Source organism: uncultured Tateyamaria sp., assembly GCF_947503385.1.
Classification (GTDB): Bacteria; Pseudomonadota; Alphaproteobacteria; order Rhodobacterales; family Rhodobacteraceae; genus Tateyamaria.
The window spans coordinates 56,880-111,702 of record NZ_CANNDO010000005.1 but is presented as its reverse complement, the minus strand read 5'-3'; the positions used below and the strand labels follow the sequence as shown (position 1 = coordinate 111,702).

The 54,823-nt window shown below is 62.6% G+C and carries 61 protein-coding genes and 1 riboswitch (2 of these 62 only partly in view); of the genes, 26 read left to right on the top strand and 35 right to left on the bottom strand.

The window, feature by feature from the left end; translation table 11 throughout:
• The 3 genes in view from Q1A85_RS16380 to Q1A85_RS16370 are tightly spaced (at most 7 nt apart) and all read right to left on the bottom strand, a layout consistent with a single transcriptional unit that may run on beyond the window.
• On the bottom strand, positions 1-345 hold the 5' portion of the coding sequence (locus Q1A85_RS16380; protein WP_299691792.1) for an AAA family ATPase. 198 nt of this gene lie to the left of the window's left edge; the window shows 345 of its 543 coding nt (coding positions 1-345); its start codon is at positions 343-345; its stop codon lies beyond the left edge, outside the window.
• A gap of 7 nt (positions 346-352) precedes the next feature.
• Entirely contained in the window at positions 353-802 is a 450-nt protein-coding gene (locus tag Q1A85_RS16375; RefSeq protein ID WP_299691790.1) for a MarR family transcriptional regulator, read from the bottom strand.
• Entirely contained in the window at positions 795-1,937 is a 1,143-nt protein-coding gene (locus Q1A85_RS16370; protein ID WP_299691787.1) for a twin-arginine translocation pathway signal protein, read from the bottom strand. Before Q1A85_RS16370 ends, Q1A85_RS16375 begins: the two co-directional genes overlap by 8 nt.
• A gap of 160 nt (positions 1,938-2,097) precedes the next feature.
• Between Q1A85_RS16370 and Q1A85_RS16365 the strand changes: the two genes are divergently transcribed.
• Positions 2,098-3,264, top strand: a complete 1,167-nt coding sequence (locus Q1A85_RS16365; RefSeq protein WP_299691784.1) for an alpha-hydroxy acid oxidase — start codon at positions 2,098-2,100, stop codon at positions 3,262-3,264.
• 69 nt (positions 3,265-3,333) lie between these two features.
• Here the strand turns inward: Q1A85_RS16365 and Q1A85_RS16360 are convergent, their stop codons facing one another.
• Positions 3,334-4,512 carry an MFS transporter gene (locus tag Q1A85_RS16360; RefSeq protein WP_299691781.1) on the bottom strand — a complete coding sequence of 393 codons (1,179 nt, stop codon included), beginning with the start codon at positions 4,510-4,512 and terminating at the stop codon, positions 3,334-3,336.
• 147 nt (positions 4,513-4,659) lie between these two features.
• Between Q1A85_RS16360 and Q1A85_RS16355 the strand changes: the two genes are divergently transcribed.
• Positions 4,660-5,301 (top strand): 50S ribosomal protein L25/general stress protein Ctc, encoded by a 642-nt coding sequence (locus tag Q1A85_RS16355; protein ID WP_299691778.1) that lies wholly within the window; start codon positions 4,660-4,662, stop codon positions 5,299-5,301.
• 356 nt (positions 5,302-5,657) lie between these two features.
• Entirely contained in the window at positions 5,658-6,521 is an 864-nt protein-coding gene (locus tag Q1A85_RS16350) for an EamA family transporter (protein ID WP_299691775.1), read from the top strand.
• A 33-nt stretch (positions 6,522-6,554) separates the two neighbouring features.
• On the opposite strand, the gene Q1A85_RS16345 is transcribed toward Q1A85_RS16350, so the two are convergent.
• Entirely contained in the window at positions 6,555-7,571 is a 1,017-nt protein-coding gene (locus tag Q1A85_RS16345) for a helix-turn-helix domain-containing protein (protein WP_299691773.1), read from the bottom strand.
• 61 nt (positions 7,572-7,632) lie between these two features.
• Here Q1A85_RS16345 and Q1A85_RS16340 point away from each other — a divergent pair, with 61 nt between their 5' ends.
• The 5 genes from Q1A85_RS16340 to Q1A85_RS16320 all read left to right on the top strand — a co-directional run bounded on the left by Q1A85_RS16340 (position 7,633) and on the right by Q1A85_RS16320 (position 11,480).
• On the top strand, positions 7,633-8,034 hold the full coding sequence (locus tag Q1A85_RS16340; RefSeq protein WP_299691771.1) for a RidA family protein: 402 nt from the start codon (positions 7,633-7,635) through the stop codon (positions 8,032-8,034).
• 91 nt (positions 8,035-8,125) lie between these two features.
• Positions 8,126-8,851 carry an aminoacyl-tRNA hydrolase gene (pth, locus tag Q1A85_RS16335; protein ID WP_299691769.1) on the top strand — a complete coding sequence of 242 codons (726 nt, stop codon included), beginning with the start codon at positions 8,126-8,128 and terminating at the stop codon, positions 8,849-8,851.
• Entirely contained in the window at positions 8,848-9,882 is a 1,035-nt protein-coding gene (locus Q1A85_RS16330) for a DUF2332 family protein (RefSeq protein ID WP_299691767.1), read from the top strand. The genes pth and Q1A85_RS16330 overlap by 4 nt, the downstream gene beginning before the upstream one ends.
• Positions 9,883-9,939: 57 nt before the next feature.
• Positions 9,940-11,112, top strand: coding sequence for a serine hydrolase (locus tag Q1A85_RS16325; RefSeq protein WP_299691765.1), 1,173 nt, complete (start codon positions 9,940-9,942; stop codon positions 11,110-11,112).
• Positions 11,112-11,480 (top strand): DUF2237 domain-containing protein, encoded by a 369-nt coding sequence (locus Q1A85_RS16320; RefSeq protein ID WP_299691764.1) that lies wholly within the window; start codon positions 11,112-11,114, stop codon positions 11,478-11,480. Before Q1A85_RS16325 ends, Q1A85_RS16320 begins: the two co-directional genes overlap by 1 nt.
• A 2-nt stretch (positions 11,481-11,482) precedes the next feature.
• Here Q1A85_RS16320 and Q1A85_RS16315 read toward each other — a convergent pair whose 3' ends face one another.
• The gene (locus Q1A85_RS16315) at positions 11,483-12,205 is read right to left on the bottom strand and encodes a hypothetical protein (RefSeq protein ID WP_299691763.1); all 723 of its coding nucleotides are present in this window, start codon (positions 12,203-12,205) and stop codon (positions 11,483-11,485) included.
• Positions 12,206-12,558: 353 nt separating this feature from the next.
• Here Q1A85_RS16315 and Q1A85_RS16310 point away from each other — a divergent pair, with 353 nt between their 5' ends.
• The gene (locus Q1A85_RS16310) at positions 12,559-12,714 is read left to right on the top strand and encodes a hypothetical protein (RefSeq protein ID WP_299691762.1); all 156 of its coding nucleotides are present in this window, start codon (positions 12,559-12,561) and stop codon (positions 12,712-12,714) included.
• An 80-nt stretch (positions 12,715-12,794) separates the two neighbouring features.
• On the opposite strand, the gene trpB is transcribed toward Q1A85_RS16310, so the two are convergent.
• Entirely contained in the window at positions 12,795-14,042 is a 1,248-nt protein-coding gene (gene trpB, locus Q1A85_RS16305) for a tryptophan synthase subunit beta (RefSeq protein ID WP_299691760.1), read from the bottom strand.
• A 226-nt stretch (positions 14,043-14,268) separates the two neighbouring features.
• On the opposite strand from trpB, the gene Q1A85_RS16300 reads away from it, so the two are divergent.
• A complete protein-coding gene (locus tag Q1A85_RS16300; protein ID WP_299691758.1) occupies positions 14,269-15,102 on the top strand; it encodes a hypothetical protein in 834 nt (277 codons plus the stop codon).
• A 19-nt stretch (positions 15,103-15,121) separates the two neighbouring features.
• On the opposite strand, the gene Q1A85_RS16295 is transcribed toward Q1A85_RS16300, so the two are convergent.
• The 4 genes from Q1A85_RS16295 to rpsA form a co-directional block, all read right to left on the bottom strand.
• Entirely contained in the window at positions 15,122-15,766 is a 645-nt protein-coding gene (locus Q1A85_RS16295) for a phosphoribosylanthranilate isomerase (RefSeq protein WP_299691756.1), read from the bottom strand.
• Between the two features lie 10 nt (positions 15,767-15,776).
• Entirely contained in the window at positions 15,777-16,127 is a 351-nt protein-coding gene (locus tag Q1A85_RS16290) for a LapA family protein (protein ID WP_299691754.1), read from the bottom strand.
• Positions 16,127-16,438, bottom strand: coding sequence for an integration host factor subunit beta (gene ihfB, locus Q1A85_RS16285; RefSeq protein ID WP_299691751.1), 312 nt, complete (start codon positions 16,436-16,438; stop codon positions 16,127-16,129). The genes Q1A85_RS16290 and ihfB overlap by 1 nt, the downstream gene beginning before the upstream one ends.
• A 257-nt stretch (positions 16,439-16,695) precedes the next feature.
• Positions 16,696-18,393 (bottom strand): 30S ribosomal protein S1, encoded by a 1,698-nt coding sequence (gene rpsA / locus Q1A85_RS16280; protein WP_299691749.1) that lies wholly within the window; start codon positions 18,391-18,393, stop codon positions 16,696-16,698.
• Between the two features lie 345 nt (positions 18,394-18,738).
• On the opposite strand from rpsA, the gene rpiB reads away from it, so the two are divergent.
• Positions 18,739-19,176: a ribose 5-phosphate isomerase B gene (rpiB, locus tag Q1A85_RS16275; protein WP_299691747.1), complete on the top strand. Its 438-nt coding sequence runs from the start codon at positions 18,739-18,741 to the stop codon at positions 19,174-19,176.
• Here rpiB and Q1A85_RS16270 read toward each other — a convergent pair.
• The 9 genes from Q1A85_RS16270 to miaB all read right to left on the bottom strand — a co-directional run bounded on the left by Q1A85_RS16270 (position 19,173) and on the right by miaB (position 27,638).
• A complete protein-coding gene (locus Q1A85_RS16270) occupies positions 19,173-19,715 on the bottom strand; it encodes a hypothetical protein (protein WP_299691745.1) in 543 nt (180 codons plus the stop codon). The two genes, rpiB and Q1A85_RS16270, sit on opposite strands and share 4 nt — an antisense overlap.
• Before the next feature lie 78 nt (positions 19,716-19,793).
• Positions 19,794-20,975: a methionine adenosyltransferase gene (gene metK, locus Q1A85_RS16265; protein WP_299691743.1), complete on the bottom strand. Its 1,182-nt coding sequence runs from the start codon at positions 20,973-20,975 to the stop codon at positions 19,794-19,796.
• A gap of 3 nt (positions 20,976-20,978) precedes the next feature.
• Positions 20,979-21,028: riboswitch (SAM-SAH riboswitch) on the bottom strand.
• 9 nt (positions 21,029-21,037) lie between these two features.
• Positions 21,038-22,555 (bottom strand): apolipoprotein N-acyltransferase, encoded by a 1,518-nt coding sequence (gene lnt, locus Q1A85_RS16260; protein ID WP_299691741.1) that lies wholly within the window; start codon positions 22,553-22,555, stop codon positions 21,038-21,040.
• The gene (locus Q1A85_RS16255; protein ID WP_299691739.1) at positions 22,552-23,442 is read right to left on the bottom strand and encodes a hemolysin family protein; all 891 of its coding nucleotides are present in this window, start codon (positions 23,440-23,442) and stop codon (positions 22,552-22,554) included. The genes lnt and Q1A85_RS16255 overlap by 4 nt, the downstream gene beginning before the upstream one ends.
• 55 nt (positions 23,443-23,497) lie before the next feature.
• Positions 23,498-23,929, bottom strand: a complete 432-nt coding sequence (ybeY, locus tag Q1A85_RS16250; protein ID WP_299691737.1) for an rRNA maturation RNase YbeY — start codon at positions 23,927-23,929, stop codon at positions 23,498-23,500.
• A gap of 121 nt (positions 23,930-24,050) precedes the next feature.
• Positions 24,051-25,043, bottom strand: coding sequence for a PhoH family protein (locus Q1A85_RS16245; RefSeq protein WP_299691735.1), 993 nt, complete (start codon positions 25,041-25,043; stop codon positions 24,051-24,053).
• Between the two features lie 148 nt (positions 25,044-25,191).
• Complete coding sequence (locus tag Q1A85_RS16240; protein WP_299692283.1) at positions 25,192-25,494, bottom strand: hypothetical protein; 303 nt, start codon at positions 25,492-25,494, stop codon at positions 25,192-25,194.
• 30 nt (positions 25,495-25,524) lie between these two features.
• Positions 25,525-26,055, bottom strand: coding sequence for an OmpA family protein (locus Q1A85_RS16235; RefSeq protein WP_299692280.1), 531 nt, complete (start codon positions 26,053-26,055; stop codon positions 25,525-25,527).
• Between the two features lie 260 nt (positions 26,056-26,315).
• The gene (miaB, locus tag Q1A85_RS16230; protein ID WP_299691732.1) at positions 26,316-27,638 is read right to left on the bottom strand and encodes a tRNA (N6-isopentenyl adenosine(37)-C2)-methylthiotransferase MiaB; all 1,323 of its coding nucleotides are present in this window, start codon (positions 27,636-27,638) and stop codon (positions 26,316-26,318) included.
• A 118-nt stretch (positions 27,639-27,756) separates the two neighbouring features.
• Between miaB and Q1A85_RS16225 the strand changes: the two genes are divergently transcribed.
• Together Q1A85_RS16225 and Q1A85_RS16220 are read left to right on the top strand one after the other, a co-directional pair.
• Positions 27,757-28,626, top strand: a complete 870-nt coding sequence (locus tag Q1A85_RS16225; protein ID WP_299691728.1) for a glycosyltransferase family 2 protein — start codon at positions 27,757-27,759, stop codon at positions 28,624-28,626.
• A gap of 97 nt (positions 28,627-28,723) precedes the next feature.
• Positions 28,724-29,860 (top strand): insecticidal delta-endotoxin Cry8Ea1 family protein, encoded by a 1,137-nt coding sequence (locus Q1A85_RS16220; RefSeq protein WP_299691723.1) that lies wholly within the window; start codon positions 28,724-28,726, stop codon positions 29,858-29,860.
• A 38-nt stretch (positions 29,861-29,898) separates the two neighbouring features.
• On the opposite strand, the gene irrA is transcribed toward Q1A85_RS16220, so the two are convergent.
• Positions 29,899-30,333 carry an iron response transcriptional regulator IrrA gene (irrA, locus tag Q1A85_RS16215; protein WP_299691720.1) on the bottom strand — a complete coding sequence of 145 codons (435 nt, stop codon included), beginning with the start codon at positions 30,331-30,333 and terminating at the stop codon, positions 29,899-29,901.
• 57 nt (positions 30,334-30,390) lie between these two features.
• Positions 30,391-31,173, bottom strand: coding sequence for a 2OG-Fe(II) oxygenase (locus Q1A85_RS16210; protein ID WP_299691717.1), 783 nt, complete (start codon positions 31,171-31,173; stop codon positions 30,391-30,393).
• 110 nt (positions 31,174-31,283) lie between these two features.
• On the opposite strand from Q1A85_RS16210, the gene fabA reads away from it, so the two are divergent.
• Entirely contained in the window at positions 31,284-31,793 is a 510-nt protein-coding gene (fabA, locus tag Q1A85_RS16205; RefSeq protein WP_299691714.1) for a bifunctional 3-hydroxydecanoyl-ACP dehydratase/trans-2-decenoyl-ACP isomerase, read from the top strand.
• 4 nt (positions 31,794-31,797) lie between these two features.
• Here fabA and Q1A85_RS16200 read toward each other — a convergent pair whose 3' ends face one another.
• Positions 31,798-32,103, bottom strand: a complete 306-nt coding sequence (locus Q1A85_RS16200; protein WP_299691711.1) for a YciI family protein — start codon at positions 32,101-32,103, stop codon at positions 31,798-31,800.
• Positions 32,104-32,190: 87 nt separating this feature from the next.
• On the opposite strand from Q1A85_RS16200, the gene Q1A85_RS16195 reads away from it, so the two are divergent.
• The 12 genes from Q1A85_RS16195 to Q1A85_RS16140 all read left to right on the top strand — a co-directional run bounded on the left by Q1A85_RS16195 (position 32,191) and on the right by Q1A85_RS16140 (position 45,073).
• On the top strand, positions 32,191-33,090 hold the full coding sequence (locus Q1A85_RS16195; protein WP_299691708.1) for a LysR family transcriptional regulator: 900 nt from the start codon (positions 32,191-32,193) through the stop codon (positions 33,088-33,090).
• Positions 33,091-33,275: 185 nt separating this feature from the next.
• Positions 33,276-34,505, top strand: coding sequence for a beta-ketoacyl-ACP synthase I (gene fabB / locus Q1A85_RS16190; protein WP_299691706.1), 1,230 nt, complete (start codon positions 33,276-33,278; stop codon positions 34,503-34,505).
• An 11-nt stretch (positions 34,506-34,516) separates the two neighbouring features.
• The gene (locus Q1A85_RS16185; RefSeq protein ID WP_299691704.1) at positions 34,517-35,308 is read left to right on the top strand and encodes an enoyl-ACP reductase; all 792 of its coding nucleotides are present in this window, start codon (positions 34,517-34,519) and stop codon (positions 35,306-35,308) included.
• Positions 35,309-35,441: 133 nt separating this feature from the next.
• A complete protein-coding gene (locus Q1A85_RS16180) occupies positions 35,442-36,128 on the top strand; it encodes a haloacid dehalogenase type II (RefSeq protein WP_299691701.1) in 687 nt (228 codons plus the stop codon).
• The gene (locus Q1A85_RS16175) at positions 36,128-36,946 is read left to right on the top strand and encodes an alpha/beta hydrolase (RefSeq protein WP_299691698.1); all 819 of its coding nucleotides are present in this window, start codon (positions 36,128-36,130) and stop codon (positions 36,944-36,946) included. The genes Q1A85_RS16180 and Q1A85_RS16175 overlap by 1 nt, the downstream gene beginning before the upstream one ends.
• Entirely contained in the window at positions 36,943-37,914 is a 972-nt protein-coding gene (locus Q1A85_RS16170; RefSeq protein ID WP_299691693.1) for a threonine/serine dehydratase, read from the top strand. Before Q1A85_RS16175 ends, Q1A85_RS16170 begins: the two co-directional genes overlap by 4 nt.
• Complete coding sequence (locus Q1A85_RS16165) at positions 37,911-39,104, top strand: endonuclease/exonuclease/phosphatase family protein (protein ID WP_299691690.1); 1,194 nt, start codon at positions 37,911-37,913, stop codon at positions 39,102-39,104. The genes Q1A85_RS16170 and Q1A85_RS16165 overlap by 4 nt, the downstream gene beginning before the upstream one ends.
• 158 nt (positions 39,105-39,262) lie before the next feature.
• On the top strand, positions 39,263-40,051 hold the full coding sequence (pcaD, locus tag Q1A85_RS16160) for a 3-oxoadipate enol-lactonase (RefSeq protein WP_299691687.1): 789 nt from the start codon (positions 39,263-39,265) through the stop codon (positions 40,049-40,051).
• 3 nt (positions 40,052-40,054) lie between these two features.
• Positions 40,055-41,377, top strand: coding sequence for a lyase family protein (locus Q1A85_RS16155; protein ID WP_299691684.1), 1,323 nt, complete (start codon positions 40,055-40,057; stop codon positions 41,375-41,377).
• A complete protein-coding gene (locus tag Q1A85_RS16150; RefSeq protein ID WP_299691681.1) occupies positions 41,374-42,579 on the top strand; it encodes a TCR/Tet family MFS transporter in 1,206 nt (401 codons plus the stop codon). Before Q1A85_RS16155 ends, Q1A85_RS16150 begins: the two co-directional genes overlap by 4 nt.
• 100 nt (positions 42,580-42,679) lie before the next feature.
• On the top strand, positions 42,680-43,771 hold the full coding sequence (locus Q1A85_RS16145; RefSeq protein ID WP_299691678.1) for an alcohol dehydrogenase catalytic domain-containing protein: 1,092 nt from the start codon (positions 42,680-42,682) through the stop codon (positions 43,769-43,771).
• A 69-nt stretch (positions 43,772-43,840) separates the two neighbouring features.
• Positions 43,841-45,073, top strand: coding sequence for a mandelate racemase/muconate lactonizing enzyme family protein (locus Q1A85_RS16140; protein ID WP_299691675.1), 1,233 nt, complete (start codon positions 43,841-43,843; stop codon positions 45,071-45,073).
• On the opposite strand, the gene Q1A85_RS16135 is transcribed toward Q1A85_RS16140, so the two are convergent.
• From Q1A85_RS16135 to Q1A85_RS16080, 12 genes are all read right to left on the bottom strand, one after another.
• Complete coding sequence (locus tag Q1A85_RS16135) at positions 45,070-45,966, bottom strand: adenylate/guanylate cyclase domain-containing protein (RefSeq protein ID WP_299691672.1); 897 nt, start codon at positions 45,964-45,966, stop codon at positions 45,070-45,072. The genes Q1A85_RS16140 and Q1A85_RS16135 overlap by 4 nt on opposite strands.
• Before the next feature lie 216 nt (positions 45,967-46,182).
• The gene (locus Q1A85_RS16130; RefSeq protein ID WP_299691670.1) at positions 46,183-47,298 is read right to left on the bottom strand and encodes a cobalamin-independent methionine synthase II family protein; all 1,116 of its coding nucleotides are present in this window, start codon (positions 47,296-47,298) and stop codon (positions 46,183-46,185) included.
• Positions 47,299-47,328: 30 nt separating this feature from the next.
• Positions 47,329-48,264, bottom strand: a complete 936-nt coding sequence (locus Q1A85_RS16125; protein ID WP_299691667.1) for a hypothetical protein — start codon at positions 48,262-48,264, stop codon at positions 47,329-47,331.
• Positions 48,252-49,217, bottom strand: coding sequence for a cupin domain-containing protein (locus Q1A85_RS16120; protein WP_299691662.1), 966 nt, complete (start codon positions 49,215-49,217; stop codon positions 48,252-48,254). The genes Q1A85_RS16125 and Q1A85_RS16120 overlap by 13 nt, the downstream gene beginning before the upstream one ends.
• Complete coding sequence (locus tag Q1A85_RS16115; protein WP_299691659.1) at positions 49,214-49,750, bottom strand: DUF6653 family protein; 537 nt, start codon at positions 49,748-49,750, stop codon at positions 49,214-49,216. Before Q1A85_RS16115 ends, Q1A85_RS16120 begins: the two co-directional genes overlap by 4 nt.
• A complete protein-coding gene (locus Q1A85_RS16110) occupies positions 49,747-50,361 on the bottom strand; it encodes a pyridoxamine 5'-phosphate oxidase family protein (protein ID WP_299691657.1) in 615 nt (204 codons plus the stop codon). The genes Q1A85_RS16115 and Q1A85_RS16110 overlap by 4 nt, the downstream gene beginning before the upstream one ends.
• 81 nt (positions 50,362-50,442) lie before the next feature.
• Positions 50,443-51,426 (bottom strand): ester cyclase, encoded by a 984-nt coding sequence (locus Q1A85_RS16105; protein ID WP_299691654.1) that lies wholly within the window; start codon positions 51,424-51,426, stop codon positions 50,443-50,445.
• The gene (locus tag Q1A85_RS16100; protein WP_299691651.1) at positions 51,423-52,442 is read right to left on the bottom strand and encodes a LacI family DNA-binding transcriptional regulator; all 1,020 of its coding nucleotides are present in this window, start codon (positions 52,440-52,442) and stop codon (positions 51,423-51,425) included. Before Q1A85_RS16100 ends, Q1A85_RS16105 begins: the two co-directional genes overlap by 4 nt.
• Positions 52,442-52,717, bottom strand: coding sequence for a hypothetical protein (locus Q1A85_RS16095; RefSeq protein ID WP_299691648.1), 276 nt, complete (start codon positions 52,715-52,717; stop codon positions 52,442-52,444). The genes Q1A85_RS16100 and Q1A85_RS16095 overlap by 1 nt, the downstream gene beginning before the upstream one ends.
• On the bottom strand, positions 52,717-53,478 hold the full coding sequence (locus Q1A85_RS16090; protein WP_299691645.1) for an SDR family oxidoreductase: 762 nt from the start codon (positions 53,476-53,478) through the stop codon (positions 52,717-52,719). The genes Q1A85_RS16095 and Q1A85_RS16090 overlap by 1 nt, the downstream gene beginning before the upstream one ends.
• Positions 53,475-54,524, bottom strand: a complete 1,050-nt coding sequence (locus tag Q1A85_RS16085) for an ester cyclase (protein ID WP_299691643.1) — start codon at positions 54,522-54,524, stop codon at positions 53,475-53,477. Before Q1A85_RS16085 ends, Q1A85_RS16090 begins: the two co-directional genes overlap by 4 nt.
• Positions 54,521-54,823, bottom strand: the 3' portion of a protein-coding gene (locus tag Q1A85_RS16080; RefSeq protein WP_299691640.1) for an ester cyclase. It continues 705 nt past the right edge of the window; only the last 303 of its 1,008 coding nucleotides appear in the window; its start codon lies beyond the right edge, outside the window — the gene reads right to left on this strand; the stop codon is at positions 54,521-54,523. The genes Q1A85_RS16085 and Q1A85_RS16080 overlap by 4 nt, the downstream gene beginning before the upstream one ends.

Sequence of the window (54,823 nt, the reverse complement as noted above, 5' to 3'; positions counted from 1 at the left end):
CGCCACGAACACCGTGCGGGCATAAGCGGGCTCGGGCCTCAAGGTCTGGTGCAACGGCGCGGCGTGCAGGCGGTCCAGAGCCACGGCAGCATCCACAACGCCGCGATCAAAGAACACACATCCCCGCAGATGCCGGGCCTTGCCCAGATCGGCCGTTGCCATGGCCAGTGCGTGCCGGGCAAAGGCCTTCGGATCCTCCCACGGGAAAACCGCCTGCCCGCGCCGCGCCCGTGCCACGATCCGCCGTCCCGGCTCCGGCATGGTGGCGTAACCGCGTGCGGCAAGGGCCGCGAGCAGTGTTGACTTGCCACCGCCCGAACACCCCGTGATGAGAACGAAGCGCATTGCGGGCCTACCCGTCGCGGGCCTGATCCAGATAGATGCGCAGTTCGGTCAGCACCGGCTTGATTGCGATCAGCTTGTCCATGTCGAACTCCTTCGCCATGTGCGCCAGATCAGGACCGAGGCTGGCGATGACATCCGCCCGCAGCGCGCGCCCGGCCTCCGTCAGCCACACCCGCTTGGAACGCCCGTCTTCCGGATTGGCGCGGGTTTCGATCAGCCCGTGTGCCTCCAGCCCCTTGATCGTATGGGTCATCGACGTCTTGGGCAGCTGAAACGCGCGGGCCATTTCCATCGGGGTGCGCCCATCCTGCACACGTGTCAGGTGATTGAGCACCGTAAAATGTGGAGCGATCAACCCATGCGGCAAACGGGCCTCCAGCAAGGCCCGGCTAAGCTGTTCGATAATCCCGATCTCGTTGAACACTTCGAAGAATAGGGCGGGGCTGTGGTCAGGCATTCACAATCTTTGCGTCCAGTGGCCAGCGCGGGCTTTGACCCATTTCCGGGCCGTATCCGATCCGGGCAAACATTTGCACAGTTCCCCCGTCCGGCGCCAGTGCGGCGTGAATGTCTGCATAGAGCGTCGCCATCTCCGGATACTCCTGAAGTGCCTGACTGAGCGGTTGCAGGCCCAGCCCGGCCCCCGTCGCCGCAAGGTTGAGGCGCAGCCAGTCCCGTCCGGCGGCGATCTGGTCAGCGCGGCTGTTGCCTGCGGTCACCTGCCACAGATGACCCATCGCCGTGTCTGTGTTCGCAAAGACCGCATCAAGCCCGCCTTGAAAGGCCAGCGACGATTGATCAAGCGCCGCCTCGCGGGAGAACATGCCCGTGAGCGCCATCGCCTCGAACATGGGACCACTAAAGTCGATGCCGTCCGGGTTGGCGTTCACCTCCCGGTGGCCAATGCGAAACAGGTCGACGCTTTCTTTGTAGGTGTGCGGTGTTTCAATCTCGATCCGCAGCGCCCCATGAGACAGGGCGCGGAAGCGGGCGATGTCATCCTCCGCGACGGAGCCACCCACGGTGGTGCCGTGCGCCGCATCCAGCACAGTCGCAAGCGTGGCCGGCGTCACGGTACGCGTGGTGTCAAAAGGTTCCTTGAGCGACCGGCGCGCCATAACGTGTTCAAAGAGCGGATCGGGGGAACCTGCCCCGGCAGCAAAGCGCGCCACGGCGACCCGCCGCTGATCCAGGCCGTCAGGGTCTGCACCGTCGGGAAACAGGTCGAGTGTGACGCCATAGCCATCCTGACCGGCGGCCATCACCATCAGTTCGAGAAAGCAGCCCAGACCGATGACGATCTGCCGGTTGAACGGGTCAGTGTGCGGCAACAGGCGGTTGGTATCCACCCGCAGCGTCACCTCACCATCCCGGCGCAAGTCCACCAGCCACGGCTGGCGGTTGTGCGGGTTGGGGGCAAGGATCGCATAGCTGAGCGCACGCATCCGCGGGTCGGCATACTGGCCTGCCTGCGTCCAGGGACGCAGCGCGGCTTCCGGCGTGCGGGTCACCGCAAACCCGGCGGCACCGGTCGCGGCAAGGATTGTGCCGCCCCCAATCAGGGCAAGCGTTTTGCGTCGGGATAGGGTCATTGATAGCTCCATTAAGTGCAACTTCGTACTTTATTTGGGCATATAGTACGACTTCGTACTTAACAAGTGCAATATCGAACTTTATGGCTGCGTCGAAAAGGTTGATTGCCGTGAAACGTGGATATTGGTAACTAAACCTTACCAATATGAGAGATTTGCCATGCCCGTCATCACCAACATCGAAGACCTCAAACGCATCTACGAGCGACGCGTACCGCGTATGTTCTACGATTATTGCGAATCCGGCAGCTGGACCGAGCAGACATTCCGCGACAACTCGTCAGACTTTGATGATATCCGCCTGCGCCAGCGCGTGGCGGTGGACATGTCGGGCCGGTCGACCGCCAGCCAGATGATCGGACAGGATGTGGCGATGCCGGTGGCTCTGGCCCCTGTGGGGCTGACCGGGATGCAGCACGCGGATGGTGAGATGAAGGCTGCGCGGGCGGCGGAACTGTTTGGCGTGCCATTCACGCTGTCGACCATGTCGATCAATTCGATTGAGGACGTGGCCGGGCATACCTCTGCGCCGTTCTGGTTCCAGCTATATACGATGAAGGATTTGGACTATACCCGCCGCCTGATCGAACGGGCCAAGGCGGCGGGCTGTTCGGCGCTGGTGATCACGCTTGATCTGCAGATCCTTGGGCAGCGGCACAAGGATCTGAAGAACGGCCTCTCGGCCCCGCCCAAGCTGACGCCCAAGACCATCGCGAATTTGATGACGAAATGGTCTTGGGGCATCGAGATGCTGAGCGCCAAGCGGCGCGAGTTCGGCAATATCGTGGGCCATGTGGACGGGATCAGCGACGCCTCTTCCCTTGGCGCGTGGACGGCCGAGCAATTCGACCCATCGCTGGACTGGAAGAAGATCGAGAAGCTGATGGACCAATGGGGCGGCAAGGTGATCCTGAAGGGGATTCTGGATGCCGAGGATGCGCGGATGGCCGCCAAGCTGGGCGCGGACGCGATTGTGGTGTCCAACCATGGCGGGCGGCAACTGGACGGTGCGCTCAGTTCGATCCGGATGCTGCCCGAGATCATGGATGCCGTGGGCGATCAGGTCGAAGTGCATCTCGACAGTGGTATCCGGTCGGGTCAGGACGTGCTGAAGGCGTTGGCGCTGGGGGCCAAGGGCACCTATATCGGGCGCGCCTTTGTCTATGGGCTGGGCGCTATGGGTCAGAAAGGCGTCACCGCAGCGCTTGAGGTCATCCACAAGGAGCTGGACACGACTATGGCGCTCTGCGGCGAGACTAAGGTTGCCGATCTGGGGCGGCACAACGTGTTGGTGCCCGAAGGTTTCGGCGGGCGTTGGCAGAACTGAGCAGGGATTTCGCCGCACTTGCGCGCGTCGACAGGCTGGGGGCGCTGCCCCCAGACCCCCGTGGTATTTCTAGTCAGAAGAAGCAGGTGTGGCGGGAACACGGGACGACAGCATTCGCGCCCAAAGCGGGACCAGCAGGGCCGCGACCACCAGCATGACCGCTCCGATCACATAGAATGACACGCGCAGGCCGTACCATTCGGCGACAAAGCCCATGATGACGGGACCGAGGAAAAACGCGGCATAGCCCAAGGCCGCAGCCTGGCTGATGGCCGCGAGGCGAAAGCGTTGCGGCACCGCTTGCCCGACGAGCCCCAGCGCGATGGGTCCCACCACGGACGACCCCAGACCGCCCAGCAGAAAGCCGACATAGGCCACCGGGATCGACGGGGCGAAGCCTGCAAGGGTCAGGCCGAAACCGGCCAGTACGGAGGAGATGATCATCACCCGCACCGGCGGCCAACCTGCGCCAAAGACATGCGCACCGAGCCGCCCGATGGCCATGCCCGTGGCCAGCAAGGCGGGCCCGTTTGCCCCCTGCCCCGGACTGCCGCCCAGCGTGCGTTCCACATGCAGGGCAGACCAGCCTTCGGAGGCGGCCTCGCTCAGGAATGCGGCGAGCACGACCAGACCACCGACCCAGACAAGCGCATAGGGCATACCCGAGACGTCCGTGGCCCCCTCTTCTTCGAGGACGGTGCGGTCGGGCAGGCGCATCCAGAACATCAGCACTGCAATGGCCACGGCCATGCCGCCAAAGATCGCAACCGGGCCAAAGCCCGCCTCGCGCGCCCAACCCACCACAAAGGCCGCGGACGCATAGGCCACCGAAAACATGCCGTGGTTGAGGTTCATCAGGCTGCGCCCGGTTTCGGCCTCGGCCTCGCTCACCTCGGCATTGGCCAGCACATCGGCCACGCCGGACCCGCCTGCGGCCAGAAACAAGGCCATGCCGACCATAAGTTGGCTCTGCGACGCGCCGGTCAGCAGGAACCCTGCGATCATGATGATCACGCCGGCCAGCAGCGCCCAGACGCCCAGAAGCCGGTAGACCAGCGGCGCCAGCCACATCGCCATGACAGCCCCAATCGAGCCCACCAGCACCAGCGTGCCCCAGCGGCCGTCGCCGACGCCCACCTGTGCCTTGATCACCGGCATCTGGGCGGAAAAACATGCCCAGCCAAAGCCAATGACAATAAAGCCCGCAAGGGCCCGCCGGGAGGCGCGTAGATCGTCCAGAAGTCTCATGCCACAGCGGTGCCACGGGCGCGGCGTACGGTCCAGTCCCCAAAACCCGAAAGGGTCTTTTCAATTGTGTACATCCGGTCTATGTGAGCGCCTTCACGCGGGGTGACAGCCTTGGAGGCACCCTGCCCTTACATTTGGAGAAATATCATGGCTGGTGAGATTCCTGATCTCGAAGCCCTGGAACGGACGGGGACAGGCAAGGGCGCCGCTCGTCAGGCCCGTCGCGACGGGATGGTTCCGGGGATTGTTTTTGGTGGCGACACGGATCCGCTTCCGATCAACATTCCATTCAACAAGCTGTTCAAGATGCTGAAAGCCGGGCGGTTCAAGTCCACGCTGTTCAACATGAAAGTGGACGGCCACGACGACGTGCGCGTGATCTGCCGCGATGTGCAGCGCGACGTGGTCAAGGACCTGCCCACGCATGTGGATTTCATGCGTCTGCGCCGCACCACCAAAATCAACCTGTTCATCGGTGTTGAAGTGGTGGGGGAAGACGTGTCTCCCGGCCTGAAAAAGGGCGGCGTGCTGAGCTTGGTGCGTCCCGAGGTGGAACTGGTTGTGACCGCCGGTGACATCCCCGAGAGCATCACCATCGACGTGTCCGAAGCGGCCGTGGGCGACAGCATCACCATCTCGTCGGTGTCGCTGCCGGAGGGGGCCAAGCCGACCATCGACCGTGACTTTGTCATCGCGACCATCACCGCGCCTTCGGGCCTGCGTTCTTCCGAGAATGAAGAGGGTGAGGAAACCGAAGAGACGGCCGTCGAAGAGACCACAGAAGAATAAGCATCTGCGGGTCCCTGCCGAGACCTGAGACATGCGATCTGAATGAGGCCGCCCCTGATCCGGGGGCGGCCTTTTTCGTGCTGTCCCAGCATGGGACAGCATTCCGCCCTAACAATCTCAAGGGCTTACAGCGGCGATTTAACCCTTTGGTAAGGAATGCCGCGCGGAGAACAGGGCACGCTCAGCCGATTTCAGACAGATGGCGCGCCAAAAAACGCGCCCGACGGACCGGCTTGACTGTGGGCGCGGGCCGTGTCGCTTTGACACCCTAAGACGCCACGACCCGCCAACAACCAAACGGCCCGATGCGCCACATGCCGGACCGGTGGCGCCGCGGGACCAGAGGAACGACGCAGATGACACAAGGGCACTCCAACGCGCGCGGCATCATCCTGATGTCTGCCGCGATGCTGGGCATTCCGATGGTCGATGGCATCGCCAAATACCTGAGCACGGACCATTCCCCCCTGTTCGTCGGCTGGGCGCGCTATGCGGTGGCCAGCCTGATCGTGCTGCCACTGGCCTACCGGTATCACGGGCGGCGATTGTTCCCGGACGAACAGCGATTTGCCCATCTGGTGCGCACCGCCTTTCTGGTGACGGCCATGACGCTCTATTTTCTGGCCATTGCCCGCATCCCGATCTCGCTCGCCGTCAGCGCCTATTTCGTGGGGCCTGTTGTGGCCGTTGCCCTGTCTGTGCTGTTCCTCAAGGAGCGGTTCACGCGCATCAAACTGCTGAGCCTCGTGCTGGGATTTGTCGGGTCCATCGTCGTTTTGCAGCCGTCCGGCGATATCGACATTGGCCTGATCATGGCGTTCGGGGCCGGGCTGTTCTTTGCGCTGTACCTGATCGCCACGCGCCAAGCCTCGCAGACCAGCGACCCGATCAAGACGCTGGCGTTTCAATGCGTGATTGGCACGGTGTTGCTGAGCCCGCAGGCTGCCTTTACCGTGTCGGTGCCGCATTGGGACGTGCTGTGGCTGTTTGCCGGGTTGGGCGTGATTTCGGCCATTGGCCACCTGTTGACGATCCTTGCCTTTCGCCTTGCCGACGCATCCACCCTGTCGCCGCTTGTGTATCTGGAGTTGGTGGGCAGCGCGATCATCGGCTACCTGATCTTTTCCGAAATCCCCACGGGAACAACGGTGTTTGGTGCCATGCTGATCATCGTGTCGGGGCTGGTTCTGCTGAAACAAACGGCGCAACCGGGGCAGTGATCCGACATCCCGTGTCGCATATCCGCGCGCGGTTCAGCCCGTTTCGCCGGCTGGCTCACGCTTTGCCTCCACTTCGCCAAACCGGGCGCGGTATTCTGACGGCAACACGCCGAGCCGCTTGGCAAAGCTGCGCCGCATCTTCTGTTCGGAGCCAAAGCCGGACAGCGCGGCAATCTGTTTGAAGGATTTGCGGCTGCGTTCCAGATAAAGGCGCGCCATCGACAGGCGGCGGTCTTCGACAAAGCGTGACGGGCTGACCCCGACGTCGCGCAGGAAGTCGCGGTGCAGGGTGCGTTCGGTCGTACCTGCGGCGTGGGCCATTTCGGTCACGGTCCATGTGTCGGCGGGGCGCGACTCGATCCGGGTGTAGAGCGTCGCGAGCCGCGCGTGGGATGTGGATTGCGCCTGTAATGGGCTGGAATATTGCGACTGGCCCCCGTGCCGGTGCATGAACACGACCATTTCGCGCGCCACCGCCAATGCGGTGTCACGCCCGTGGTCCGTTTCGAGCAGGGTCAGCGCCAGATCAATGCCCGCCGTCACCCCTGCGGAGCAGTGGAATTTACCGTCCGCGGTAAAGATGTGGTCCAGTTGCCAATCGACGTGCGCAAATCGCTGGCGCACAAGGTCCGCACGGTCCCAATGCGTGGTGGCCCTGCGCCCATCAAGCAGGCCGGTTGCAGCCACCAGAAGGCTGCCGGAACACACCGAAATGACCCGCTGCGCGCGCGCCGCCAATGGGGCGAGATACCCCGCCAGCGACGCATCATCCAGCAGAAGGTCCACGCCTGGCCCGCCCGGCACAATCAGATCGTCCATGGGCCTGTCCGGTTGAAACGCACCGTCCGCGCGCAGGGTGAGCCCCGTGTCGGTGAGGACGTCGCGCCCGTCCTGTGTGCAGATGTCGATGCGATACGCGTCATAACCCAAGAGCGTGTTGGCCGACCCAAACACCTGCGCAGGCCCCGCCACGTCCATCAGCAGCACAGCGGGAAATCCTAGAATGGCGACGTTACGGTGTTTTGTCTGATTTTGAAGGTTGGTTGTCATATCCGACACTCACCACGTCGCGTAGCCTTGGGTCAATACCCCCCTGAGATACGAGGTTCTGATGCCCAAAACATACATCACTGACGTAGAAGGGGTGCCCCCGTCCCCCTCGCCGATTTCGAACGCGGTTGTCGTGGACAACACCTGTCATATCTCGGGCCAGTTGGCCGTTTACGAGGACGGATACAGGGCGGGCACCGCAGAGGCGGAGGCGCACCGGGCCTTTGACCTTGTCTGCGCCGTCGCGCAGGCGGCGGGGTTTGCGCCGGACGATATTGTCTATGTCGATATTGCGTTTATCGACATAGACCGTGATCTGGCGGCGGTGAACGCGGTGTGCCGCGCGCGGTTTGCGCAGTTTCCGGCCCGCACGGTCTATCAGGCGGCCAAGCTGCCGTTTGGGGCCAAGGTCAAGATACAGGCCATTGCGATGCGCGCGGCCCCTGTCGGGTCGGATCGGTGAGCTTGCGCCGCTGAGCCTTGGCACGTCCGGCTCTGGACCGGCCCGCGCGGGACGCTTATGCTGCACCGCAACACTGGCCGGAGGCGTCCTGATGAAACTGATCGTTGGCTTGGGCAATCCGGGGGGCAAATATGCCCGCAACCGGCACAATATCGGGTTCATGGTGCTGGATGAGATCGCCGGTGCCCATGGGTTTCCCGGTTGGAAGTCCAAGCATCAGGGCGTGGTGTCGGAGGGGCGGTTTGGCAGCGCGCGTGCGGTGCTGCTCAAGCCTGAGACCTATATGAACAAATCCGGTGACAGCGTGGGGGCCGCGATGCGGTTTTACAAGCTGTCGCCAGAGGATGTTATTGTTTTCCATGACGAAATCGACTTGGCCCCCGGCAAGGTACGGTGCAAGACCGGGGGGGGTCATGCCGGTCACAATGGGCTGCGGTCGATCCATGCGCATATCGGGCCGGATTATGTGCGGGTCCGGCTGGGGGTCGGGCATCCCGGCCACAAAGACGCGGTGCCGGGCTATGTGCTGCGCGATTTTCCGAAGGCGGATCAGGGGTGGCTTGACGATGTGCTGCGCGGCTGTGCGGACGGAGCGCCGCATCTGGCGGCGGGTGACAGTGCCAGGTTCATGAATGCGGTGGCTTTGCGGGTGAACCCGCCCCGTTCGGGCACGGGCGACAAGGCGCAAAAGCCTGCGGCGCCCCCCGCCTCTGCGTCGCCCCCCGCCTCTGTGTCGCCCCCCGCCTCTGTGCCGCCCCCCGCCCCCGAAGAGGACAAACGCAGCGCGCTGCAAAAACTGATGGACCGGTTCTCATGACATTGACACAAGCGTTTCGCGATCAGGCGGAGACCTGCGCCCGCATGGGCTCGCCCTTGATGGGGCGGGTGTTGGGGATATTGGCCGATGACTGGGACCCGGACACGGATGTGGGCCGCGCCATGGCCACCTATGCGGGCGATATCGGACCGGCGGGCCATTCATTGCCCCTGCGGCTGGGCGGAGGGCTGCACGCGCTGGTGCTGCAAGGGCGCGACCCGGCGCTTGCCGCCGCTTACCCACCGAACGACGTGGACGATGCGACCTTGCGGGGCGCGGTTCTGGGCGCATTGGAGCGGCATCAGGCGTTCTTTGTGGAGTGGACGCAGTTGCCGCCACAGACCAACGAAGTGCGCCGCAGCGCGGCCCTGATCGCAATGGCGCATGTGGCGGTGCAGCAGTTTGACCGGCCTATTGTGCTGTCGGAACTGGGGGCCAGCGGCGGGTTGAACCTGATGTGGGACCGGTTTGCGCTGGACACTGGTGCGCACCGGTACGGCCCTGCGGACGCCGCCCTGACCCTCGCGCCCGAATGGACGGGGCCGCAGCCGCCTGCGGCGGCACCGCAGGTGGTGGAACGGGCGGGCGTGGACCTGAACCCGCTTGACCCGCGCGACCCCGACGACCTGCTGCGCCTGACCGCCTACCTCTGGGCGGACCAGCCGCACCGGCTTGACCTGACACGTGCCGCAGCGGCTGCGATGACGGGCACGGTGGACCGTGGCGACGCGATTGACTGGCTGGCGCAACGGCTGGACGACGTGCAACCGGGCCACATGCACCTGATCCAGCATACCGTCGCCTGGCAATATTTTCCCGCAGCGGCACAAGCGCGTGGGCGCGCCCTGATCGAGGCCGCAGGCGCGCAGGCCACAGCCGATAGCCCTCTGGGCTGGATGCAGATGGAGACCGATGGCGACACCACCGGCGCCGTCGGGGCCGCGCTGACCCTGCGCCTGTGGCCCGGCGATATCACCCTGAGCTTGGGCCGTGCCGATTTCCATGGCCGATGGGTGCGCTGGACCGGTTGATCCATCCCTTGCGCCGCCCCACACAAGGGATAAGGTCAGCGCCACCGGGGAGGACACATGCGCAAAATCATAAAATGGGCGGTTCGGCTGGTCGCGCTGTTGCTGGTTGCCGTACTTGCGGTTGGAATTTGGAAACGCGAAGAAGTCGAGCGCCTGCTGGCCGTCAACACGCTCTTTGACGAAGACCGGATCGTTGAAAACTTCTCCAATATGGATGCCGCGTTCCTGCATGTGGAATTGCCGCGCGGGAATGGCCCGGTCAGCCCCCTGCCCTCTGGCACGGCCCTGACCATGCCGTCGGACTACGACACTTGGGTGGCCGACCGCACGATCACATCCGTGCTGGTGTTGCAGGATGGCGCAATCGTGCACGAAGCCTATTACCAAGGCACCAGCCCCGACGACCGGCGCATCAGCTGGTCCGTCGCCAAAAGCTATCTGTCGGCGCTGTTTGGCATATTGGTGGCGGAAGGCGCCATTGGATCACTGGATGATCCGGTGACGGACTACGCCCCGATGTTGGCTGGCGGGGCTTATGACGGTGCCACGGTGCGCAACGTGTTGCAGATGTCGAGCGGCGTGACCTTTGACGAAGACTATCTGGATTATTACAGCGATATCAATCGGATGGGCCGCGTCTTGGCCTTGGGCGGCAAGATGGATGCCTTTGCCGCCCGACTGACCGCGCGCTTTGCCGCACCGGGGGAGACGTGGAAATATACCTCTATCGACACGCATGTGGTGGGCATGGTGGCGCGCGGCGCCACGGGGCGCAGCGTGACCGACCTGATGACCGAAAAGCTGGTGCAGCCGCTGGGGCTGGAACACGCGCCGTATTATCTGACCGACGGGGTTGGCGTGGCCTTTGTTCTGGGCGGGCTCAACATCACCACGCGCGATTATGCCCGGTTCGGGCAGATGATCCTGCAAGACGGCATGTGGCAGGGCCAACAGGTGGTGCCTGCCGATTGGGTGGCCGCGTCGACTGTTCCCAGCGCACCGACGAAAGCGGGACAGGTTGGCTATGGCTACCAATGGTGGATTCCCGTGGGCGCGCGCAAAGGGGTCACGATGGGACGTGGCATTTACGGCCAATACCTCTATCTCGATGCACAGGCGCAGGTCGTGATTGTTGTCACCGCCGCCGACCGGCAGTTCCGGGGCGACGGCATCAACACCGGCAATATCGACATGATGCGCCGGATGGTCGTTGCAGCGGAGGCACGGTGATGGAACCGGATGACAGCATCAACGTCTTGGGCGGCGCGCTGGACCTGTGTGGTGGCGATCCTGTCACCGGGTTTTTCCGCGACGGCCACTGCAACACCTGTTCCGCCGATCAGGGCAGCCACACGGTCTGCGCGGTGATGACTGCGGAATTCCTCGCCTTTTCGAAATATGTCGGCAACGACCTGAGCACCCCGCGCCCCGAATTCCGCTTTGCAGGCTTAAAGCCCGGTGATCGCTGGTGCCTGTGCGCCTCGCGTTTCCTGCAAGCCGCCGACGAAGGCTGCGCGCCGAAAGTGTCGCTGGAGGCCACACATCGCCGCGCGCTGGATATTGTGCCGCTGGACGTGCTGGAGCGGCACAAGGCATAGAGTCAAAAGCTGGGTGTGATCCCCAGTGTCCGCGCAAACGCGTCCCTGATCTGATCACGCTGTGCGTCGGTGACATAGCGCAACAGATCGTTTCGGCGCGCGGTGCCCGCCTGGGTCAACGTAATGTCCGATGACTCCCGCCAGTACAAAAGTTGCTGATCCTTCCAGCGGTTCAATTGTGCGGTATGGGAGCCCTTTTTGGTATTGGCATCCAACGCATAGCCCAGTTCAAACAGGTCTTTCATACCAATGGGTCGACCAAGGGCGCGCTGATACCGCGCGCAGTCAAGTTGCGCATAGTCGTACATTTTACTGGGTTCACGGCGGGGCGCCTTTTCCTTGGGTTTTGGCGGCGGTGCCGGTTCGGTTGGCGGGTGCGCCGCCCCACCGTTTTGCGCAGAAAGCTGGGCATCGTTGGCACTGCCATTGGAAAGGTTCGTCAGAGCCGGGGCATCAATCGGACCGCTTCGCTCCCCGCCGAGTCTTTTGAATTTGTCCTGCTCGTCATCCGTCAGAGTTGCCCAAACGATTTGCTTCAAGTCTTGTATCGAGTGCTCTGATTCTGTTAGAAGATCGTAGAGATCGGCGCCGGAAGAGCGCTTTGAAAGATCCGAGGCAAAACGAACAAGAGCAGGCATCTCGTCTGAACGCATTGAACCATGTGCCCGAACGAAGGCTGTGAGCGCTTCGACATAGGCACTTTGATAGTCCGGTTCGGTCGTCATTACGTTGTCCCAAAACGTGGGCAAGCCAAGTAACACGACAAAGACCAATGACTATCGGTTCTGACTCATTACCCGTGGTGCCAATTCCTAACTCGCAATATCTGCCGTATCGTTACAAAGAGTAACACAACATATTGCTCTGCCGGCAACGCATTGGAATCACTCAATTATCGTTTACCTGATTAACATAACAAAATCTAAATCAGCTGTGAACCTCGATATGTGCTGATATCGATCATATCAATGTATAACATTCGCTGCCGTTGCCAAATGGTGATACCTCTAGCGCGCAAGATGCGATTAAAGCATTGAAAACAAACAGATTCTCCTCATCCAAAATGAGGAGTTCGAGAATGCTGTTAACCGGATTGTCCATCACCTGCGGCGTCGCGCTTGCGCTGAGCGCCTGGCTGATCTTCCTGTCGCCAACAAAGCGCGACAAAGCCCTGATGGTCCTGCTTTACATCGCGTCTGTGACCATCAAGGCCATCATTGCCCTGACCAAATGACGCAACAAACGTGCTGAATTCGCGTCGCACTCAGAAAGACGGCCAGGTGTTGCCCCGGCCGTCTTTATCATTTCAATCGGTCACTCGACGTTGCGCCCTTCGGGGCCGGTCATGTCAAAGCCCAGATGACGCGCGACGGTAAAGATGTCCTTGTCGCCGCGGCCACACATGTTCATGCAGATGATGTGATCGGCGGGCAGGGTCGGTGCGATTTTCATCACGTGGGCGAGCGCGTGGGACGGCTCCAGCGCGGGGATAATGCCTTCGGTCGTGCAGCATAGCTGGAACGCCTCCAGCGCCTCGACATCCGTGATCGACACGTATTCGGCACGGCCAATGTCGTGCAGCCATGCGTGTTCGGGGCCGATGCCGGGATAGTCGAGACCGGCAGAAATCGAGAACCCTTCGAGGATCTGACCATCGTCGTCCTGCAGGAGATACGTGCGGTTGCCGTGCAGCACGCCGGGGCGACCACCGGTGAGGGAGGCGCAATGTTCCATCTTGGCGTTGACGCCCTTGCCGCCCGCTTCGACACCGATGATCCCTACCTCTTTGTCGTCAAGAAACGGATAGAACAGCCCCATGGCGTTGGAGCCGCCGCCAATCGCGGCGATGACGGTATCGGGGAAACGCCCTTCGGCGGCGGTCATCTGTTCGCGGACCTCCTTGCCGATAATGCTTTGGAAATCGCGGACCATGGCGGGGTACGGGTGCGGGCCAGCCACTGTGCCGATGCAATAGAACGTGTCGCGCACATTGGTCACCCAGTCGCGCAGGGCGTCGTTCATCGCGTCCTTGAGCGTGCCGCGACCCGACGTGACCGGGATCACCTCTGCGCCCAGCAGTTTCATCCGGAACACGTTGGGGGCCTGCCGTTCGACGTCATGCGCGCCCATATAGACCACGCATTGCAGCCCAAATTTGGCGCAGACGGTGGCGGTGGCCACGCCGTGCTGGCCCGCGCCGGTTTCCGCGATGATGCGCGTCTTGCCCATGCGACGGGCGAGGATGATCTGGCCCAGCACGTTGTTGATCTTGTGCGCACCGGTGTGGTTCAGCTCGTCGCGCTTCATATAGACCTTGGCGCCGCCCAGATGATCGGTCAGGCGTTCGGCAAAATAAAGCGGGCTGGGACGGCCCACATAGTGGGTCCAGAGGTCGTTCATCTCGGCCCAGAAACTGTCGTCGGTCTTGGCCTTTTCGTATTCTTCCTCGAGCGACAGGATCAGCGGCATCAGCGTCTCGGACACGAACCGCCCGCCGAACTTGCCAAAGCGGCCCGCCTCGTCGGGACCGGTCATGAAGGAATTGAAAAGATCGTTGGCCATGCGCACACCTCGTTTTCAGCATGACAGAGGTAGCGGGGTTGCCCGGTGGGGTAAAGCATGTGGGGCGGGAATATTTGCCGCCCCTTTTGACGCATCCCCAGCCGTTTATCACCCGATCTGGGGATGGCCTGGCCAGCTCGCCCGGAATAGCGTGCTAGCATACGGATTGCCGTGGTTCATTTTCCGCCGCCCCCAGGTCGGTCATTTAAGAATTTTAGGAGCTTCAATGCCATTTAACGCAACACATACTCACGCTCTCGAAAAGATGCTCACCACAATGAAACCGGGGGACTTTTTCCTCGTCAACAATGGGTACGAGCGTAACAACAAAACTTTTTGGAACGGACAGGAAAACACCGCCATCCGTGCGGTGTCCGGCGTCAATTTTGGGCACGCGTCTTTGTACATCGGCGGCGGCAGGGCTATGGAAATGCCTGTGAAACTGGACAAGGTAAAGGACATCTTTGCCTCAGACCGGACCAATGCCGTGGCCTGCGTCAAGTGCAACCAACTCAACGCGCGCCAACGCGCACGCATCAAACAATTTGTCTTCGCGTATTACGACAGGAATATGGATTACCCCAAGGGGTCTTACGACATCGCTGCGCTGATGGTGGGGTCGGTTGGAGAACTGGGTAATTTGTACGTACGAAAGGTCTCCGCACATTGCCTCGATGACGACGAAGCCGGGGACATGATCGCGGCAGTGACGCGCCCCGCCTTCCAGATCCCCGCGACATTATCCACAATGGCGCTCGCCAAGGCGAATGAGTGGGCAGGCAACATGCCGGCCCTGTCGTGCGCCGGTTTGATCACCTATGCCCACAAAGTTGCAGGTCACATCATTGATGATGGATGGGTGAGCCACCCCATCCACAGCACACCCGCGTCCTTGTGGGACATCGTGAGTGTCGACAAAGCCAAATACAGCGTTGAAATTCTGGAATTTTTTGACGACCACGCGCCAGCGCCCAAACCCAAGGAAGTGGTTCGCCGTTCCCCCGAGAGTGCCGGTAACGCGCCGAATGCACCCGTGCACCCCGGCAACATCGGCTTCTAGTGTTGCAGTGGACGACGCCTCAGATCGCGCGCACGGCGGACATGAAATCGCGGATCAGGCCTGCATCCTTTTGACCGGGCGCGGTCTCGACCGCGGAACTCAGGTCAATCTGGCGGGCGCCGGTGGCGCGCACGGCGTCGGCCACGTTGTCCGGGGTCAGGCCCCCGGCCAGCATCCACGGCACCGGCCAGCGGCGGCCCACAATCAGGGACCAGTCAAAGGTTGCGCCGTTGCCGCCCGGACGGTCCGCCCCTTTGGGCGCTTTGGTGTCCACGAGGATTTGGTCGGCGACGCGGGCATAGGCGTCAAGCTGGGGCAGATCGTCGGCAGAGGCGATGCCGACCGCCTTCATCACCGGCAGGCCAAAGCGGGCCTTGATCTCGGCCACCCGTTCAGGTGTTTCCGCGCCGTGCAATTGCAGCATGTCGAGCGGGACCGTCGCGGTCAGGTCGTCAAGAAACGCATCATCCGCATTCACCACCAGCGCCACCTTGGCCACGCCCGGCGGCGTGTCGATGGCCAGCCCGCGCGCCGTGTCCAGCGACACATTGCGCGGCGATTTTTCGAAAAAGACAAAGCCCACATACGTCGCCCCCGCCTCTGCCGCGGCAGACACGTGTTCGGGGCGGCTCAGGCCGCAGATTTTGACCGAGATATCCGACATGGGGTCGGGCTTAGCTGGCCTCGTCCAAAAGCGCCAGCACTTCGTCCTGGCCTTCGTGCTTTTCGGATTTGAGGCGTTTGACCTCACGCTCCAGCCGCCGCACCTCGCGGGCGTTGCGGCTGTTTTCGGCGCGGATGTTATACTCGCGCAGCCATTCCCAGACAAAACCCACCAGCAGGCCCGCGATGATGCCGCCGAAGATCACCACAAACAGCGGCAATTGCACCGACGGTGTGACGGCAAACAGCCCGGCAATCTCGCCCGGCAGAACCTTGAGGGTGACCATGCCGCGATTGGCCAGCGCCACAGCAATGAGTGCAATGGCAAAAACGGCGATACAGGCGTATCGGATGTAACGCATCAGGCTTTCCCGTTCAGACGGTCCCGAAGCAACTTGCCGGTCTTGAAGAAAGGCACGTGCTTTTCCTCGACCTCGACCGTTTCGCCGGTGCGCGGGTTGCGGCCCGTGCGCGCGTCACGTTTCTTGACCGAGAACGCACCGAAACCGCGCAGTTCCACGCGGTCGCCGCGCGCCATGGCGGCAGTCACTTCGTCAAAGATGGTGTTTACGATCCGCTCTACGTCGCGCTGATAGAGATGCGGGTTTTCGTCGGCGATCTTTTGGATCAGCTCAGACCGGATCATGGTGTTCTCCCCCCGAAGGACTTGCATTCGCTTCGTTTTTGTTTGGGAGAGTATAGGAACAATCGCGCCTTTCGGGAATAGCGAGCCGTTCCCCCCAAGTGCTTTTTCACCCCAAAAACCGGGGGTTGCGGGCGCTTTGCTGCCAATTCGATCAGAGCAACGGCTCATATCGGGAACCGTACGGGTGCGTCTGCGTCCTGTGACAAGACGATTCGCGCACTATGCTGCATAATGCAAAACGGGGGCCCGAAGGCCCCCGTTCCGTTCCGCCTGATGGCGTGTGTTTACTCGTCGCCCTTGAGGGCTGCGCCGAGGATGTCGCCCAGCGACGCGCCGCTGTCGGAGGAACCGTACTGTTCCACGGCCTCTTTCTCTTCGGCGATTTCGCGTGCTTTGATCGACACACCCAGACGACGGGTTTTGCCGTCGATATTGGTGATGCGGACGTCAACCTTGTCACCAACCGAGAAACGCTCGGGGCGCTGTTCGGCACGGTCACGGCTGAGATCGGAGCGGCGGATGAAGGATTTCATGCCTTCATATTCCACTTCGATGCCGCCCTCTTCGATCGAGGTGACGTTCACGGTCACGATCGAGCCGCGTTTCACGCCGCCCACGGCTTCGGCGAATTTGTCGCCGCCCACCGCTTTGATCGAGAGCGAGATACGCTCTTTCTCGACGTCGACTTCGGACACAACCGCGTGGACCATGTCGCCCTTGCGGTAATCCTGGATCGCCTCTTCGCCACGCTGGTCCCAGCTGAGGTCGCTGAGGTGAACCATGCCGTCGATGTCGCCGTCCAGGCCAACGAACAGACCAAATTCGGTGATGTTCTTGACTTCGCCTTCGACCTCGGTGCCCTCGGGATGTGTTTCTGCAAACACTTCCCACGGGTTGCGCATGGTCTGTTTCAGGCCCAGAGACACGCGACGCTTGGCGCCGTCGATTTCCAGAACCATGACTTCGACCTCTTGCGAGGTGGACACGATCTTGCCGGGGTGCACGTTCTTTTTGGTCCAGGACATCTCGGAGACGTGGACCAGACCTTCGACACCGGGCTCCAGTTCAACAAAGGCACCGTAATCGGTGATGTTGGTGACGCGGCCAGTATGGGTCGATTCCAGCGGGTATTTCGCGGCCACCAGATCCCATGGATCTTCTTGCAGCTGTTTCATACCCAAGGAGATGCGGTGCGTCTCTTTGTTGATTTTGATCACCTGCACCTTGATCGTCTCACCGATGGTGAGGATCTCGGACGGGTGGTTCACCCGGCGCCATGCCATGTCGGTGACGTGCAGCAGGCCGTCAACACCGCCCAGGTCAACAAACGCACCGTATTCGGTGATGTTCTTGACCACGCCGTCGACATTCTGACCTTCGGTCAGGTTGCCGATCACTTCGGCGCGCTGTTCGGCGCGGGATTCTTCGAGGATCGCACGGCGCGACACAACGATGTTGCCCCGGCGGCGGTCCATTTTCAGAATCTGGAAGGGCTGTTTCAGACCCATCAGCGGGCCTGCGTCGCGCACGGGGCGCACGTCAACCTGAGAGCCGGGCAGGAACGCCACGGCGCCGCCCAGATCGACGGTAAAGCCACCTTTGACACGGCCAAAGATCGCGCCTTCGACGCGGGCTTCGCCAGCGTAGGCGGTTTCGAGACGGTCCCATGCTTCTTCGCGGCGGGCCATCTCGCGGGAGATTACCGCTTCGCCACGGGCGTTTTCGGCAGCACGCAGGTACACTTCGACCTCGTCGCCCACCTGAACGCTCGGTGCTTCACCGGGTTCTGCGAATTCCTTGAGCTCGACGCGGCCTTCCATCTTGTAGCCGACGTCGATGATGGCTTGACCCGCCTCGATGGCGAGGACCTTGCCTTTGACAACCGAACCCTCTTCGGGGGTGTCCATTTCGAAGCTTTCTTGCAGGAGGGCTTCGAATTCCTCCATCATTTTATCAGCCATGTGGCGTCGTTTTCCTAACATTTGTGTTTTACGGGCCGTGCGGTTGTCTCCGCCGGTCTTGGTTTCAATTGGTCAGGTGCAATGCAAAACAAAGAGGGCCGGATGGTTCCGACCCTGCTCGTCTCGATGTTCTGCGGTGTTTTCACCTTGTCGACGGTCGCGCGTATAGCGGGTCGATCCGGGTTGGGCAAGGGGGGTGGTCCGCCGTGATCCAAAGGCCGCCTGTCGGCGACGACATGTTTTGGGGGGCTTTGCCCCCGGCCTGCGGCCTCCCCCAGGATTTTTTTGGGACAGAGACGGGGAGTGGGTTCGACTGTCGCGTTGGTCGTGTTAGGAGGCGGCAGATTTGAAATGCGGGGGTGCATCATGCGGGTGGTTTTGTCGAGTGATCATGCGGCAATCGGGTTGCGGCAGGCTGTTGCGGCCCATGTCGCAGAGCGCGGGCACGTCGTTGAGGACATTGGGCCGATCACGACGGAGAGCACGCATTACCCCGACCATGGGGCGGCGGCGGCGCGCAAGGTCGCGGCGGGCGAGGCCGATCTGGGCATTGTCCTGTGCGGCACAGGGCAAGGCATCATGATGGCGGCCAACAAGGTCAGGGGCGTCCGTTGCGGCGTGTGTTCCGACACGTTTTCAGCGGCGATGATCCGGGAGCACAACGACGCCAATATGCTCGCCCTTGGGGCGCGTGTGATCGGCGAAGGTCTTGCGCTGGACATTGTGGACGCATTCCTGACCACCGGGTTTGGTGGCGGGCGTCATGCTGTGCGGGTGGATATGATCAAGGCGTTGGAGAGCTAGATATCCTCGCCCTTTTTCAGCAGCTCTTTGAGCAGGTCCTGATAGAGACCGTTGCTGTCACCGCCGCCGAACACGGTGGCGCCGCCTGAATAGGTCTGGCCATAGGTGCGGGCGACGTTGATTGTCTGCACGAAGGCCGACAGCAGCTGATCCTTTTCCAGCGGGCTGAGCGGGTGGATGAACACACCCCAGAGCCGCCCCTGCGCCACCGCGTAGCGCGCGTCGAGCGCGCTGTCGAAATTGGCCTGCATGAGGCGCATGAGTTCCTCGGCTGACAGGCCTGCGGCGGACCGGATTGGCACCATGGCGCGCATCCTGTCCGCACGTGGATCGGCAATCACCACAAGCGGGATGTCGTCGATGGTGAACTGGATGGTGTTGCCTGCGGGCACCGCCTCGGGGTCGATGGCGCGGATGATCTCGGCCATGCGCAGCATGGTCATCGGCGGCTCGGCCTCGATCACCGGGGGAGCGGGCGTGTCTTGGGCCGCAAGCGGCGCAGCAAAAGCGATCAGCAGGGCAAGAGCGAGACGGGGCATGGGCAGGGCCTTTCATCGGAATGATGAAAAGCTATGCCACGCCCCGTTCAAAATCCAAGCACCGTTTGGTGAGGCGGGTTACACCGCTGCCTTGAGCGCGTCGGCCAGATCTGTCTTTTCCCAGCTAAAGCCGCCGTCGGCGTCGGGCGCGCGGCCAAAGTGGCCATAGGCCGCCGTGCGCTGGTAGACGGGTTTGTTGAGTTCCAGATGCTCGCGAATGCCGCGCGGGCTGAGGTCCATGGACAGGGCCACAGCCGCCTCGATCTGGGCATCGGGCACAACGCCGGTGCCAAACGTGTCGCAATAGATCGACAGGGGTTTGGACACGCCAATGGCATAGCTAAGCTGGATCGTGCATTTGCGGGCAAGGCCTGCGGCCACGACATTCTTGGCCAGATAGCGCGCCGCATAGGCCGCCGAGCGGTCCACTTTGGTCGGGTCTTTGCCCGAGAACGCACCACCGCCATGGGGGGCGGCACCACCATAGGTGTCCACGATGATCTTGCGCCCGGTCAGGCCCGCATCCCCGTCGGGACCGCCGATCACGAATTTGCCGGTGGGGTTCACGTGCCACTCGGTCTCATCGGTGAGCCAGCCGTCGGGCAGGACCTCTTGGATATAGGGGGCGACCATGGCGCGGATATCGGCGCTGGTCAGATCGGGATCGAGGTGCTGGGTGGACAGCACCAGAGAGCTGACGCCCACCGGCTTGCCATCCTGATAGATCACGGACAGCTGCGATTTGGCGTCGGGACCCAGCGCCGGTTCGGTGCCGTCCTTGCGGACCTCGGCCAGACGGCGCAGCATCGCGTGGGCGTAATGGATCGGCGCCGGCATCAGTTCGGGCGTTTCATCCGTGGCGAACCCGAACATGATACCCTGATCGCCTGCGCCTTCTTCCTTGTCAGCGGACGCATCCACCCCTTGGGCGATATGCGCGGATTGTTCGTGCAGCAGGTTGGTGACCTCGCAGGTCTGCCAGTGGAACTTGTCCTGCTCGTAGCCGATATCCTTGATACAAGCGCGCGCGATTTCGTCGATCTTGCCCATATAGTCGTGCAGCTTGTCCTGATCGCTCAGGCCGACTTCGCCGCCGATCACCACGCGGTCGGTGGTGGCAAAGGTCTCGCAGGCCACGCGTGCCTCCGGTTCTTCGGCGAGGAATGCGTCAAGAACGGCGTCGGAAATGCGGTCGCAGACCTTGTCTGGGTGGCCCTCGGAGACGGATTCCGAGGTGAAGGTATAGTTCTGGCGGGACATGAGTGCTCCATTACATGTGCAACTGTCACGTCAGGAAGCCGTTGTGACAGGGTCGAGCGGACTTACGCCGCAGACGCGTCGTCGTCAATGCCCTGCGCGCGGCGGGCACGGGACCGGCGCAACACAAGGGCCACGCCGGTCAGCAGCAGCAGGATCGCATAAGGCGCATCACCGGTTCTTGCATATGCGGTGGGGGCGGCGGCGGCGGGCAAAGCCACGTCAAGATAGCCTGCGGTGTTCAGGGCCAGCGCATCCAGCACGCGCCCCTTGGGGTCGATGACGGCGGAGATGCCGGTGTTGGCGGCGCGCAGCATCGGCAGCCCCTGTTCAATGGCCCGCATCCGGGCCTGTGCCAGATGCTGTTGCGGGCCGGAGCGCGCGCCGAACCACGCATCATTGGTGAGGTTCATCAGGACGGTCGGGCGCGTCGGTGCGCCGCCGACATTGTGGGCAAACACAACCTCGTAGCAGATCAGCGGCAGCGCGCGGCCCAGCGGGCCAAGGTCCAGCAGGCGCGGACCCGGACCGGAGGCATAGCCGCCGCTGGCGCGGGCGGCCAGCCCCCCCGCATTGACGTGCCGGAACAGCCACTGGGCGGGCATGTATTCGCCAAAGGGCACAAGGTGATGCTTGTCATAGCGCGCCGTCACTTGGCCCTGTGGGTTCAGCATGACGAGGCTGTTATAGTATGCATTCTGGGCGTCGCGCCGCTGAATGCCCAGCACCACCGGTGCGCCGCGTGCTGCTTCGGCGAGGATGTCGAAAACGTGCTGGGCGTTGTCGGCCACATAGGGCAGTGCCGTTTCGGGCAGCAGGACAAGATCCGGCACGGGACCTGCGGCGGTGTAGTCGATCTGGCGATTGACAAAGATCGGTATGCGCGCCGGGTCCCATTTTTCGTGCTGGGGCGCGTTGGGCTGGATCAGGCGCACGATGGTCGGTGTCATTGGACTGGGGGCGGATTGGGGCGGGACAAGGATCGTGGCGGTGGCGGCAACGGTCACGGCGGCGGATACGATGCTGGATCTGACGTGCAGGATCAGCGCCGCACCCCCCGTCAGGGCCAGCATCATCCCGTGCGGGCCAAGCAGCGCCAACCCCTGCCCGGCCAGCCCGTCCACCAGCGCCTGTGGCGGCGTGGCCCATGGAAAGCCGGTCAAAACGTAGGCGCGCAGCATCTCGACCCCGGCAAGGCTGGCGACAAAGGCCACCGGCCCGCCCCCGGCCCAACGGGCAAAGCCAAGCGCCGCCGCCCAGAACCCGCCCAGCCCCAATGCCAGGAGCGCCAGCGCAAAGGGGGCCATCCAGCCGGTCACGGCGGCATCCACCTGAAACGGTTCGAGGATCCATGTGAGGGTCGCCGCGAAATAGCCAAAGCCCAAGGCCGCTCCGCCCCACGCGGCACGGGTCGCGGAGCGCGCCCGGTGCGCGATCAGACCAGCGGCCACCAGCGGCACAAGGATGAACGGTGCCAGATCGAACGGCGCATGTGCCAGCGCACCGGTTGCGCCAGCCAAAGCGGCCAGCGCCACCTGCCCCCACCACGGCAAGCCCGTGATGCGGGCCGTCAGCGCCGTCATTCGGCGGCGTCGCGCGCCTGCAAACGCACGCGCAGCCGTTTGATCCTGCGGGGGTCGGCGTCGATCACCTCGAATTGCGGACCGTCGGGATGCGGCACGACCTCGCCCCGCGCAGGCACGCGGCCCGCCAGCATAAAGACGAGGCCGCCCAAAGTGTCGATCTCTTCTTCGTCCACGTCATCATGGGTGGTGAGCGATATGCCGATCTCGTCCTCGAATTCGTCAAGCGGCGTCTTCGCCAAGGCGAGGTAGCAACCGGATTTCTCCTGCACGAAAAGCACACCTTCGTCGACGTCGTGTTCATCCTCGATCTCGCCGATGACCTGTTCGATCAGGTCTTCGATGGTCACAAGCCCGTCGACGCCGCCATATTCGTCGATCACCAGCGCCATGTGCCGCCGTTCCGTTTGCATCTTGGTCAGCAACACGCCGATGGACATCGACGGCGGCACAAAGAGCAGCGGGCGCAGGCGCGCGCGCAGATCGAAATCCTTGGCCCCACCGTTGAAGCCGTGATGCAGCGCCACGTCCTTGAGATGTGCAAAGCCGATGGGCGTGTCCAGCGTGCCTTCGAAGACCGGCAACCGGGTGTAGCCGCTGTCGCGGAAGCATTCGACCAGTTCGTCAAGCGACACATTGTCGGCAACGGCGGTGATATCGGCCTTGGGCACGGCGACATCCTCGACCCGCATCCGGCGCAGGTTGATCATGCCATGGGATTGCTGCGGCTTGCTCTGCGGCGCAGGCAGGTCCGCGGTCGCGGCCTCACCCGGGCTGAGCGCGCCAATCACGCGCGACAGAAATCCGCCATTTTTTGGTGGTGTGGTCGTGTCAGTGGCTGACTGCGCGCGTTGCGCTGCGTCAGACGATCCTTCGTTTTCGCCCATCGGCTCCTGGTCCAGTTGTCGCGGTGCCCAAAACAAACAGGGCGGCACCGATGCCCTAATATGGGTCAGGGACGCCCAGATTGCCAAGTATTTTGACCTCAGTCCTCTCCATCAGGGCCGCATCGCCCGGACGGATGTGATCATATCCCAACAGATGCAGCGTGCCGTGCACCAAAAGATGGGTCACGTGATCGCCAAAAGGTTTGCCCTGATCCAGCGCCTCGCGGGCGCATGTTTCATAGGCGATGGCGATATCGCCAAGGGACACCGCGCCGTCCGGGTCGGGATCAGGGGCTGCCGGTGTGGCCCCGTCCGTGGCTGCGGCCAGATCGGTGTCGGGCCAGCTAAGCACATTTGTCGGGCCGGGTTTGTCGCGGAAATCCGCGTTGAGGGTTGCGATGCGCGCGTCGTCGCATCCCAGCAGCGACACCTCGCCCGCCGCGATGCCCTTATGCGCAAGGACCGCCGTGACTGCGGCCTTGGCCAAGGCGGCAAGACCCGCCGTTGTCCAGCGGTCGTCTTCGATCAGGATGTCGATGTCATGTGGCAGTTGTCAGAACCGGGGGCCAGCCCCCGGACCCCCGGGATTTTTTGGGAACAGAGACGGATCAGGCGCTGGCCTCATCCGCCTCGTAGGCTTCGATGATGGCGGCCACAAGCGGGTGGCGCACTACATCCTTGGAGGTGAAGTAGTTAAAGCTGATATTTGGCACGGATGTCAGCAGCCGTTCGGCATCGGCCAACCCCGAGGACACGCCGCGCGGCAGGTCGATCTGGGTCCGGTCGCCGGTGATCACCATGCGCGACCCTTCGCCCAAGCGCGTCAAAAACATCTTCATCTGCATGGTGGTGGCATTCTGCGCCTCGTCCAGCACCACAAAGGCGCGGCTGAGCGTGCGGCCCCGCATAAAGGCCAGCGGCGCGATTTCGATCGTCTTTTCTTCCTTGAGCTTGGCCAGTTGCTTGCCCGGAAGAAAGTCATTCAGCGCGTCGTAGAGCGGCTGCATGTAGGGGTCGACCTTTTCCTCTTGGGTGCCGGGCAGAAAGCCCAGCCGTTCGCCCGCCTCAACCGCAGGGCGGCACAGGATGATGCGGTCGACCTGACCGGAGATGAACATGGACACGCCCACGGCCACCGCCAGATAGGTCTTGCCGGTGCCCGCGGGGCCAATGCCAAACGCCATCTCGTTTTCAAAGAGCGACTGCACATAGGCCTTTTGCGCGTCCGTGCGGGGTTCCACCAGTTTCTTGCGCGTCTTGATTTCGATCCGGTTGCCCACCGGCATTTCAAGCTGGTCGCCTGCGCGGGTGCCTGTCCCTTCCTCGGCGTCGCCCATGCGCAATTCGCGGTCCACGTCCGCCGGTTCCACTTCCTTGCCGGATTCGAGCCGCAGATAGAGCGCGTTCAGCACCTCTGCCGCGCGTTTCTGCGCGCCCTCCTCACCCAGCACGGCCAGCACATTGCCGCGGCGGACGATTTGCACGCCCAACATGCTTTCGATGGAGGTCAGGTGCTGATCATAGGGGCCGCACAGGTCAATCAGCAGGCGATTGTCGGGGAATTCCACAACGCTTTCGCGGGTCGCTTGATCGAGGGTCAATATGGGCTCCTGAGTCTGTGCTTGGGGGAAGGGTCGCAACTTCGCGGGCGGGGTGCAACGCCCCTGCGCGCCATTTCATCAAATTGAAACAAAAAAGGCCGGAGCGCGGCGTGCGCTCCGGCCTTTTTGCATGTCGAAAGGGCGCAGGTCAGATCGGGTCGCCAATCGCGCCGGTCGACCCTTTCTTGAAATCGCCAACGGTTTGCGTCGGTGCCGCCACGCCCGAGCAGACGGGTTTGCCGTATTTGTCGAGCCGTGCGGACAGGTAGCCTTCGACGCCGTCGTCGATGATCCAGTGATCGCAGCCGTTGGGATCAACCCAGATGCCCGCCTGAAGCTGGCTGAGATCCTTGGTGTCGAACCCGCGGTCCACAGTCTTGTCAGGTCCCAGTTCACGGAACTGCGCGTCTTCGCACGCGGCAAGGCCGAATGCAGCGCTGAGGATGGTCATCGTTTTGATAAATTTCACTGTCCCGTCCCCTTAGCGAATGCAGATGATTTCGACGCGACGGTTTTTGGCCCGTCCTTTCGCCGTCTGGTTCGAGGCGGCGGGCAACCGCTCGCCATAGCCGCGGACATCCGCGATCCGTGCCCCGGTCTGCTGTGCGATTGCCGCGACTGAATTGGCCCGGTTCAGCGACAGGCGCAGGTTATAGGCGTCGGACGCACGGCTGTCGGTGTGGCCGGTGATGATGTAGCTGGTCGCACCCGCCTGTTTGAAGAATTCGGCCAGACGCGCCTTGCCCTGTGGGTGGATGCGCGCGCTGTCAGTGGCAAAGAACTGGTCGGAGTTCATTACGCCGCAGGTGTTGCCCCGGCGGCAGACCGGGATGCCCTTGCGGTTGGTGTGGGGCGTCATGTAGCCCTCGACGCCATCGTCCATGACCCAGTGCTCGCAGCCATCCGGGTCCACCCAGATGGTCGGGATATACTGTCCGCCATCCCGTCCGGATTGTGATTTGGTTTGCGCCGCCACATCCGTGGCTGCCACGGAAACCACTGTCAGTGCCAGCGCCGCTGTCGCAACCGCACCGCACACAGCCTTGGCCGCTTTGGAAAAGGTAATAACCACAGCCTTGTCCCTTTTGTTGTTGTCCCCCGCGGGCAACATACAAGACGACACTCACGACGTCATATGCCCGCCACACTGGGGAAAAGCGTAGGGAAGTTTTAACCTTCTGTGAAGGTGTTTTCACCAGATATTGTGTCTCAAATCCGCATTTGGCCCATAAACCGGGGGCGTGATCGGCCCAAAGCGCGCAAAGCGTGCGATCAGGCGAGAACGCCGGCCAGTGAATTGGCGCCCGCCTCAACGATTCTGACCGGTGCGATCTGGCCCGCGCTCAGCGTTGCGTCGGTGACATGCACGGCGTGCAGATAATCGCTTTTGCCGACCATCTGCCCCTCGAAACGTCCCGGCTTTTCAAAGAGCACGTTGACGGTGCGGCCCACCATGCTTTGCTGAATGTCGCGTTGCTGGCGGGTGATCAGCGCTTGCAGGCGTTGCAGGCGGTCATCGGCTTCGGCGGCGTCCACCTCGGCCCGTTCGGCGGCGGGCGTGCCCGGACGCGCCGAATATTTGAAGGAATAGGCATAGCCGTATTCCACGGCCTCGATCAGATCGAGCGTTGCCTGAAAATCTGCCTCGGTCTCTTCGGGAAAGCCCACGATGAAATCGCCGGACATCAGAATGTCGGGACGTGCGGCGCGAATCCGTTCGATCAGCGCCAGATAGCTTTCGGCGGTGTGGCTGCGGTTCATCCGTTTGAGAATGCGGTCGCTGCCGGACTGCACGGGCAAATGCAGGTAAGGCATCAGCTTGGCACATGTGCCATGCGCCTCGATCAGGTCGTCGGTCATGTCGTTGGGGTGCGAGGTGGTGAACCGGATACGCTCCAGCCCGTCGACCTTGTCCAGATCCCAGATCAGCCGGGCCAGCGTATAGTCTGACCCATCGGGCCCGGCGCCGTGATAGGCGTTGACGTTCTGTCCCAGCAACGTGATCTCGCGCACGCCGCGCTCCACCAGATCACGCGCCTCGTCGAGGATGCGGGCGGCAGGGCGGCTGACCTCGGCACCACGGGTGTAGGGCACCACGCAGAAGGCGCAGAACTTGTCGCAGCCTTCTTGCACGGTCAGGAATGCGGTTGGACCCCGCGCCGCCTTGGGACGCGATTTCAGACGCTCGAACTTGTCTTCTTCCGGAAAATCGGTGTCGAGCGCCTTGTCACCTTGCGATACGCGCGCCTCCATCTCGGGCAGGCGGTGATAGCTTTGCGGGCCCACAACCAGATCAACCATGGGCTGGCGGCGCATGATCTCTTGGCCTTCGGCCTGTGCGACACAGCCGGCCACGCCGATCTTGAGGTCGGGTTTGTCCGCCTTGAGGCCCTTGTAGCGGCCCAATTCCGAATAAACCTTTTCTGCAGCCTTTTCTCGTATGTGGCAGGTGTTGAGCAGGATCATGTCGGCATCCTCGGCGGTTGCCGTCTGTTCATAGCCCTGCCCGCCCAGCGCCTCGGCCATGCGTTCGCTGTCATAGACGTTCATCTGGCAGCCGTAGGTCTTGATAAAGAGCTTTTTGGGCGCGGTCATGGGCGGCTCGCAGGTCGGTTGGGGGTCAGACCGGCGATCTATCAGGCGGCCTGCAATCTTGCAATGCAGGTCCAATTGGCCGCATTAAGGGGCAAGCAAAAGAGCAGCAGGCGCACGGATGAAATTCGACAACATCGACGCATTCCTGAAAACGGCGGATGCCGTGCCGAAAAAGGGGCCAGTGGCTGTGATCCTCGCTGAGGACGAGGTCGAGATTGATACGACCATTCGCCACCACCAACAGGCCGGGTTCCGCTACATTGTGGTGTTCATGCCCGGTGAATTCGCCCTGCCCCGCGACCTTGAGATGGAGGTCACCCATGTGCATCACAACACGGCCCGGACAGACGCGCTGGAGACGGCAGTGAACGCGATGATCCGCGCCGTGCCTGCGGGCACATGGATGTACTACTGCTACAACGCCGAATTTCTGTTCCATCCGTTCTGCGAGACGCGCAGCATTGGCGAGATGCTGACCTTTCACACCGAAGAGCGGCGCAATGCCATGCTGACCTATGTGATTGACCTGTATTCGGACGATCTGTGGGAGCATCCGGATGCCGTGTCACTGGAGCGGGCGCATCTGGACCGGTCCGGCTATTATGCGCTGGCGCGGCCCGATCCTTCGACCGGGCATCCCAAGGAGCGGCAACTGGATTTCTTTGGCGGCCTGCGCTGGCGGTTCGAGGAACACGTGCCCGTCGCCCGGCGCAAGATCGACCGGATTTCACTGTTCAAGACCAAGCCTGGGTTAAAATTGCTGGAGGATCACACCTTTAACGATGAGGAATACAACACCTATTCCTGCCAGTGGCACCACAACCTGACCGCCGCAATCTGTTCGTTCCGCACGGCCAAGGCGCTCAAGCTCAACCCGGGCAGTACATACGATATCCAGAGCTTCAAATGGCACAATTCTGCCCCCTTCGAATGGCATTCCCGCCAGTTGCTGGATCTGGGGCTGATGGAACCGGGGCAGTGGTTCTGAGGCGTCACTGACACGCGCATTGCGCAACACTTGTCGTGACCTCAACAATCCACTAAAATTTTTTGACATTTTATTAGACATTTAGGACGGAATACCCATGAGCGTCGAAGGCGATATCAGAGCAATCTTTTTACTTGGGATTGGTCAAATCCCCGATTATGGCGGCATGGCAAGCGGCGTGGTGGGCGTGCTGTGGCCTGCACCCCAAGCGGATGTCTGGGGCGACATCAAAGATCGTGTCGAAAAACTGATTGATGAAAAGCTCGACAAAGAGATCGAAAAACAGCTGATCGAAACGCTCCATGGATTGCAGCGGGTCATGCAGAATTATGCGGACGCGCTGAAAGACTATGAGCACGATCCGGAAAAGATCTTTGTGTTTTTCGAGGATGCGCTGACCCAGCTCGAGGCGAACCTCGACCACTTTAAATCGGCGGGTCACGAGGTTCTTTTGCTGCCCCTGTTTGCACAGTTTGCGAACATGCACTTGTCCCTGCTGCGCGACGGCGCGCTGTTGGGAAAAAACTGGGGCATGACCCAAGAGGGGGTCGATCGCATCATCAAGAAAATCTACAAATACGGCGGCGATTACAGGTGGCACGTTCAAAAAACGTACCCGGATGCTCACAACGCGGCCAAGCAGAAATACGCAGGGCTCGAGCCGAAACCACAATGGACTGCCCTCAACAAGTTTGTGCGTGAAATGACCCTCATGGTTTTGGATTTCGCCGAATACTGGCCGTATTTCGCACCGGACGAACCACGCCCCAAACTGAAGCGCGAGCTTTACTCCGATCCGATTGGCAATGGACACGACCACCGCGTCATCAAGATCGGCGACCCGGAGAAAAACCGCATGTCCAAGGCCAAGGTGTGGGGATTTGACCGCATTGATGCCATTCAGCAGGCCTTTGGTGGCAAGCTGGGCAAACGGATGGGCAACCAACACGGTGGTTCGGACGCACCGCCAAATGGCTGGACAGGGGACATCGAGATCAACAACCAGATTGCCTATGTCAGCGGGCGTGCGGGCGACGTGTTGGATTCCATGCAACTGCATTTCGAGAACGGCGAGAAAAGCAATCTGTGCGGCGGCGGGCGAGAAGGTGGCGAAAAATTTGTCGCCAAGATCGACGGGCATATCGTGTCGCGGTTTTACATCACCCGTGCCGATGCAAATTACGGAACAGCCGAGACGCTGGTGGTGGCTTACCGATTTCACGACGGGTTCTAGTCGGGGATTGAACCGTGCGCGCGTGCAGCGCCGGTGCGTTAACCCTTGCGGCGCAGGCGGATCACCACGTCGACCGATGCAATCTCGGCCCCGTCGGGCGCGTCGGGCAGTTGCGAGATCACCAGTTGATCCGACGGAGCGTCGGTCAGCTTGGCCTCGTCTTCCCAGAAGAAATGCGGATGATCATGGGTGTTGGTGTCAAAGTAGCTCTTGGAGCCGTCCACCGTCACCTCTTGCATCAGGCCCGCATCACAGAACGCGCGCAGCGTGTTGTAGACGGTGGCAAGCGACACCGCCTCGCCTTCGGCCTTGGCGGCCTCGAACAGGCTTTCAGCCGTCACATGGCGGTGCTGGCCGTCCCCGATCAGCAAGGCGGCAAGGGTCACGCGCTGGCGTGTCGGGCGCAGGCCCGCACCAGCGAGCCAGTCGCTGCCCACATTGTGGGGGTTGGGTGTATCGCAAGTGTTGTCCATCTCAGCGACTATATAGGGCCGCAAGGCGCGCATATTCAATGACAATCGGCGCAAAGCTCAGCCGGTGCGACCGAAAAAGCCCATGCGTTCGGCATCCGTGAACGCCATGCCGGGCCGGTCGTAATGGGACAGGACCGCCACGATGCGCGATTGTGGACCACGGACACGGCTGACCCGGTGGGCCGTGTTGACCCCCAGAAAGACGTTAAGCGTGCCCGCCGCCTGATCCAGCGCGGTGGGGCGCAGCCGTCCGTCCAGCAAATCCGCGATCCCTGCATGATTGGGATCATCCGCGCTGCGCAGATTGCGGGCATATTCGAACACGCCGCCCGAGTGCGCCTCTTGCAGCAGCACGGTCGTGGTAAAGATCGAGCGGTCAAAATGCCAGTTGAGCGCCTCGCCCTCACGGTATTCAAGCACGTTCACCCCCGCAAGCGGATCGTCCATGATGTGCAGTTGCGGCTGATCCATCACCGCTTCGAGAAAGCGGATAAAGCCGTCGTAGCGATAGATGCGGTCCAGCGGCGTTTCCGCCAGTTGGTCATGGCAGAGCGTGTGATTGGCGGTTTCCACCTTTTGCAGGGCGGGGTGATCCGGGGCCACGCCGTCCACGGCATCCTTGAAATAGACGTTGTGCCAGCGGCTGTGATGGAAACTCTCACTTGCCAGTCGTGGCCGTACATACGACAGCGTCTGGTCCAGAGCCTCGGGCGTCACGAAACCCGGCAGGTTGAACAGGCCATCGCGGTCCAGTGACGTCTTTGCGTCGTTGACCAAGCGCTGCCAGTCGGGGCTGTCCGGGCGGTCGAGGGGATAGCGGGCAAGATCAATATCGTTCATGTCCCGCATTTGGCGCAGGCCACACGCGGGATGCAAGCCCCCTGCCCTTGCACCGCGCGGGCTGGCGGTGCTAGACGGACCGGAACGCGCGCGCAGGACGGAATGGCAAGATGGCAGACTACCCAACATCGTTTGACAAGGACGACCTGCTGAAATGCGCGCGGGGCGAGTTGTTTGGCCCCGGCAATGCGCAGTTGCCCGAACCGCCCATGCTGATGATGGACCGCATCACCGACATCTCAGGAGATGGGGGCGCGCATGGCAAAGGCCATGTGTTGGCCGAGTTCGATATCACTCCTGACCTGTGGTTTTTTGACTGCCATTTTCCGGGTAATCCGATCATGCCGGGCTGTTTGGGGCTGGACGGTCTGTGGCAGTTGACGGGCTTTAATCTGGGCTGGCGCGGCTGGACCGGGCGCGGCTATGCGCTGGGTGTGGGCGAGGTGAAGCTCAAGGGAATGGTGCGCCCTGACCGCAAGATGCTGACCTACAAGATCGACTTTACCAAGGCGCTGCAAACACGCCGCCTGACCATGGGTGTCGCCGACGGCATCGTGGAGGCCGACGGCGAGGTGATCTATGAGGTCAAGGACATGAAGGTCGCGCTGAGCGAAAGCTGACCGCCTAGCCCGGCTGGATCAGCCGGGTTCCGTCCGCGAACACCTGTTTCCAAGGGATGATGGCGTAGGATTTGCGCAAGCCGGTGGGCCAGAACGGATCCTGCCTTACAAGCTGTTCCGCCTCGTTGGCGGTGGCGGTTGTGACAATCCACAGCCCGTCGCGCCCACCGCCTGTCGGATCGGACAGGGGCCCCGCCGCCCTGATCCGGTCGGCATGTGTTTCGAGAAAGCGCAAGTGGTCGGCCATATGTGTTGTGCGGATGTCAGGATCAGCGTCTGTGGCGTCTTCGAACAGGATGATAAATGTCATGATGGTCTCCGGGGGGGTGATCCCGCGCAGGATGCCACAACAATCTTGCGGATTGAGTGGCCGTTTTTGACGCCCTACACTGCAAAAATGCAGAACCATGACTGGAACGATCTGAAATATCTATTGGCGCTTTACCGGACAGGCACGCTGCGCGCCGCGGCGCGTTCGGTGGGTGTCAGCGACACCACGGTGTCGCGCCGGATCACTGTGCTGGAGCGGGCCGTCGGCGCGTCGCTGTTCCTGCGCAGCGCCACAGGCCGGTTTGAGCCGACAGATGCCGCGCGCGGGGCAATTGCGCACGCGGAGGCCATCGAAGTGCAGAACACGCTGATCCGCGAAACCTTGGGGCGGGCTGCGCACGCCGTGACCGGCACAGTGCGGATCAGCGCCGTGCCGATTGTCGTCAACCGGATGCTTGTGCCCGCCCTTGGCCTGTTGGCCGCACGGCATCCCGACCTGTGCGTCGAACTGGTGCCCACGTCAGACAATCTGGATCTGTCCCGCCGTGAGGCGGATCTGGCCGTGCGATTTGCGCGCCCCGCCTCGGGCGGGTTGCGGACCAAGGCGCAAAAGCTGGGTGCGTTATCCTTTGACATCTTTGTGCCCAATGCCGCGACCGGGGATCAGGCCGCGCAATTGCGCTGGATCACCTATGATGATGCGCACGCAGATTTGCCGCAGGCGCGCTGGCTTGATGCAGCAGCGCGCGGCGGTGGCCGGGCCGCGGGACTTCGGGTTGCGGATGCCGAAACCGCGATGGAAGCGGTGGCGCACGGGCTGGGCAAGACGCTGCTGCCAACCCGCATCGCGCGGTCCGATCCACGCCTGCGCTGTGCGCCGGGGGCGGCAGGGGCGGCGCTGCCCGTCCGGGACATATGGCTCTTGTCCCATGTGGATCAGACGGCGCGCGCCTCTGTCATGGCAGCAAAGGAATGGCTTGTGGATCTGGATTGGGACGTGGATGAACGCGCGACCACGCAGCCCTGAGCCAACCCGGGCAAAGACGAACGCCACCGCCGCCAAAGTGCCGATCACGTTGTTGATACCGCGCCGCCACAGGGCACAAGCGGGGTCAACATAGCCGCTTGCACCGCACCGCCGCACCGTCCTACATAGCGCTGACCCAATGTTAGGAGTGCGCACATGCGATGCGTCAAACCGGAGGTTTGCACATGAAACGTGTCGTGGTGACGGGCCTTGGCATCGTCTCTTCCATCGGAAACACCGTGGACGAGGTTCTGGCCTCTTTGAAGGCTGGCCGGTCCGGGATCGAAGCCAGCCCCGAGATGGCTGAACACGGATTTCGCAGCCAGATCGCCGGGACCATCGACCTTGATGTGGCGGCGCTTGTGGACAAGCGCACGTTGCGGTTCATGGGCCCCGGCGCGGCTTATGCCCATATCGCGATGGGGCAGGCCATTGCCGACGCGGGCCTGACCGAAGACGATATCGTGAACCCGCGCACCGGCCTTGTCGCGGGATCCGGCGGGCCGTCCACCTCGGCCATGCTGAGCGCGCATCAGACCGTGCTCAAGACCGGGGCCACCAAACGGATCGGCCCGTTTGCGGTGCCCAAATGCATGTCTTCGACCATCAGCGCGAACCTTGCCACGTCCTACAAGATCAAGGGGATCAACTATTCGATCACCTCCGCCTGTTCGACATCCCTGCACTGCATCGGCAACGCGGCCGAGCAGATCATGCTGGGCAAACAGGATGTCATGTTCGCCGGTGGGGCCGAAGAACTGGACTGGACCCTGTCCTGCCTCTTTGACGCGATGGGCGCGATGTCGTCGAAATATAATGACACACCGGAAAAAGCGTCCCGTGCGTTTGACGCGGACCGGGACGGTTTCGTGATCTCGGGCGGGGGCGGGATGCTGGTGCTCGAAGAGCTGGAACACGCGCGCGCCCGGGGTGCCAAGATTTACGCCGAAGTGACAGGCTATGCCGCGACGTCTGATGGCCACGACATGGTGGCCCCCTCTGGCGAAGGCGCGGAACTGGCGATGAAGCTGGCGCTGGACACGCTGCCCGAAGGGCGCGAGGTGGGTTACATCAATGCGCACGGCACCTCGACCCCGGCAGGCGACGCACCCGAGATGGAGGCGGTCCGCCGCGCCTTTGAAGGCCGCACACAGCCGGTGGTGAGTTCAACCAAATCAATGACAGGCCATGCGCAAGGCGCGGCTGGCGCGCTTGAGGCCGTGTTCTGTCTGCTGATGCTGGAGCATGACTTTATCACGCCGTCGATCAACGTGGACAATCTGGATCCTGCGTTCAACGCAGGCGAGGTGGCCACGGCGCTGGTCGAAAATGCGGGTCTGGACAGTGTGATGACCAACTCCTTTGGCTTTGGCGGCACCAACGGATCAATGATCCTTTCGAAATTTCACGGGTAAGAGTTTTTTGAATGTCTGATGTGCTCAAGGGAAAACGCGGCCTCGTCATGGGTGTGGCCAATGACCGTTCCATCGCGTGGGGCATTGCCAAGGCTATGCACGAGGCGGGGGCCGAGCTTGCCTTTTCCTATCAGGGAGAAGCGTTTGGCAAGCGCGTTGAACCGCTTGCAGCAAGTGTCGGGTCCGATTTTCTGGTCGATATGGACGTGACGGACGACGCGTCACTGGACGCCGGGTTCGCCGCGCTGGCCGAACGTTGGGACACAATCGACTTTCTGGTGCACGCCATCGCGTTTTCGGACAAGTCCGAGTTGACGGGTCGGTTTTTGAACACGAGCCGCGCGAACTTTAAGAATTCAATGGATATCTCGGTCTATTCGTTCATCGAATGCGCGCGGCGCGCGCACCCGATGATGATCGAAAAGGGCGGCACGCTTTTGACCATGACCTATCAGGGGTCGAACCGGGTGGTGCCCAGCTACAATGTCATGGGCGTGGCCAAGGCGGCGCTGGAATCCGCCACGCGCTATCTGGCAAACGATCTGGGCCCCGAGGGTATTCGCGTGAACGCAATTTCGCCCGGCCCGATGAAGACATTGGCAGGAGCGGCCATCGGCGGCGCGCGCAAGACCTATAAGCACACCGAACAGAACGCCCCGTTGCGGGCCAACGCGACACTGGAGGCCGTGGGGGGCACAGCGGTTTACCTGTGTTCCGAAGCGGGGGCCTGCACAACCGGAGAGGTGATCCGGGTCGATGGCGGGTTCCACACTCTTGGGATGCCCCAACCCGACCACCTCTGAGCGGTCGCGGTATCGGTTTCCGACGGGCATTCGAGGCGAACGGCGGGGCATCTGCCCGCGAAATCCGCTTCTCTGCTCCCTCTTTCCGCGCGGGCCGTGGCGTGCCACTGTGGCCGGGCAAAGGAACTGCCCCATGCCAATCACAACCTGCATTTTTGACGCCTATGGCACCCTCTTTGACGTGGCCGCCGCCGCACGGCAGGCGGCCAGTGAGCCGTCCTTTGCCCCGCTGGCCGATGACTGGCCCATCCTCGCCGAACAATGGCGGTTGAAACAGCTGCAATACACGTGGTTGCGCGCCATCACCGGCGCCCACACCGATTTTTGGGAGGTCACCCAAGACGGGCTCGACTGGGCGTTGGAAAAGACGGGCCATGCCGGTGATGCGGCCCTGCGCACGCGTCTGCTGGCCCTTTACTGGGAGCTGGAGGCTTACCCCGAGGTGCCTGCGATGCTGGGCACGCTCAAGGACGCCGGGCTGAACACTGCGATCCTGTCCAACGGGTCGCCGGACATGCTCGCCGGTGCGGTCCAGTCGGCACAGATCGGGGATATGCTGGACGATTGTCTGTCCGTGCAGTCGGTTGGCATCTTCAAGCCGGACGCGCGGGTCTATGACCTTGTCGGCCAGCGGTTTGACGTCGCAAAGGACCAAGTTCTGTTTGTGTCTTCCAACGGCTGGGATGCCGCGGGTGCCGCAGGCTATGGGTTTGTCACGGCATGGGTGAACCGCGCGGGCGAGCCGGTGGACCGGCTGCCGTGGACGCCGCAACATGTGCTGACAGACCTGACCGGCATTCCGGCGCTGGCGGGCCTCTGATGGCGACGTTTACCACATCGGATGGGCTGAACCTGCACTACACCGATGAGGGTGCGGGCTTGCCGCTTTTGTGCCTTGCCGGTCTCACTCGGACCGGGGGGGATTTCGACTATGCCCGCCCGCACCTGCCGCCCTGCCGTGTCATCACGCTCGACTACCGTGGACGTGGACAGTCGGACTGGGATCCGGACTGGCGCAACTACACCCTGCCCGTCGAAATCCGCGACGTGATGGAATTGATGGACCATCTGGGCCTGCCACGGGTGGCCATCCTCGGCACCTCGCGCGGGGGGCTCAATGCGATGGGGCTGGCCGCCACTGCCCCGGACCGGCTGATCGGTGCGGCCCTGAACGACATCGGACCGGAACTGGAATCTGCAGGGATGGCCGCGGTCATGGACTATCTGGGCAAGCCCCCCCTGCTGGGCACCCACGCCGCCATGGCCGCTGCCATGGCCGTCTCCTTGCCCGGCTTTGCCAACGTGCCACCCGAGCGGTGGATGGCAGAGGCGCAACTGCACTACCGCCAGACCGATGCGGGCCTCGAGATCACCTATGATCCGCATCTGCGTGACGCGATCGAAGCAGGTGGCGATGTGCCGGACCTGTGGCCCTTTTTCGACGCGCTGGCGGGCAAGCCCACCTGCCTGATCCGGGGCGCCGGGTCGAACCTGCTGAGTGCCGAGACCGCGCAAAGGATGCAGGATCGCCACCCCGGCATGATCCACGCAGAGGTGCCGGACCGGGGCCACGTGCCGTTTCTGGATGAACCCGAAGCGGTGGCGGCGCTGGCCACCTGGATGGAGCAACTGGCATGAATATCGACATGATCCGCGCCGCGGCTGCGCGGCTTGACGGGCACGCACGGCGCACGCCGATGCTGTCCTCTCCGTTTCTGGACGAAATCGCGGGGCGGCGCGTCTGGATCAAGCCGGAATGCCTGCAACGCACCGGCAGCTTCAAGTTTCGCGGCGCGTGGTCGGCCTTGTCGGCATTGGACCCCGACGTGCGGGCGCGGGGCGTCATCGCATTTTCCAGCGGCAACCACGCGCAGGGCGTGGCACATGCGGCCACGCTGCACGGTGTGCCGTCGGTGATCGTGATGCCCAGCGACGCGCCCGCGCTCAAGATTGAGAACACGCGCGCGCTGGGTGGCGAAGTGCTGCTATATGACCGCGACGGGCAAAGCCGCGAAGAGATCGGCAAGGCGCTGGCCGAAGAGCGTGGGCTGACGCTGATCAAACCCTATGACGAGCCGCAGGTGATTGCAGGCCAAGGTACAACGGGCCTCGAAATTGCCGCGCAGGCCGCAGAGATCGGTGTGTCCGAGGCCGACGTGCTGGTGTGTTGCGGTGGCGGCGGGCTGACCGCGGGCATCGCGCTGGCGCTGAACGCAGACGCACCGGGTCTGCGCGTGCGACCCGTAGAGCCGGAGGGGTTCGACGATGTGGCGCGCTCGCTCCGATCCGGCGAGATCGAGCGCAACGCCGCGACCTCCGGCAACATCTGTGACGCGATCCTGACGCCCTGTCCGGGCGACATCACCTTTCCGATCATTCAGGCGCATTGTGGCCCGGGTCTGGCGGTGAGTGAGGAGGAGGCGATGATGGCGGTGGCACAGGCGTTCCTGCGGCTCAAGGTCGTGGCAGAGCCCGGTGGCGCCGTCGCCCTTGCTGCCGCTTTGTGTCGGCAGGACGCCCTAGACGGGGCGGATGTCATCGTCACCATTTCGGGGGGCAATGTCGATCCGACCCTGTTTCAACGCGCATTGGACACGCTCACATGACCGAATTCACCATCGCCTCTTTTAACGTCAAAAATCTGATTGGTGCGGATCAGGAATATTACCGGTTTCAAAGTTACACGCCCGAGGAATACGCGTGGAAGGTAGACTGGCTGGCCGAACAGATGCAGGCGATGAATGCCGACATCGTCTGTTTTCAGGAGATTTTCGAGGAAAGCGCGCTGCGCGACGTGATTGTCGAGGCGGACCGGCAAGGGACATTGGGCAACGACGCCCACCTGCCGGATGCGTCCAAACGGTATCGCCGCAAGGCGATCTTCAACAAGCTCGAATATCATCCCTATACGGGCGCGGCGTTGGCGGTTGCACCCAACCTGAATGACACGGGCGAAGCCGGACGGCGACGCCCCGGCGTCGCGATCCTGTCACGGTTCGGTTTTGTCTATGAGCCAGAGGTGATCCAGCACCTGTCGGAGCCGGTCGAGATTGACTTTGGCCCCATGGGTGCCACCGGCGGGGGGCGTTTCACCCTGACCCGGCTGAGCCGCCCTATCCTGAAGGTGCGGGTGCCCGTCGGCGATCAGGTCGTGACCGTATTCACCTGCCACCTGAAGTCGAAACTGGGCGAATTCCTGCGCCCCGACGGCGCTGCCTTTGCGCCGGAGGCGGACCTGACCGCCTATGATCCGGTTGCACGTGCCTTGGGCAGTGTGCGCGCCTCATTGCGGCGGATGGCAGAGGCGTGGGTGTTGCGCCGCGCCGTCGTGGCAGAGATCGAGGCCGGGCATCCGGTGCTGGTGACGGGCGACTTCAATGATGGGGCCAACGCAGTCAGTTCGGAAATCATCAGCGGCGAACACCCGTTCAAAAACTACGCGTGGATGCTGCGCCATGATGCCGAGACACCCCGCGACCGGTATTCCGAGGCCGAGGACACGGATATCCGCGAAGCCATGGATTCGGTGCGCCTGCATTCGGCGGAAGCGCAATTCGTGCGCAAATCAAGCCGCGATATGATCTATACGGCGGCGTTTGGTGGTGTGTATGAGAGCATTGATCAGATTTACATGTCGCGTCACTTTATCGAGGGCAGTCCGGACAATATTGGACGGATGGAGTATTTCAGCGTGCTGAACGACCACCTGACCGACGGCAGCCACCCGGAGGCCCCGTACAACAAGCTCGCATCGGATCACGGCCAGATCATCGCGCATATGCGTCTGCGCACGTGATCTGATTGAGGGCTGCGCCCACGACAGTCTTTGGGGGGGCTCTGCCCCCGGCGCTGTCGCGCCTCCCCCGTGGTATTTTTGGTCAGAAGAAACGCAGGCCCGTCTTGCAAGTCGCGGTGCCGATACGTCAGATGGGCGCAGGTCTCGGGAGAACGCACATGCATATGGTCGATCTGGGCGATGTCGCCCTGCATTACAGGATTGATGGGCCCGAAAACGGCGCGCCCGTGGTCTTTGCCAACTCGCTTGGGACGGATATGCGGTTGTGGGATCCGATCCTGCCGTTGCTGCCCGCGGGACTGCGTATTCTGCGTTATGACAAGCGGGGGCACGGGCTGTCATCGTGCCCTGAGGCGCCCTTTGGCATGGGTTCGCTGGTGAGCGATGCCGAACGGTTGATGGATCACCTTGGGTTTCGCGATGCACTGTTTGTGGGGCTGTCGATTGGCGGATTGATTGCGCAGGGGTTGGCCGTGAAGCGTTTGGATCTGATGCGGGCCATGGTGTTGTCGAACACCGGCGCAAAGATCGGCACAGCGGCGATGTGGGGCGACCGGATTGCCGCAGTGGACGCGGGCGGGATCGAGGCACTGGCCGATGCCACCATGGACCGTTGGTTTTCCAAGGCATTTCTTGCGACGCCAGAGCTTGCGTTGTGGCGCAACATGCTGACGCGGCAACCGGATGCGGGCTATGCCGGGTGTTCGGCGGCCATTTCGGGTACGGATTTCTACACAACTACGGCGACCTTGCGATTGCCAACGCTGGGCATTGCCGGGTCGGAGGATGGTGCGACCCCGCCCGATCTTGTACGCGAGACGGTGGATCTGGTGCCGGGCAGCCAGTTTGCGCTGATCCGAAAGGCGGGGCACCTGCCCTGCGTGGAGCGGCCTGCGGAATACGCAAAGCTGCTGACAGAGTTCATCACACAGACGGGGCATCTGTAACGCATGGCGGCATCTGTGTTTGCCTCGGCCTTATATGGCGGGCTGTTTCCTGCGGGTGAGGTCGGTCGGCTGTGGTCTGACGCGGCAGAGGTCCGGGCCATGTTGCTGGTCGAAGGCGCGCTGGCCCGCGCGCAGGGCAACGCGGGTGTGATCCCCGAGATCAGCGGTGCCTTTATTCACCGCTCGGCGATGGAGGTGCAGATCGACCCCGCCGGACTGGCTCAAGCGACTGGGCGCAACGGCGTCGCAGTGCCAGCCTTGGTGGCCGCGTTTCGCAAGGCGATGGAGGCGCCGGACCATGCGCAATACGTGCACTGGGGTGCCACATCGCAGGATATCATCGACACCGGTCTGATGTTGCGTTTGCGCCAAACACTGGCGGTCATGGAGGACCGGTTGCGATTTGCATTGCGCGCATTGGGGGATGTCGCGGCGCGTCATGCCGATCTGCCAATGGCGGCGCGCACATATGGTCAGGTCGCAACGCCGACAAGTTTTGGTGCAGTTGCGGCGCAATGGGGTGCGCCGCTGGCCGATGCAGTCGAGGGGTTGCCGCAGGTGCAGGCGCGTGCGCTTTTTGTATCGCTGAGCGGCGCGGCGGGCACGTCATCGGCCCTTGGCCCGCAGGCGTCAGAGGTGCGCGCGGCTGTGGCGGAGGCGCTGAAACTGGGCGATCCTGGCCGGAGTTGGCACACGGATCGCGCTCCGATCCTGCGGATTGCCGCATGGATGGCAGAGGTCGTGGCGGCCTTGGCCGCGATGGGGGCGAGCCAGGTGGCGCTGGCTGCGTCAGAGGTGGGCGAGTTGCGCCTGCCGGGTGCAGGTGGATCATCGACGATGCCGCAAAAGCAGAACCCGGTTGCGCCGTCTGTGCTGGCCGCCCTGAACCACCAGATGGGCGGGTTGATGGCCAGCCTGCAAGCGGCAGGCGCGCATCAGCATCAGCGTGACGGGGCCGCTTGGTTCACCGAATGGATGGTGCTGCCCCAGATTGCACTGACCTGCGCCGCTGCGATTGAAACCGCCTGTGCCGTTCTGGACGGGTTACAGCCAGTGTCGGAGCGGATGGCCGAAAATCTTGGCGGCGCCGGTGTGATCCACGCCGAGGCGCTGAGCTTTGCCCTTGCTGCGTCCATGCCACGTCCAGAGGCGCAGGCCGCGACCAAAGCGCTGGTGGCCGACGCCGTGGCTGCGGGTCAGCCGTTGGAGGCGGTGGCGCGGACGGCGCATCCGGGCCTGCCGGATGATCTGTTCGATGCGCGTGCCCAGATGGGCGATGCGCCCGCAGCGGCGCGCGCCTTTGCCGCCCGTGTGGACGGTTTATGAAACCAAGCGTTCTGTTCATCCTTTTTACCGTGATGATCGACGCGATGGGCATTGGTCTGATCGTGCCGGTGATGCCCGAGCTGATCCTTGAGGTGCGCGGTGGCGACATCGGAACGGCGGCCTTGTGGGGGGGTGTGCTGTCGACGGTCTTCGCCGCGATGCAGTTCCTGTTCGGGCCGCTTTTGGGCGCGTTGTCGGACCGCTACGGGCGGCGACCGGTTTTGCTGATCTCGCTCGTGGTGCTGGTCGCGGACTATCTGGTGATGGCGGTGGCGGGCACGATCTGGCTGTTGTTGATGGGCCGTATCGTGGGCGGGATCACGGCGGCGACCCAATCGACCGCCAATGCCTATATGGCTGACATTTCAGCCCCCGAGGACAAGGCGGCACATTTTGGTCTGATCGGTGCGGCCTTTGGCCTTGGCTTTGTGTTTGGGCCGGTGGTCGGGGGGCTGTTGGCCGAATACGGGACGCGGGCGCCGTTTTACGCAGCGGCGGCCTTGGCCGGTGTGAACGCGATCTTTGGCTACCTCGTGCTGAAGGAGACCGTGGACGACCGGATCCGCCGCCCGTTCAGTTGGAGCCGGGCGAACCCGTTGGGCCTGTTCCGGCATTTGGCGCGCTTGCCGGGATTGGGACCATTGCTGTGGGTCTATTTCCTCTATCAGGTGGCATTTACCGTCTACCCTGCGGTGTGGGCTTACTACACTGCGGAGCGGTTTGACTGGTCGCCCGGCATGATCGGGTTTTCGCTGTTTCTGTTCGGGATTTCGCTGGCGGCGATCCAAGGCGGTGCGATCCGTCCGATCCTGAGGCTGTTGGGGGAACGCGGCGCTGTGGTCTATGGCCACTTGGCCGATATTGCGGTGTTTGTGATCATCGGATTTGTCTGGTCCGGCACGGCGCTGTTGATCCTGACGCCGCTGGCGGCACTGCCCGCCGTGATCACGCCAGCATTGCAGGGGATTATGTCAAAATCCGTGGGCGACGATGCCCAAGGGGAATTACAGGGTGCGCTGACGTCTGTGGCGGCGCTGGCCATGGTGATCTCGCCACTCGTGATGACGGCGTCGTTCTCGGCGGCGATAGGGCCGTCCAGCCCGGTCTACCTGCCGGGAGCGCCGTTTTTCCTGTCAGCCGTCCTGATGGCCGCAGCGTTGATCGTGTTTCTGCGCGCCGGGCGGCGGTTCGCCTTCACCTGACGTCAGACGTTCAGGAACGCCAGCTTGGGTCGGTTTCAGCCTTGCAGCGCGCGCGTGGCTGCGCAACGGTCGCATCAAACATCTGCGACACGAGGGACATATGCAGACGATCAAAGCCGCCGTGTGCAGGGCGTTTGGCGCGCCACTCACGATTGAGGACATCCTGATCCGCGCGCCTGAACCGGGCGAAGTCGAGGTGACGCTCGACGCGGTGGCAATCTGCCATTCCGATATCTCCTACGCGGACGGGGCATGGGGCGGCAGCCTGCCTGCGGTCTACGGTCACGAGGCCGCCGGGCGCGTGCGCGCGGTGGGCGCGGGCGTGACAAGCGTGGCCGCGGGCGACAGCGTCGTGGTGACGTTGATCCGGGCCTGCGGGTCGTGCCCGAGCTGCGCCTCTGGCAGGCCTACGGCCTGCGCCACGCCCTATGACGGGGACAAGGGCCCGATCCAGACGGCTGATGGCGGCACGCTGCACCAGGCGATGGCGTGCGGCGGTTTTGCCGAGCGTGTGGTGGTGGATCAAAGCCAGGTGGTGAAGATCCCCGGAGACATGCCCAAGGATGCCGCAAGCCTGATTGCCTGCGGTGTGATCACGGGTGTGGGTGCGGTGGTCAACGCCGCAGGCCTGCGCGCGGGCGAAGATGTGGTGGTGATTGGCGCAGGCGGTGTTGGCCTCAACGCGATTCAGGGCGCGCGCATTGCAGGCGCGCGGCGGATCGTGGCCGTGGACATGACAGAGGACAAATTGGACGACGCAGTGGCCTTTGGCGCGACCCACGGGGTGCTGGCCACCCACAAAGCGCCATGGCGCGCGGCGTATAAGGCGTTGGGTGGTAAAGGGGCGGAGGCGGTGATCGTCACGGTTGGCGCAATCCCGGCCTATGAGCAAGCGCCGCGATATCTGGGTGTCGGGGGCAAGGTCGTCATGGTGGGTATGCCGCATTCGGGTGCCAAGACGGAATACGAGCCGGTGATCCTCGCGGCGCTCGGACAGGGCATGGTCGGCTCCAAGATGGGGGATGTGGTCATCCAGCGGGATATTCCGTGGATGGTGGACCTGTATTTGCAGGGGCGGCTGCAACTCGACAGCCTGATTTCGGGCCGGTGGTCGCTGGACCAGATCAACGATGCCATTGCCGACACCAAGGCAGGCAAGGCCCGACGGAATGTGATTGTGTTTGACCGCTGAGGGGGCGCTGCCCCCGCCCTTCGGGCTCCCCCGGAGTATTTGCCAAAGAGAAGAAGCAGGGGATCTGTGATGAAACTGCGTGATTTGGATGTGATTGTGACCGCCCCGCCTGCACCGGGTTGGGGTGGGCGGTACTGGATCCTCGTAAAAGTGACCACGGATAACGGCATTGTAGGCTGGGGCGAATGCTATGCGTCTTCGGTCGGGCCGGAGGCGATGCGCGCCGTGATTGAGGATGTGTTTGCCCGGCACATGGTCGGTGAAAACCCCGAGAATGTCGAACTGATGTTTCGGCGCGCCTATTCCTCGGGCTTTACCCAGCGGCCCGATCTGACCGTGATGGGGGCATTTTCGGGGTTGGAAATCGCGTGCTGGGACATTCTGGGCAAGGCCCGGGAGCGGCCTGTCTGGGCGTTGCTGGGCGGGCGGGTGAACGACCGTATCCGGGCCTACACCTATCTGTACCCCCTGCCCCATCACGGGCTTGATCGGTTCTGGACCGCGCCGGAGATGGCGGCGGAATCCGCCCTGGACTGTGTGGCGCGCGGGTATACGGCTGTGAAATTCGATCCGGCGGGGCCCTATACGCTGCGCGGCGGGCACATGCCGGGGATGCGGGACATTTCCATGTCGGTGGCGTTCTGCAAGGCGATCCGTGACGCGGTCGGCGACCGTGCTGATCTGCTCTTTGGCACACATGGGCAGTTCACAACAGCCGGGGCGATCCGGTTGGGGCAGGCGCTGGAGCCCTATCAGCCGCTATGGTTCGAAGAACCGATCCCGCCCGATGCGGTCGAAGAGATGGCCAAAGTGGCCCGCGCCGTACGCATTCCTGTCGCCACGGGCGAGCGGCTGACAACCAAGGCAGAGTTCGCGCCCGTGTTGCGCGCTGGCGCGGCGACGATCCTGCAACCGGCCTTGGGACGCGCGGGCGGCATTTGGGAGATAAAGAAGGTGGCCGCCATGGCGGAGGTCTACAACGCGCAGATGGCCCCGCATCTATATGCGGGTCCGGTCGAATGGGCGGCCAATATCCATCTGGCCGCGTCCATCCCGAACCTTCTCATGTGCGAGAGCATTGAAACTGCGTACCATGACCAGTTGATCAAGGGCGCGATACGGGTTGAAGACGGCTTTATCACGCCGCCGGATGCGCCGGGGCTGGGGATCGACGTGGACGAGGCGCTGGCCCGCGCGCATCCCTACACCGGTGCGGGCCTGCATCTGGAGATGCAGGAAGCGCCGTGTGACTATGTGCAGGGCAATGCGTTCGAAGGCGGTGCGCCCGCGCCGCGAGACTAGTTGCTTTGCATCACCGAGTAGATGATGCGCGGGAGCGTGTCGCCGGTGGCGCTGCTGCCCAATTCGATCACGCCATTGCCCGTCAGGGCGATGGTCTGGCGGCGGATGTAGAATTCCGGATGGTCGCCGATTGTGACGGACGATCCCGCAGAACTGCTGTCCTTGAATTCGACAATGCCGCCGCGGACGGACACCGCCCCGTGCACCCGGCTGACCCATGCCTGTCGCATCACAAGATCGCATTGCGGCGAGCGCCCGATCTTGACCTCGCCGCCTTCGGCGACGGTCTGTGACCACCCTTCGTAAGACAGGTGCAGCGCGGTGTTCGCCACTTTGGTGGCTTGCTGCATGTTGAACATCGTGGGCGCGGCAATCATCTTGGTCACGCTGTCTTCTTCGGTTCCGGTTTCGGCCAGAAGCGCAAAGATTTCCGTTGGCACGTCCGTGCCGCGCAGCGTGATCTCGCCCATGGAGCGCAGATCGAATGCCTCGTCCGAGGACACATGGCGAACCAGCGTCTTGCTGATCAGCACTTCGTTTTCCTTGGCCTGACTGGACAGGCGCGCCGTCACGTTGATGGCATTTCCGAACAGTTCATTGCCGCGGTACAGTACGGTGCCCCAATGCAACCCCGCGTGGACGGAAACGGCACCATTGGCACCCTGATCCAGAATTTCCTTTGCCGCGCCGATGGCCTGATCTGCATTTTCAAAAAGGCACAGCACGTCATCCCCTTTGGAGCGGACAAAATCGCCGCCGCGGGCAGTTGCGATCCGCTGCATCCCTTCGACGCATTCAAAAACGAGGCGGCTCGCCTCTGCGTCGCCGTGGCGTTGGTACAGCGGTGTACTGCCCGACACATCGGCCATCAAAATCGCACGCTCAATGCTCATGCCGGCGTGACCCCCAAAATATCGGCACTCCCCAAAAGCGCCTCGCGTAGAATCAAACAGGTTTAAATGCGGCAAGTCTACATCCTCGCACGCCGAAATCACACTGTTTGACCGTTCTGAAGGCGGCGAACGGCCTTTTACACAGCATTTCATCGCCTGATTTTCAGGGTTACACGCTGACCGTGTGGGTTTCCGTCGCGCAGATGCGAATCGGCGTCAGGTCAGGGTAGCACCGGCGCTGAGCGCCGCCAGCTTGGCATACGCGATATCGGGGTCGACCGCGCCGAACCCGGCAAAGGTACCAAAGCCACAGTCGCTGCCTGCAATCACGCGGTCTGCGCCGACGATGCTCGTGAACCGCTCAATCCGCTGGCGCACAACTTCCGGGTGTTCGACAAAATTGGTCGTGGTGTCAACGACACCGGGCACCAGAACCTTGTCATCGGGGATCTCGGACTTGCGGTCGCGGAACACGGTCCATTCGTGCGCGTGACGGGGGTTCGACGTCTCGAACAGCACATAGCGCGCCTTGGTCGCCATCAGCGTCGGGAACACGGTGTTCATGTCGATGTCGCAGGTGTGCGGACCCTCGTAGTTGCCCCAACAGATATGCACCCGAACCTTGTCCTGCGGCACATCCGCGAGCGCATGGTTCAGCGCCTCAACGTGGGCGTCCGCGATCTTGACGAACTCGGCGTCCGAAAGATCGGCAAACAGCATGTGTCGCGACAGGGCGAGGTCGGGGCAATCGAGTTGCAGGTCCAGACCGGCGGCCACAATGGTCTCGTATTCCGCCTTCATCGCGTCGGCCAATGCGGCGAGGTAGGCGTCCCGCGTCGGATAGTGGTCGTTTTGCAGAAACAGCGAAATCACGCCGGGCGAGGCTGCATTCATAAAGCCACGCGCGACCCCGTGCGCAGCCATCGCGGCCTTGAGGTTGGCGATGTCTTTTTCCAGTTCGCCCTGTCCCTTGCTGGTCACGGGGCCGGTGCACATGGGGCGTGCGTATTGCGGGGTGCCGCCATCATCCGCCAGACGCTTGAGAAAGCTGGGGAACTGCTTGAGATCGGCGGGGGCGTTGCGCGGACTGTCACCGGAAAAGCCGGTGTAGCGGTCTTTGACGTATGTCGCATAGCTGATCTTGGACGTTTCGCCATCGCTGACGATATCGACGCCTGCCGCCACTTGTTTGCCGACCGTGTCATGTACGGCCTGCGCCATCGCGGCGTCAAAGGCGGCCGGATCGTAGGCCTCGCCCTTTTCGCGGGCAAAGATGAAGTCGACGACCTCTTGGCTGCGGGGCAAGCTGCCCACATGGGTGGTTTTGACCATGATCGTCCCTCACGTTCCTGTTACCGGTATTTATGGCCGTTCCACGAATGAAGTGCCATCCCACACAAGCGGCGCGGCACAGTTTTCTCCCTGTGCGCCACAGAGCGAAAAGGACCCCGTGATACGAAGCGCCAAGGCGCCGCTGTAATGTGGTGTGATCGTGAGGGACGTGCCCAGAAAGTCGATTGGATTGACGTAGGCGCGCGATGACAGGAACACCATCTGGCTGCAATTGGCCGCCCCGCAGAACGGGCGCGGCATGGCGCCGGGACAGCGGATGCCGCCCCAGTCCACGACAAAGTCCGGTGTCCCGTCACGGTCGAGATCGCCCGCCTGCACCGCGTCGCCCGGCACGGGCACCGGGGCACCACAGCCTTGGGCCACCCGGTTGATGACCTGCGGGGGCACGGTCACGGTGCCCGGTGCAGCTGTGGGGGCCGATTGCGCCGCGGACCACGCCGCAGCGCAGTCGTTCTGCACCTGCGACAGCGCAGGGGCCAAGCCCGCAACGGGCAATTGCCATGCTTGTTGCTGTCCGGGGGCAAGGATGATCGAACGGGCCTGCGCCAGTGCGGACCACAGTGGGTCCGTGGCCGAGATGTCGACCTGCCACATGCTATCAAGCTCATTGAAGGTGATCGTGGGCAGGCGGTAGCCCGTCTGATCCGACCACAGCACCACGTCGTCGCGGATCACATCGTTGCCAACGGGAACGCGGTCGGTTCCGATTTCGAGCCGGGTCATGCCGGGCGTCATCGGACGAATTTCATGCTGTTCGACCTCCACCGCCGGACGGCGCTGGAGCGATGGCGCAAGGCAGATCAGGTCAACCGACGCCCCGGCCCGCGCCGTGTGAAAGACGAAATGCCCCCCGTCCACGCTTTGCGCTTGCCAGACCTGCGCCTGTGCCTGTGCCTGTGCCGTGCTTGCCCAAAGGGCCAGAAGACATGCAATCAGCCGCGCCACGTGGCCCCCGCGGGATCATCCGTTCCGACAATATGATAAAGCGATGCCTCACCCGTCATCGACGGCACTGCATTGTGCGGCAAATCCTCGGGCACGCTCATTGTATCGCCGGGCGCAAGCGTCGTCTCACCGCCGTCCCATGTGACACGCCAATGGCCGCGCATGGGCATCAGGACGGATGGTCTGTCGTGGCTGTGCATATCCAATGTTGCGCTGGAGCGGGTAAGCAAATCAACTTCGAAGCCGGGTTTGTCACGGATGATCCCCGTCTCTCCGATGACCTTGCAGGGCCGATCCTTGGCCAAGGCCACCATATCCCAATAGCGGCGCACGCCAAATCCCACGACCTCGCTTGGCGTCATTTCGGGGAAGGTTTGCAGGTCCGCATCGCCAAGCGGTGCCATGGGCTTTATCCCGACGGGCAGGGTTTCGCCCCGCTTGCTGTCATAAAGACTGCCATTTTCCCCGAGGGTAAGACCGTGGTCGCGGGCGTCCTCGATCACTTGCGGTGCCCAGATCACGCCGCCCCCGGCATCGTCCCCCCCAAGGATCGCCATAATCATCCCGTAATCCGTGCCCACATTCTCGAACCCGCGGAAAATGCCTGTGGGAATGTTGATGATGTCGCCTTCTTCCAGCACGACCTCGCCCGCGTCGCCCCAGCGCCCCCAAAAGAACCGCCAACGCCCTGACAGAACAAAGAACACCTCCGCCGTGCGGTGACTGTGCAGCGAGTTGCGGCATTTTGGCTGCTGACCGGCTGCGCCGATGTTAAACCCGTGCGGGATCGAGATGTGCACATGTTGGTCCGGGCTTTCCGACACGCCACCGCCGATGATGGTAAAGTTTTCCTTCTGGTCAGAGCCGGGCGTGTGTGCGTCGATGAACGCAGTCTTGCAGGGCTTGAGCTCGCCGTATCTGACGATGCGCGGCTCCATTTCGGCGGGGGTCATATCGGGGTCCTTTCCGGTGGCAACAGGGGTTCGGGCAGCGGGTCGCCCGGTGTTGTGTCTGTCAGTTCGGCGTGAATCCAGACCATGCGGTCACAGAACCAGACCTTTGGCAGGATCGTGGCAACGATGCCTGCCAGCGTGGCCCACGGGTTCAGGACGACAAGCCCGTAGACAAGTGGAACCGCGCCCAACGCGCTGAGCAATGTCAGTACGTTGGCGGCACGCACATGGTGCGCCGCGACGACGTACGTCTTGCGGGCCAGAAAAATCCGTTCACCAAGCGTCGCGCGCGATGCCCACGTCCCAAAGTTCCGTGGCGGCGGAAAAGCACGTGGGTTGTACCACGTCCACGCCACTGCCAGCACAAACAGGGGCAAGGCCCACCAGCCGATCCACGTGCGTGCATAGATCGCCAGCACCAAGAGCGGCAGACAGGTGAACCGCGACCAGACGCTGAGCGGGTTTGCGTGACGCCGCCAGTCGGCATCCTGCATCCCCATCAGGCGTTCAGCGGCGCGGTAGAGGTCGGTCATCCCTGCCCCTTTAGCTGCGCGTTCTCGGCCTCAAGTTCGGCGATGCGGGCGTTCAGCTTGTCCATCTCCGGTCCGACAAGCTGCGCGATCTCGCTTGCGTCGAAACGCGGTGTGATGAATTGCGGGCAATTCCAGTCGAACGCCTCCAGCGTGATGATGACCAGCCGTTCCACGCGGCCCTGCCCATCCGCCGGCAGTTGGTCAGCCAGCGCCGGATCATCAGCGGCCTGCACGAACCGTGCCCGGCCTTGCATCTTCATCCGGGCTTTGCGAGCATAGTCCATCAGGAACAGCGACACACGGTCGTCGGCCCTGATGTTCCCTTCGGAAATGTGCTGCTTGTTGCCCCGGTAATTGGCAAAGGCAACGGTGTGATCGTCCAGCACCTTGAGGAACCCGGCAGGTCCGCCGCGATGCTGAATGTAGGGCCAGCCCGTTTCGGAAACCGAGCCAAGATAGAAGGACGTGCGGCTGGTGACAAAGGCGATGTCGTCCGCGTTCAGCGGGCGCGTGCGCGGGCCATAGCCGCGCGCATACATCTCTGCGCTGCCGTCCGCCTCTTGCAGGGCCTTCACCCCGTCTGTGAACATGATGTCGTCATAGCGTTGCATGGATCAATCCCGTTGGCCGCCCACGCATCTTGCGGGCTGTCCTGAGTTGGGGACTGAGTGGTTCCAATTCAAGGATGCGCTCTACCCCGTTTGCAACAGAATCTGTTTCCAGATCGCGGTCTCGTCGAAGAGCGTGAATTCACGGCGGATTTTGGCGGGTGCGGCACCGAGGCTGCCAAATTCGGCATGACTGATCCCCAGCACATAGACGCCGGCCCCCGTGGGTGCGCCGAAATAGCCCCAGCCGTCATGCTTGCCGTGCAGGCTCCAGCGGATGGCGGCACGGGGCGGCATGGTCGGGTCTTCGCGCCCAATCTGATGGTCAATGGTGAATGTCGCGTCCGGAAAGGACGCGCGCAAGCCCATCCAGAACCGGTCCACCGGGCCGGTGCCATGCCCCGTTTCGCCCCCCGGATATTCGGATTGCACAGCGCGGTCGTATTCCGTGGGGATGGCGGCCATGTCGGCCCCCATAATCCGCTCCAAAACGCTGGCGTATGTTTTGCCCCAAATGTTGTCGTTGCCGTGCCCCGAATAGGGGCCGGGCTGATCCGTGGCGGGCGTCAGGGGGCGCACGCAAGCCTCCGGCCCGCCTTCGCGGGCAATCAGGTCTGCGGCATAGGCCTTGGCGTCCCAGCCGATCTGCCGGACGATGGCAGTCTGATCCCGGATCAACCATTCGTCGTTGATCTGATCGTTGATCGCGTGGCAGTCGGCGATGATCCGGTATTGCAGCTTTTTCCCGCTGGCGGGGCCATAGACCCCATCGGCAAGGTGGGTGGCGGTGCTGAGGATACGGTGCGACGACAGCATTCCCGCCTCCGGTGTCCCGCTCCAGATCACGTCCTCGCCCAAGAGTTGCCGGTCAGGAAATTCGGCCAGCGTGGCCATGGTGGCCCCGATGACCTTTTCGTTGCCGATCACCACGGAACCGGGCGACCGCACGACGATATCGGGGCTGTAGTAGTGGTGCAGGGTCGCTATGCCGCGATCCTCCCAAATCTCCTTGGTGATGCCGATGATGTAATCGGGAAAGTCAGCCCAACGGTTCGAAAAGCCCTTCATGTGGTCCATCCTTCGGGGATACGGGCCGAGCCGCGCAGGATGAGCGGGCCATCAAGCGCGACGCGGCGGGGAACGGTTTGTGGATCGGCAAGGCGGTCCATCAGAATGTCGATTGCAGCCTTTGCCAAACGCCCAGCCGGTTGGCGCACGGTTGTGAGGTCATAGGACGGCCAGGCGGCAAGCGTTACGTCGTCATATCCGACAACGGACACGTCCCCCGGCACATCAAGGCCCAGTTCAAAACGCAGAACATCCATCACGGCAAAGGCCATGTGGTCATTGGCACAAAACACCGCGTCGGGCCGCTCCGGACCTGCAAACATATCGCGCGCGACGGATTTTGCTTTGTCAAAGTCAAAGTCGCTGACACCCCGCGAATAAAGGGTTTGCCCCGCATCACCAAGCCCTGCCAGAAACCCCGCCTCGCGGTCTCGCTGGGTCGACGCGCCTTCCCACCCTGCGACATGTGCAATGCGGCTGTGCCCACCCGCCACGAGGAATTCGGCCAGCTTGCGCCCTCCCGCATAATTGTCGGAGGTCACGGCAGATAGGCGCGCGTCATCCTGGGTGCGGTTGAACAGTACGATGGGAATGCCCGCCGCCTCGCAGCGTTGCGTCAGATCGTTGGACATGCCGACGCTGGCCGCAATGATGCCGTCGACCTGATAATCGAGCAGCTCTTCCATCACCTCATCTGCTTCGGTGACGGAGTTCGAGGCCATAAAGACCAGCACGTGATAGCCCTGTTCCTGCAAAAGGCGGCTGATGCGCTCAATCGCTTCGGGGTAGAAATGGTTCTCCAGATAGGCGACCAACAATCCGATGATGCGGCTGCGCCCGGTGATCAGACTGCGCGCCAAAACATTGGGCCGGTAGCCCAGAGCGGTGGCCGCTTGCCGCACCTTGTCGGCGGTCCGCTTGGACACGGAGGCACCGGGCGTGAACACGCGGCTCACGGCGGACCGCGATACCCCGGCACGCTCTGCCACATCCAGCGCTGTCACCTTGTCCGGCATCAGGTCACCCGCCCGCAAAGCCGGTCATGGATATGCTTGCACCCGATCAACCCCAACTCTCCAAACCCGGTTGTTCCGGGATAGGGCGTGATCGACCATGCGCCCTCGCTGTCATGCGTGCCGACCACCTTGATCTCTTGGATCGGGTAGATCTGAATCAACTGGCGATGCCGCGCAAAGCGCACATTGCCCTGCATTGCGTTCCAAGCATCCCCGGCACTTTGCGGGAGCCTCAGTCCGAGGTCGGTATGCGACATGTCGGCGGGTTCGCGCATCAGTCCGCCGTCCATCCACCGTCAATGAGCATATGCGTGCCCGTGACCATTGCCGACGCGTCGGAGGCAAGGAATTGTACCGCGCCCATGATGTCGCTGACTTCGCCCACACGGGGCAGCTTGATCTTGTCCATGATCCACGCCAGCCGGTCGGGGTTGTCGAATGTGGGGGCTGTCAGCGGGGTGCGGATAAAGGTCGGGCAGATCGTATTGATGCGGATGCCCGCCTTGCCCCATTCAATCGCCATGGCTTTGACCATCCCTTCGACCCCGTGTTTCGTGGCGCAATAGACGCTGCGGTCGATGCCCCCCACATGACCCATCTGACTTGAAATGTGGATGATCGACCCCGGCTTGCCCGCATCGGTCAGCGCGGCTGCGGCGTAAGTCGACAGGAAAAAGGCGCTGCGCAGGTTGATGTCGAACACGGCGTCGAAATCTGCGGGGGCCGTGTCGATAGCCGGGCCGTGCCGGGCCAGCCCGGCGGAATTCAGCACAATTTCGAACGGCGCGTCAAAGGCCGCCTTGAGCGCGGGCAGATCGGTTTGATCCAGTGGCAGGGCTTCGGCGCTCCATCCTTCGGCCTGCATCGCGGCGACGGCTTGGGTCAACGCGTCGACGCGGCGCGCTGCGCAGACCACATGCGCCCCGGCCTCAGCCAGCGCCACGGCGCAACCCAGCCCGATGCCGGATGATGCGCCCGTGACCAGCGCACGTTTGCCGGTCAGATCCAGAGTGGGTGTCCGAGGCAGATCCATCATGCTGCACGCCCCGTCTCGGGATCAAACCCGGCGCGCGCCTTGTTGAATTCGCGCATCCGCGCCAGCACATCGACACCCAGTTGGTCATACATGTGCAGCAGGTCCACCATCACCCAGTTCTCCCGTATCAATCCACGCTCCAACCGCCAGAAATCGAGACTGCGCATGGCAATCTTTTTGTCCACCGGCGGCAATCCCAACCAACCGCCATGCGTCAGCGTCTGGTACATATTTGGCCACCCAGTTACCGCAGCATAGGCACGATCCCCGAAGAAGTGATAGACGATATCCTCCACAAACGCGCCACGGTCAGGCATGGCGTTCAGGAACGGAATCTGGTGCCAGTCGCGAAAGCCTTGAATGCCGCGCCCCGTGCCAATGCCCGACGGCCCGTACCACGTCATCCGCGGATGCCAGAACCGCTCCATCTCCATCACCTCCGGCCCGCCTTGGCTGGGATGGCGCTTCATGTGCGTCAGCATGTCGATGATCTGCTGGCAGGTGGCCTGCCCCTGATCGGCATCGTACGGCCCCGGCACCAGCCCGTCACAGGTGGCGGGCCCCGGCACGTGCCATTCCCGGCCCAACGATGGCACCATCGGCCAGGCACCGGCCTGCATCATCACCTCGGGAATGTCCCACAGCGCCTGCATTTCGGTGATCTTATCTTTCTCAAAACGATAGAACTCGTGAAACCGCATGTGCACAACGTGCCCTGTGGGCGGAATGTCGAGCCATGGTGCAACGAAGGTGCCGGTGTAGTAACCACCGCATCCGACCCAATCGGCGCCTTCGGGTGTGGGACCCGCCATGACGATGTGATCACGCCGTTCAAGGTCCGGAATGGCCGCAAGCAGCGGCGCATAGGCCGCGTCGAGATATGCAGAAACGCCCTGCATCGTGCCAAAGGGAAAGGCCAGGTGAAAGGCAATTTCAGGGGCGCACACCGCCGCAAGGGCGTCACGGACCGCCCCTTGGTCAAAGTCGTACATCGCCGCCCGCACCGGGGCCAGCAGGGCCTTGTGTCTGCTTGGGGCGTCCGTCATGCCGCGTGCCTCTTCAACGGGCCAAGCAGGTCCACGCCCATCTGCTTGAACAGGTGGATCATGTCGACAAAAACCCAGTTTTCGGTGAATTGCCCGCCGTCCCGCAACCAGAAATCCAGCCCAGACACCTCAATCGGTGCGCCAGTGGCGGCGTGCCCAAGGTAGGGCCCGCTGTGATGCCCGATGACGCCCATGGGGCCAGAGGCCGCCAAAATCCGCCCTTCGGCAAAGAGGCTCTCCAGATGCATGACTTTGCGGTCAGGAAAGGCTGTCAGCCATGGTTTCTGATGGAATGTTTC

Coding starts and splice junctions, on each gene's coding strand:
- Q1A85_RS16135 (WP_299691672.1), bottom strand. CDS start 45,966: ATGAGCATTGAGCGTGCGATTTTGATGGCCGATGTGTCGGGCAGTACA.
- Q1A85_RS16255 (WP_299691739.1), bottom strand. CDS start 23,442: ATGGGCGAAAACGAAGGATCGTCTGACGCAGCGCAACGCGCGCAGTCA.
- fabB (WP_299691706.1), top strand. CDS start 33,276: ATGAAACGTGTCGTGGTGACGGGCCTTGGCATCGTCTCTTCCATCGGA.
- miaB (WP_299691732.1), bottom strand. CDS start 27,638: ATGACCGCGCCCAAAAAGCTCTTTATCAAGACCTACGGCTGCCAGATG.
- Q1A85_RS16130 (WP_299691670.1), bottom strand. CDS start 47,298: ATGGTCAAAACCACCCATGTGGGCAGCTTGCCCCGCAGCCAAGAGGTC.
- Q1A85_RS16105 (WP_299691654.1), bottom strand. CDS start 51,426: ATGAAGGGCTTTTCGAACCGTTGGGCTGACTTTCCCGATTACATCATC.
- Q1A85_RS16145 (WP_299691678.1), top strand. CDS start 42,680: ATGCAGACGATCAAAGCCGCCGTGTGCAGGGCGTTTGGCGCGCCACTC.
- fabA (WP_299691714.1), top strand. CDS start 31,284: ATGGCAGACTACCCAACATCGTTTGACAAGGACGACCTGCTGAAATGC.
- Q1A85_RS16350 (WP_299691775.1), top strand. CDS start 5,658: ATGACACAAGGGCACTCCAACGCGCGCGGCATCATCCTGATGTCTGCC.
- Q1A85_RS16225 (WP_299691728.1), top strand. CDS start 27,757: ATGAAATTCGACAACATCGACGCATTCCTGAAAACGGCGGATGCCGTG.
- Q1A85_RS16200 (WP_299691711.1), bottom strand. CDS start 32,103: ATGACATTTATCATCCTGTTCGAAGACGCCACAGACGCTGATCCTGAC.
- ihfB (WP_299691751.1), bottom strand. CDS start 16,438: ATGCAAGTCCTTCGGGGGGAGAACACCATGATCCGGTCTGAGCTGATC.
- Q1A85_RS16210 (WP_299691717.1), bottom strand. CDS start 31,173: ATGAACGATATTGATCTTGCCCGCTATCCCCTCGACCGCCCGGACAGC.
- Q1A85_RS16110 (WP_299691657.1), bottom strand. CDS start 50,361: ATGCAACGCTATGACGACATCATGTTCACAGACGGGGTGAAGGCCCTG.
- Q1A85_RS16185 (WP_299691704.1), top strand. CDS start 34,517: ATGTCTGATGTGCTCAAGGGAAAACGCGGCCTCGTCATGGGTGTGGCC.
- Q1A85_RS16090 (WP_299691645.1), bottom strand. CDS start 53,478: ATGATGGATCTGCCTCGGACACCCACTCTGGATCTGACCGGCAAACGT.
- Q1A85_RS16315 (WP_299691763.1), bottom strand. CDS start 12,205: ATGACGACCGAACCGGACTATCAAAGTGCCTATGTCGAAGCGCTCACA.
- irrA (WP_299691720.1), bottom strand. CDS start 30,333: ATGGACAACACTTGCGATACACCCAACCCCCACAATGTGGGCAGCGAC.
- Q1A85_RS16290 (WP_299691754.1), bottom strand. CDS start 16,127: ATGCGTTACATCCGATACGCCTGTATCGCCGTTTTTGCCATTGCACTC.
- lnt (WP_299691741.1), bottom strand. CDS start 22,555: ATGACGGCGCTGACGGCCCGCATCACGGGCTTGCCGTGGTGGGGGCAG.
- Q1A85_RS16085 (WP_299691643.1), bottom strand. CDS start 54,524: ATGACGGACGCCCCAAGCAGACACAAGGCCCTGCTGGCCCCGGTGCGG.
- Q1A85_RS16355 (WP_299691778.1), top strand. CDS start 4,660: ATGGCTGGTGAGATTCCTGATCTCGAAGCCCTGGAACGGACGGGGACA.
- rpiB (WP_299691747.1), top strand. CDS start 18,739: ATGCGGGTGGTTTTGTCGAGTGATCATGCGGCAATCGGGTTGCGGCAG.
- Q1A85_RS16220 (WP_299691723.1), top strand. CDS start 28,724: ATGAGCGTCGAAGGCGATATCAGAGCAATCTTTTTACTTGGGATTGGT.
- Q1A85_RS16310 (WP_299691762.1), top strand. CDS start 12,559: ATGCTGTTAACCGGATTGTCCATCACCTGCGGCGTCGCGCTTGCGCTG.
- Q1A85_RS16175 (WP_299691698.1), top strand. CDS start 36,128: ATGGCGACGTTTACCACATCGGATGGGCTGAACCTGCACTACACCGAT.
- Q1A85_RS16170 (WP_299691693.1), top strand. CDS start 36,943: ATGAATATCGACATGATCCGCGCCGCGGCTGCGCGGCTTGACGGGCAC.
- Q1A85_RS16240 (WP_299692283.1), bottom strand. CDS start 25,494: ATGACCATCCTCAGCGCTGCATTCGGCCTTGCCGCGTGCGAAGACGCG.
- Q1A85_RS16155 (WP_299691684.1), top strand. CDS start 40,055: ATGGCGGCATCTGTGTTTGCCTCGGCCTTATATGGCGGGCTGTTTCCT.
- Q1A85_RS16330 (WP_299691767.1), top strand. CDS start 8,848: ATGACATTGACACAAGCGTTTCGCGATCAGGCGGAGACCTGCGCCCGC.
- Q1A85_RS16340 (WP_299691771.1), top strand. CDS start 7,633: ATGCCCAAAACATACATCACTGACGTAGAAGGGGTGCCCCCGTCCCCC.
- metK (WP_299691743.1), bottom strand. CDS start 20,975: ATGTCCCGCCAGAACTATACCTTCACCTCGGAATCCGTCTCCGAGGGC.
- Q1A85_RS16375 (WP_299691790.1), bottom strand. CDS start 802: ATGCCTGACCACAGCCCCGCCCTATTCTTCGAAGTGTTCAACGAGATC.
- Q1A85_RS16195 (WP_299691708.1), top strand. CDS start 32,191: ATGCAGAACCATGACTGGAACGATCTGAAATATCTATTGGCGCTTTAC.
- Q1A85_RS16360 (WP_299691781.1), bottom strand. CDS start 4,512: ATGAGACTTCTGGACGATCTACGCGCCTCCCGGCGGGCCCTTGCGGGC.
- Q1A85_RS16345 (WP_299691773.1), bottom strand. CDS start 7,571: ATGACAACCAACCTTCAAAATCAGACAAAACACCGTAACGTCGCCATT.
- Q1A85_RS16100 (WP_299691651.1), bottom strand. CDS start 52,442: ATGCCGGACAAGGTGACAGCGCTGGATGTGGCAGAGCGTGCCGGGGTA.
- Q1A85_RS16095 (WP_299691648.1), bottom strand. CDS start 52,717: ATGCGCGAACCCGCCGACATGTCGCATACCGACCTCGGACTGAGGCTC.
- rpsA (WP_299691749.1), bottom strand. CDS start 18,393: ATGTTAGGAAAACGACGCCACATGGCTGATAAAATGATGGAGGAATTC.
- trpB (WP_299691760.1), bottom strand. CDS start 14,042: ATGGCCAACGATCTTTTCAATTCCTTCATGACCGGTCCCGACGAGGCG.
- Q1A85_RS16325 (WP_299691765.1), top strand. CDS start 9,940: ATGCGCAAAATCATAAAATGGGCGGTTCGGCTGGTCGCGCTGTTGCTG.
- Q1A85_RS16140 (WP_299691675.1), top strand. CDS start 43,841: ATGAAACTGCGTGATTTGGATGTGATTGTGACCGCCCCGCCTGCACCG.
- Q1A85_RS16165 (WP_299691690.1), top strand. CDS start 37,911: ATGACCGAATTCACCATCGCCTCTTTTAACGTCAAAAATCTGATTGGT.
- Q1A85_RS16120 (WP_299691662.1), bottom strand. CDS start 49,217: ATGACCCCCGCCGAAATGGAGCCGCGCATCGTCAGATACGGCGAGCTC.
- Q1A85_RS16370 (WP_299691787.1), bottom strand. CDS start 1,937: ATGACCCTATCCCGACGCAAAACGCTTGCCCTGATTGGGGGCGGCACA.
- Q1A85_RS16270 (WP_299691745.1), bottom strand. CDS start 19,715: ATGCCCCGTCTCGCTCTTGCCCTGCTGATCGCTTTTGCTGCGCCGCTT.
- Q1A85_RS16320 (WP_299691764.1), top strand. CDS start 11,112: ATGGAACCGGATGACAGCATCAACGTCTTGGGCGGCGCGCTGGACCTG.
- Q1A85_RS16115 (WP_299691659.1), bottom strand. CDS start 49,750: ATGACCGACCTCTACCGCGCCGCTGAACGCCTGATGGGGATGCAGGAT.
- Q1A85_RS16295 (WP_299691756.1), bottom strand. CDS start 15,766: ATGTCGGATATCTCGGTCAAAATCTGCGGCCTGAGCCGCCCCGAACAC.
- Q1A85_RS16150 (WP_299691681.1), top strand. CDS start 41,374: ATGAAACCAAGCGTTCTGTTCATCCTTTTTACCGTGATGATCGACGCG.
- Q1A85_RS16300 (WP_299691758.1), top strand. CDS start 14,269: ATGCCATTTAACGCAACACATACTCACGCTCTCGAAAAGATGCTCACC.
- Q1A85_RS16180 (WP_299691701.1), top strand. CDS start 35,442: ATGCCAATCACAACCTGCATTTTTGACGCCTATGGCACCCTCTTTGAC.
- Q1A85_RS16365 (WP_299691784.1), top strand. CDS start 2,098: ATGCCCGTCATCACCAACATCGAAGACCTCAAACGCATCTACGAGCGA.
- pth (WP_299691769.1), top strand. CDS start 8,126: ATGAAACTGATCGTTGGCTTGGGCAATCCGGGGGGCAAATATGCCCGC.
- pcaD (WP_299691687.1), top strand. CDS start 39,263: ATGCATATGGTCGATCTGGGCGATGTCGCCCTGCATTACAGGATTGAT.